General features: G+C 66.5%; 43 protein-coding genes. 15 read left to right on the top strand and 28 right to left on the bottom strand.

Features of this window, described 5'->3' with window-relative positions; all coding sequences use genetic code 11:
* Nucleotides 1–206 precede the first annotated feature (206 nt).
* The gene (locus KM176_RS23600; protein WP_160895458.1) at nt 207–1,577 is read right to left on the bottom strand and encodes an MFS transporter; all 1,371 of its coding nucleotides are present in this window, start codon (nt 1,575–1,577) and stop codon (nt 207–209) included.
* 221 nt (nt 1,578–1,798) lie between these two features.
* Here KM176_RS23600 and KM176_RS23595 point away from each other — a divergent pair, with 221 nt between their 5' ends.
* Nucleotides 1,799–2,953, top strand: coding sequence for a citrate synthase family protein (locus KM176_RS23595; RefSeq protein WP_160895459.1), 1,155 nt, complete (start codon nt 1,799–1,801; stop codon nt 2,951–2,953).
* A gap of 6 nt (nt 2,954–2,959) precedes the next feature.
* Here KM176_RS23595 and KM176_RS23590 read toward each other — a convergent pair whose 3' ends face one another.
* Nucleotides 2,960–3,841, bottom strand: coding sequence for a LysR family transcriptional regulator (locus KM176_RS23590; RefSeq protein ID WP_160895460.1), 882 nt, complete (start codon nt 3,839–3,841; stop codon nt 2,960–2,962).
* Nucleotides 3,842–3,959: 118 nt separating this feature from the next.
* Here KM176_RS23590 and KM176_RS23585 point away from each other — a divergent pair, with 118 nt between their 5' ends.
* From KM176_RS23585 to KM176_RS23550, 8 genes are all read left to right on the top strand, one after another.
* Entirely contained in the window at nt 3,960–5,009 is a 1,050-nt protein-coding gene (locus tag KM176_RS23585; RefSeq protein ID WP_160895461.1) for an SDR family oxidoreductase, read from the top strand.
* Nucleotides 5,006–5,554, top strand: a complete 549-nt coding sequence (locus KM176_RS23580) for a VOC family protein (RefSeq protein WP_160895462.1) — start codon at nt 5,006–5,008, stop codon at nt 5,552–5,554. Before KM176_RS23585 ends, KM176_RS23580 begins: the two co-directional genes overlap by 4 nt.
* A gap of 1 nt (nt 5,555) precedes the next feature.
* A complete protein-coding gene (locus KM176_RS23575; RefSeq protein ID WP_160895463.1) occupies nt 5,556–6,266 on the top strand; it encodes an SDR family oxidoreductase in 711 nt (236 codons plus the stop codon).
* A gap of 25 nt (nt 6,267–6,291) precedes the next feature.
* Nucleotides 6,292–7,239 carry an aldo/keto reductase gene (locus KM176_RS23570; protein WP_160895464.1) on the top strand — a complete coding sequence of 316 codons (948 nt, stop codon included), beginning with the start codon at nt 6,292–6,294 and terminating at the stop codon, nt 7,237–7,239.
* A gap of 55 nt (nt 7,240–7,294) precedes the next feature.
* Complete coding sequence (locus tag KM176_RS23565) at nt 7,295–8,035, top strand: sulfite exporter TauE/SafE family protein (protein WP_160895465.1); 741 nt, start codon at nt 7,295–7,297, stop codon at nt 8,033–8,035.
* Between the two features lie 120 nt (nt 8,036–8,155).
* The gene (gene zigA / locus KM176_RS23560; RefSeq protein ID WP_160895466.1) at nt 8,156–9,376 is read left to right on the top strand and encodes a zinc metallochaperone GTPase ZigA; all 1,221 of its coding nucleotides are present in this window, start codon (nt 8,156–8,158) and stop codon (nt 9,374–9,376) included.
* Nucleotides 9,377–9,985, top strand: coding sequence for a DUF1826 domain-containing protein (locus KM176_RS23555; RefSeq protein ID WP_160895467.1), 609 nt, complete (start codon nt 9,377–9,379; stop codon nt 9,983–9,985).
* Entirely contained in the window at nt 9,985–10,287 is a 303-nt protein-coding gene (locus KM176_RS23550; RefSeq protein WP_160895468.1) for a DUF6525 family protein, read from the top strand. Before KM176_RS23555 ends, KM176_RS23550 begins: the two co-directional genes overlap by 1 nt.
* A 24-nt stretch (nt 10,288–10,311) precedes the next feature.
* Here the strand turns inward: KM176_RS23550 and KM176_RS23545 are convergent, their stop codons facing one another.
* The 22 genes from KM176_RS23545 to KM176_RS23440 form a co-directional block, all read right to left on the bottom strand.
* Complete coding sequence (locus KM176_RS23545) at nt 10,312–12,138, bottom strand: dihydroxy-acid dehydratase (RefSeq protein WP_160895469.1); 1,827 nt, start codon at nt 12,136–12,138, stop codon at nt 10,312–10,314.
* Between the two features lie 14 nt (nt 12,139–12,152).
* Nucleotides 12,153–13,598, bottom strand: a complete 1,446-nt coding sequence (locus tag KM176_RS23540; RefSeq protein ID WP_202397889.1) for an NAD-dependent succinate-semialdehyde dehydrogenase — start codon at nt 13,596–13,598, stop codon at nt 12,153–12,155.
* Between the two features lie 24 nt (nt 13,599–13,622).
* Nucleotides 13,623–14,165: a TRAP transporter small permease gene (locus tag KM176_RS23535; RefSeq protein WP_160895470.1), complete on the bottom strand. Its 543-nt coding sequence runs from the start codon at nt 14,163–14,165 to the stop codon at nt 13,623–13,625.
* Nucleotides 14,166–14,167: 2 nt separating this feature from the next.
* The gene (locus KM176_RS23530; protein WP_160895471.1) at nt 14,168–15,454 is read right to left on the bottom strand and encodes a TRAP transporter large permease; all 1,287 of its coding nucleotides are present in this window, start codon (nt 15,452–15,454) and stop codon (nt 14,168–14,170) included.
* A gap of 106 nt (nt 15,455–15,560) precedes the next feature.
* Nucleotides 15,561–16,589, bottom strand: coding sequence for a TRAP transporter substrate-binding protein (locus KM176_RS23525; protein ID WP_160895472.1), 1,029 nt, complete (start codon nt 16,587–16,589; stop codon nt 15,561–15,563).
* A gap of 58 nt (nt 16,590–16,647) precedes the next feature.
* Nucleotides 16,648–17,478: a sugar phosphate isomerase/epimerase family protein gene (locus tag KM176_RS23520; RefSeq protein ID WP_160895473.1), complete on the bottom strand. Its 831-nt coding sequence runs from the start codon at nt 17,476–17,478 to the stop codon at nt 16,648–16,650.
* A gap of 51 nt (nt 17,479–17,529) precedes the next feature.
* Nucleotides 17,530–17,973 (bottom strand): GlcG/HbpS family heme-binding protein, encoded by a 444-nt coding sequence (locus tag KM176_RS23515; protein ID WP_160895474.1) that lies wholly within the window; start codon nt 17,971–17,973, stop codon nt 17,530–17,532.
* Between the two features lies 1 nt (nt 17,974).
* Nucleotides 17,975–18,862 (bottom strand): NAD(P)-dependent oxidoreductase, encoded by an 888-nt coding sequence (locus KM176_RS23510; protein ID WP_160895475.1) that lies wholly within the window; start codon nt 18,860–18,862, stop codon nt 17,975–17,977.
* A gap of 79 nt (nt 18,863–18,941) precedes the next feature.
* Nucleotides 18,942–20,846 (bottom strand): thiamine pyrophosphate-dependent enzyme, encoded by a 1,905-nt coding sequence (locus KM176_RS23505; protein ID WP_160895476.1) that lies wholly within the window; start codon nt 20,844–20,846, stop codon nt 18,942–18,944.
* Entirely contained in the window at nt 20,843–21,646 is an 804-nt protein-coding gene (locus KM176_RS23500; RefSeq protein ID WP_160895477.1) for an IclR family transcriptional regulator, read from the bottom strand. Before KM176_RS23500 ends, KM176_RS23505 begins: the two co-directional genes overlap by 4 nt.
* Before the next feature lie 270 nt (nt 21,647–21,916).
* On the bottom strand, nt 21,917–22,726 hold the full coding sequence (locus KM176_RS23495; RefSeq protein WP_215558832.1) for a TIM barrel protein: 810 nt from the start codon (nt 22,724–22,726) through the stop codon (nt 21,917–21,919).
* Entirely contained in the window at nt 22,723–23,532 is an 810-nt protein-coding gene (iolB, locus tag KM176_RS23490) for a 5-deoxy-glucuronate isomerase (RefSeq protein WP_160895479.1), read from the bottom strand. Before iolB ends, KM176_RS23495 begins: the two co-directional genes overlap by 4 nt.
* 15 nt (nt 23,533–23,547) lie before the next feature.
* Nucleotides 23,548–25,404 (bottom strand): 3D-(3,5/4)-trihydroxycyclohexane-1,2-dione acylhydrolase (decyclizing), encoded by a 1,857-nt coding sequence (gene iolD, locus KM176_RS23485; RefSeq protein WP_160895480.1) that lies wholly within the window; start codon nt 25,402–25,404, stop codon nt 23,548–23,550.
* A gap of 105 nt (nt 25,405–25,509) precedes the next feature.
* Nucleotides 25,510–27,426, bottom strand: a complete 1,917-nt coding sequence (locus KM176_RS23480) for a bifunctional 5-dehydro-2-deoxygluconokinase/5-dehydro-2-deoxyphosphogluconate aldolase (RefSeq protein WP_160895481.1) — start codon at nt 27,424–27,426, stop codon at nt 25,510–25,512.
* A 24-nt stretch (nt 27,427–27,450) separates the two neighbouring features.
* Nucleotides 27,451–27,735: a putative quinol monooxygenase gene (locus tag KM176_RS23475; protein WP_160895482.1), complete on the bottom strand. Its 285-nt coding sequence runs from the start codon at nt 27,733–27,735 to the stop codon at nt 27,451–27,453.
* Between the two features lie 5 nt (nt 27,736–27,740).
* Nucleotides 27,741–28,682 (bottom strand): sugar phosphate isomerase/epimerase family protein, encoded by a 942-nt coding sequence (locus KM176_RS23470; RefSeq protein ID WP_160895483.1) that lies wholly within the window; start codon nt 28,680–28,682, stop codon nt 27,741–27,743.
* 165 nt (nt 28,683–28,847) lie between these two features.
* Complete coding sequence (locus tag KM176_RS23465) at nt 28,848–29,870, bottom strand: Gfo/Idh/MocA family oxidoreductase (RefSeq protein WP_160895484.1); 1,023 nt, start codon at nt 29,868–29,870, stop codon at nt 28,848–28,850.
* The gene (locus tag KM176_RS23460; protein ID WP_160895485.1) at nt 29,867–30,772 is read right to left on the bottom strand and encodes a sugar phosphate isomerase/epimerase family protein; all 906 of its coding nucleotides are present in this window, start codon (nt 30,770–30,772) and stop codon (nt 29,867–29,869) included. The genes KM176_RS23465 and KM176_RS23460 overlap by 4 nt, the downstream gene beginning before the upstream one ends.
* Before the next feature lie 64 nt (nt 30,773–30,836).
* A complete protein-coding gene (locus KM176_RS23455) occupies nt 30,837–31,670 on the bottom strand; it encodes an ATP-binding cassette domain-containing protein (RefSeq protein WP_160895486.1) in 834 nt (277 codons plus the stop codon).
* A gap of 11 nt (nt 31,671–31,681) precedes the next feature.
* Nucleotides 31,682–32,677: an ABC transporter permease gene (locus tag KM176_RS23450; protein ID WP_160895487.1), complete on the bottom strand. Its 996-nt coding sequence runs from the start codon at nt 32,675–32,677 to the stop codon at nt 31,682–31,684.
* 4 nt (nt 32,678–32,681) lie between these two features.
* Nucleotides 32,682–33,713 (bottom strand): ABC transporter permease, encoded by a 1,032-nt coding sequence (locus tag KM176_RS23445; protein WP_160895488.1) that lies wholly within the window; start codon nt 33,711–33,713, stop codon nt 32,682–32,684.
* A 151-nt stretch (nt 33,714–33,864) separates the two neighbouring features.
* On the bottom strand, nt 33,865–34,839 hold the full coding sequence (locus KM176_RS23440; RefSeq protein ID WP_160895489.1) for a sugar ABC transporter substrate-binding protein: 975 nt from the start codon (nt 34,837–34,839) through the stop codon (nt 33,865–33,867).
* Nucleotides 34,840–34,992: 153 nt separating this feature from the next.
* Here KM176_RS23440 and KM176_RS23435 point away from each other — a divergent pair, with 153 nt between their 5' ends.
* The 4 genes from KM176_RS23435 (at nt 34,993) to repC (ending at nt 39,757) form a co-directional block, all read left to right on the top strand.
* Complete coding sequence (locus tag KM176_RS23435; RefSeq protein ID WP_160895490.1) at nt 34,993–36,027, top strand: LacI family DNA-binding transcriptional regulator; 1,035 nt, start codon at nt 34,993–34,995, stop codon at nt 36,025–36,027.
* Between the two features lie 190 nt (nt 36,028–36,217).
* On the top strand, nt 36,218–37,402 hold the full coding sequence (gene repA, locus KM176_RS23430) for a plasmid partitioning protein RepA (RefSeq protein ID WP_160895491.1): 1,185 nt from the start codon (nt 36,218–36,220) through the stop codon (nt 37,400–37,402).
* Nucleotides 37,402–38,379, top strand: a complete 978-nt coding sequence (repB, locus tag KM176_RS23425; RefSeq protein ID WP_160895492.1) for a plasmid partitioning protein RepB — start codon at nt 37,402–37,404, stop codon at nt 38,377–38,379. Before repA ends, repB begins: the two co-directional genes overlap by 1 nt.
* A 169-nt stretch (nt 38,380–38,548) precedes the next feature.
* The gene (repC, locus tag KM176_RS23420; RefSeq protein ID WP_160895493.1) at nt 38,549–39,757 is read left to right on the top strand and encodes a plasmid replication protein RepC; all 1,209 of its coding nucleotides are present in this window, start codon (nt 38,549–38,551) and stop codon (nt 39,755–39,757) included.
* Between the two features lie 485 nt (nt 39,758–40,242).
* Here repC and KM176_RS23415 read toward each other — a convergent pair whose 3' ends face one another.
* From KM176_RS23415 to KM176_RS23400, 4 genes are all read right to left on the bottom strand, one after another.
* Nucleotides 40,243–41,220 carry a LacI family DNA-binding transcriptional regulator gene (locus KM176_RS23415; RefSeq protein ID WP_202397890.1) on the bottom strand — a complete coding sequence of 326 codons (978 nt, stop codon included), beginning with the start codon at nt 41,218–41,220 and terminating at the stop codon, nt 40,243–40,245.
* Between the two features lie 104 nt (nt 41,221–41,324).
* A complete protein-coding gene (locus KM176_RS23410) occupies nt 41,325–42,818 on the bottom strand; it encodes a tripartite tricarboxylate transporter permease (RefSeq protein WP_160895495.1) in 1,494 nt (497 codons plus the stop codon).
* A 9-nt stretch (nt 42,819–42,827) separates the two neighbouring features.
* Nucleotides 42,828–43,247: a tripartite tricarboxylate transporter TctB family protein gene (locus tag KM176_RS23405; protein WP_160895496.1), complete on the bottom strand. Its 420-nt coding sequence runs from the start codon at nt 43,245–43,247 to the stop codon at nt 42,828–42,830.
* Between the two features lie 84 nt (nt 43,248–43,331).
* Nucleotides 43,332–44,381 (bottom strand): type 2 periplasmic-binding domain-containing protein, encoded by a 1,050-nt coding sequence (locus KM176_RS23400; RefSeq protein WP_160895497.1) that lies wholly within the window; start codon nt 44,379–44,381, stop codon nt 43,332–43,334.
* A 231-nt stretch (nt 44,382–44,612) separates the two neighbouring features.
* Between KM176_RS23400 and araD the strand changes: the two genes are divergently transcribed.
* Complete coding sequence (araD, locus tag KM176_RS23395; RefSeq protein WP_160895498.1) at nt 44,613–46,355, top strand: L-arabinonate dehydratase; 1,743 nt, start codon at nt 44,613–44,615, stop codon at nt 46,353–46,355.
* A 10-nt stretch (nt 46,356–46,365) separates the two neighbouring features.
* On the top strand, nt 46,366–47,262 hold the full coding sequence (locus KM176_RS23390; protein WP_160895499.1) for a dihydrodipicolinate synthase family protein: 897 nt from the start codon (nt 46,366–46,368) through the stop codon (nt 47,260–47,262).
* Nucleotides 47,263–47,274: the final 12 nt, after the last annotated feature.

The following is a 47,274-nucleotide window of genomic DNA, read 5'->3' as shown; positions in this document are numbered from 1 at the left end:
ACGCCGATCACGGGCTTGTCGCGGAACTCTTCCTCCGAATAGCCCAGCTGCATCATCCGCGAACGGTGCCCGAAGCTGCGCAGGTCATCCGGAGAGAACCAGCGCCCGGAACGGAGATCCTGCGGGGATTTGCGGGACATGTCTTGACCTTTCTCTTGCTGCTGCGAAAGCCGCGTGCGGGCCGGCGGAGCGGCCCGCAGGGGGGATTATTTCGAGGCTTCGGGGGTCATCTCGACCCGTTCGATCTTGCCCATCACGAAGGCGAAGAGCAGCGCGGCCAGCAGGCAGTGCGCGGCCACGAAGTAGAGGCCGACGTTGTAGCCGCCGGTGGCCTGGACGATGTAGCCGAAGACGATCGGGGTCACGATGCCGCCGACGTTGCCGATGCAGTTGAAGACGGCGCCCGCCAGGCCCACGGCCTCTTTCGGAGCGGTGTCGCTGACCACGGCCCAGGTGCCCGAGCCCGCCGCAACGCCCTTGCCGAAGAAGGCAAAGCCCATCAGCACGACGATCAGCACGTTGCTTTCGGTGAAGGCCGCCAGGACGATGGCACAGCCCATCAGCATGCCGGTGACATAGGGCGTCTTGCGGCCCGCAGAGACCGACCAGCCGCGCCGGATCAGCGCATCCGAGATCGAGCCGCCGGTGATGCCGCCCAGGAAGCCGCAGATCGCCGGAACCATGGTCGAGATGCCGGCATCGAGGATGTTCATGCCGCGCGCCTGCACCAGGTAGATCGGGAACCAGGTGATGAAGAAGTAGCTGAGCGCGATGGTGCAGTACTGGCCGATATAGGCACACCACAGCATCCGGCTGGAAAGCAGCTGGCGGAAGGTGCTGACGGACAGCTTGGGCCGGGCCTTCAGCGAGGCATCGCTGTCGATGTCGACCATGGCGCCGCCCTCGATCATGTGCTCCAGCTCGGCTTCATTGACCCAGGGGTGTTCGCGCGGGGTGCGCATCATGGTGAACCAGACCACCGCCAGCACCACGCCAAGCGCGCCCAGGGCGAAGAACGGCGCCGGCCAGTTGAAGATCGACACCAGCCAGCCCGCCAGCGGCGAGAAGATCGCGACGGCGAAGTAGGAGGCCGAGGCAAAGAGCGAGGTCGCAAGGCCCCGTTCACCCTTCGGGAACCACATCACCGCGATGCGCCCGTTCGCCGGGAAGCTCGGCGCTTCGATGATGCCAAGGGCGAAGCGCAGCGCGAAAAGCAGGCCAAGCGCGATGGACAGGTTCGTCGTGACCTCGCCGATCAGGCCCACGAGGAAGGTGGCGACGGACCACAGGACCAGCGCCGTGCCGTAGATGGCCTTGGTGCCGAAACGGTCCAGCAGGATGCCGCCCGGGACTTGCCCGATCACATAGGCCCAGCTGAAGGCCGACAGGATGTAGCCCAGCTGGATCGGCGACAGGCCGAACTCGGCCTTGATGCCGGGCCCGGCGATCGACAGGATCGCGCGGTCGGCATAGGCGACGGTGGCCAGCGCCAGGATCAGCGCGAGCATCGTGTAACGTGTGCGTGTGGGCCGTTCGACCGCAGACACCAGCCCCTCGCTTGGTGACGATACGCTCATGGAATTCCTCCCGTTCATGCAGCGCGGTCCTCCGACCGCGGTTTCCTCCTGATGACCGGCAAAAGGCCCCGCCCTGCGCCGCATGCCTTCAACAGGGGCGGGCCGGTCCGGTGGTGCTGATCATGTCTCGAACTCGGTCACCTCATCTCCTCACGAGGTGACATGTGGAGGAAGCTGATATATGAGTGATACAACCGTCAACATTGATTAATATAATCAACATGGAAAAGTGGCTCAGTCAGGAAGAGGCCAGCGAGGCCCTGGGGGTGCGGCGACAGACGCTTTATGCCTATGTCAGCCGCGGCCTGATCGAGGTCCGCCCGGACCCGGAGCGCAACAACCGCAACCAGTATCGTGGCGAGGACATCGAGGCGATGATCCGGCGTCAGAAGATGGGGCGCGGGCGCCGGAAAATCGCCGAAAGCACAATGTCCTGGGGCGAGCCGATCATCACGACGCGGATCTCGACCATCACCCATGGGCGGCTGTTCTACCGGGGCCGCGAGGCCGTTGCGCTCTCCCATGAGGCGAGCCTGGAAGAGGTCGCGGGCCTGCTCTGGGAAGCCGAGGAGATCCCCCATTTTCCGACCCTTCCCGCGCTCGGCGATCCTCCGCCGGGGCGGGCGCGCAGTTATGCCGCACTGGCCATCGCAACCGCCGAAGCGATGCCCTCGCACTCTCTCGCGCCGGTGATTCTGATGCGCGACTCTGCCCGGCTGGTGGGGCTTCTGGCCAGCCACATGGCCGATCTGCCTGCCGCAGAGGCACCGCTGCACCTGCGTCTGGCCCAGGCCTGGGGCTGTGCGGAGAAGGCCGACCTGATCCGCCGCGCGCTGGTCCTGCTGGCCGATCAGGAGCTGACCAGCTCGGCCTTCGCGGCGCGGGTCACCGTCTCGACCGGGGCCTCGCTGGCGGCGGCGGCGATGGCGGGGATCGCGGCGCTCTCGGGGCCGATGCATGGCGATGCCACCCGCCGCGTGCAGCTGGTGGTGGAGGATGCGCTGCGCTCCTCTCCGGAAACCGCGCTGCAACGCTGGATGGCGACCGGCAGCGCCCTGCCCGGCTTCGGCCACAAGCTTTACCCCGAAGGCGACCCCCGCGCCGCCTCGCTTCTGGCGACCTTCACCCCCCCGCCAGAGATCAGCGCCCTGATCACGCTGGTGCGCGCCCGCACCGGGCAGGAGCCCACGATCGACGTCGCGCTGGCGGCGCTGGCCAGCCATTGCGCCCTGCCCGGGGACGCCGCCTATGCGCTGTTTGCCATCGGGCGCAGCGTCGGCTGGATGGCCCATGCCATCGAGCAGATCACCGCCGGCACCCTGATCCGCCCCCGCGCCCAGTACATCGGCCCCGAGATCGCCCGCGCCGAGGCCTGATCGCGCTCAGGCCAGGTTCTCGCCCAGGAAATCCACCAGCATCCGCACCCGGCGCACATCATGCGAGCGGATCGGAGTCACCGCGTAGATATTGGTGGAATCGCTCAGGTAATCGTCCAGAACCGTCTCAAGCTGGCCATTTGCCAGTTCCTCGTCGATGTCGAAGCTGGATTTCATGATCACCCCGGCGCCGGCCACCGCCCAGCGGCGCAGGGTCTCTCCGTCATTGACGCGGCGATTTCCGGCCACCCGAACGCGCAGCGGCGAGCTGCCGTCCCGGAAGTTCCAGAAGGACTGGTAGGCCGAGGGGGTGCCCAGCACGAGGCAGGCGTGATCGGCCAGCTCCTTGGGGTGGCGGGGGCGACCATGCCGATCCCAGTAGGCAGGCGCGGCACAGACGCATTTGCGCCCCCGCATCAGCAGCCGGGCGCGCAGGTCCGAATCCGGCAGCGGCCCGGTGCGGATGCCGATGTCAAAGCCGCCCTCCACCAGATCCACCATGGCATCGCTGAAATACAGCTGCACCGTCACCCCGGGATGCAGCGCCAGGAAATCCCCGATCAGCGGCGATATCCGGCGGCGCCCGAAATCGTTGGTGGCCGTCATCCGGATCTCTCCGGTCAGTGGCCCCTCGTCGGAAAAGCCGCTCATCAGCTCGTCCACCGACCCCAGAAGCATCCGGCAGCGGTTCAGGAACAGCTCTCCGTCATGGGTCAGCGACAGCTGCCGGGTTGATCGCAGCACAAGCTGCGTGCCCAGCCGTTCCTCCAGCCGCTGCAGCCCCAGCGTGACCGTCGAGGGCGCGACCCCCCAGGTCCGCGCCACCGCCGAAAGGCTGCCCGCCTCGGCGATCGCCACGAAAAGCCGCATGGTGCGCAGGTCGTCCATTATTCGATTCCACTGAACAGTCTTGTGAAACTTCTCTTTATTTCCTTTCTCCACCGAACGCTATCTGGTCCCGGCATTGGGGGCCGCACCCGGCCCCGACGACATTTCAGGAGTTTCCATGTCCCGACACCATGCCCTTGTCGCAGGCGGTCTGGGCGTCATTGGCCGCAGCCTGGCGACGCATCTCGCCGATGAGCTGGGCTGGCAGGTCACCGCGATCTCGCGCCGGACGCCCGATTTCGAGACCTCCGCGCGCTACCTTTCCGTCGACCTTCAGGATCCGGAGGGCGCCAGGGCCGCCCTGAAACAGGCCGGTCCCTTCAGCCACGTCTTCTTTGCCGCCTACCAGGAACATGCCGACCCGGAAACCCAGGTCGCGGCCAACCTCGAGATGCTGCGCAATTGCGTGGAGGCCGCCGAGGCCGCCTCTCCGGCGCTGGAGCGGGTCGTGCTGTTCGAGGGGGCGAAATACTACGGCGCGCATCTGGGCGCCTTCCCCACACCCGCGCATGAGGACGACCCCCGTGTCATGCCGCCGATGTTCTACTACGATCAGGAGGACTGGCTGGCCGAACGCGCCGCGCAAAGCCCCTGGGATCATGTGGTGATGCGCCCCGACGTGGTCTGCGGCTTTGCCATCGGCAACCCGATGAACCTTGCCATGGTCATCGCCGTCTATGCCGCCATCTGCAAGGAACTGGGCCTGCCGCTGCGCTTCCCGGGCTCTGCCACCTGCTATGGCAAGCTGGCGCAGCTGACCGATGCGGCGCAGCTGGCACGCGGCTCGGCCTGGGCGGCAACCGAAGGGGCCTCTGGCACCGCCTACAACCTGACCAACGGCGACATCTTCCGCTGGAACCACCTCTGGAAACGCATCGCCGCGCATCTTGAGATGGACGCCGCCGAACCGATGCCGATCTCTCTGACGCAGATGATGGCCGACAAGGGCCCGCTGTGGGAGCGCATGAAGCAGAAATACGATCTGGTCGATGTCCCGTTCGAGAAGGTCGCGGCCTGGGGCTTTGGCGACTTCATCTTCAACTGCGACTGGGACGTGATCAGCTCCACCACCCGGATCCGCCAGGCGGGCTTTGGCGATGTGGTCGACAGCGAAGAGATGATCCTGCGCCTGATCGACGATTTCCGCGCCCGAAAGGTCATCCCATGAGCAATCCCCGCAATTTCCGCGGCATTGAGCACATCGGCCTGACCGTGCCTGACCATGACGAGGCCGTGCGCTTCTTCACCCGCGTCTTCGGCGCCGAGGTGCTCTATTCGCTGACCGACAAGCGCCGCGATCCCCTGCCCGGCGCTCAGCTGGCGCCGAAGAACGGGCTGGACGCAGAACGCGCGATCACCGCCGTCTCCATGCTGCGCCTTCAGAACGGCCCCAACCTTGAGATCTTCGAGATCGACCAGCCCCGGGGCACGGGCGAGACCAATATCGCCGCGCTCGGGATCAGCCATTTCAGCCTGACGGTCGAGGATATCGACGCCGCCGCCCGCGCCTTCGCCGCCGAGGGCGGGCGCCTGCTGGAAGGCCCCTACGGGCTGACCGATCAGGAAGAGGGGCCCGGCAACCGGGGCCACTTCGGGCGCACCCCCTGGGGCCTGCTGATCGAGTTCGAGGCCTTCGGATCCCCCATGCGCTACGACCATCCGGGCACCGACGGACGCTGGCTGCCCCAGCCCAACCAGGAAGAGGACGCCTGACATGCGCCTAGAAAACAAGACCCTCCTCGTGCTGGGCGGATCCTCCGGGATCGGCTTCGGCGTTGCCCGCGCCGCCCTGGACGAGGGCGCAACCGTCACCATCGCCTCGCGCTCGGCCGAGAACGTCGCCGCCGCCGTCGACCGGCTGGAGGGCCGCGCCACCGGCGTCACGCTCGACACCGGCGATGCGGCGGGGCTCGAGGCGCATTTCGACGCCGCCGGCCCCTATGATCACGTCTTCTGCTCTGCCGCGCGCACCAAGGTCGCCGCCGTGCGCGAGCTGTCGCTGGAAGACGCCTATGCCGCCTTCAACTCCAAGTTCTGGGGCGCCTACCGGCTGGCGCGCGCCGCGAAGATCCGCGAGGGCGGCTCTCTTACCCTGACCTCGGGCTTCCTGTCGATCCGCCCGAAACCCGGCGCCGCCATCCAGGGTGCGATCAACGCGGGCCTTGAGGGGCTGACGCGGGGCCTGGCGCTGGAATTTGCGCCCGTGCGGGTCAACTGCGTCTCTCCGGGTCTCGTGAAGACCGAGATGTACGACACCCTCGAAGGCGACGGGCGCAAGGCGATGTTCGACGGTGCCGCCCAGAAGCTGCCGGCGGGCCTGGTCGGCCTGCCCGAACATATCGCCATCCAGGCGCTGGCCTTCATGACCAATCCCTACATGACCGGCTCCACCGTCTTCGTCGAAGGCGGCGGGGCGCTGGTCTGATCTTTCACAGCAAGGAACCGATCCGATGAACAGGAAAACCCTTGGCACCACCGGCTTCGACATTGCCCCGATCGTCTTCGGCGGCAACGTGCTGGGCTGGACCACCGACGAGGCCGAAAGCTTCCGCGTGCTGGACGCCTTCGTCGACCACGGCTTCGACACCATCGACACCGCCGATGTCTACTCGGCCTGGGTCGAGGGCAATTCGGGCGGTGAATCCGAAACCATGCTGGGCAAATGGTTCGCCGCGCGTCCGGGGATGCGCGACAAGGTGAAGGTCTTCACCAAGGTCGGCTCTGACATGGGCGGCCCGGGCGAAAAGGGCCTGTCCGAAGCCTGGATCCTGAAGGCGGTCGAAAAGTCGCTGACCCGCATGGGCACCGATGCGATCGACCTCTATTTCTCGCACTGGCCCGATGCTTCCGTCACCCATGCCGAGACGCTGGGCGCCTACGACAAGCTGCTGAAGGCCGGCAAGATCCGCGCCATCGGGGCCTCCAACTACGATGCCGCGCTGCTGAAGGCCGCGCTTGAAACCTCTGCCGCAGAGGGGCTGCCCGCCTATCAGGTGATCCAGCCGGAATACAACCTTTACGACCGGGCCGCTTTCGACGGTGAGCTGCGCGACATCTGCATGCGCAACAACATCGGCGTGGTGACCTATTTCTCGCTCGCCTCCGGGTTCCTGTCGGGCAAGTATCGCAGCGCCGCCGACCTCGAGGGCCGCAAGCGCGCCGACATGGTCGAGAAATACCTGACCGAACGCGGGATGCGCCTGCTCGACGTGCTGGAAGACGTGGCCGCCGCCCACAAGGCCGCCCCCGCCGAGGTCGCCCTGGCCTGGCTGATCGGCCGCGAGGGCGTCACCGCCCCCATCGCCAGCGCCACCTCCGTCGCCCAGGTCGAAAGCTTCGCCCGTGCCGCCGCGCTCAAGCTCTCGGCCGAGGACATGGCCCGGCTGACCGACGCCTGACGGTCCCGGCCCCGTTGCCCTGACCGGCAGCGGGGCCCCGCCCAAGGACATTCCCGTGACCGATACCTTTCTTCTGATCTTCGCGGCGCTGATCGTCGGGGCCTCCAAGGGGGGCCTTGCGTCGGCGGCGGCCATCGCCGTGCCGATGCTGGCGCTGTTCATGAACCCCGTGAAGGCGGCGGCGACACTGCTGCCGGTCTACATCGTCACCGACTGGATCGGCGTCTGGCTGTACCGCCGGGATTTCTCCGCGCGCAACATCTGGATCCTGACCCCCTCGATCCTGTTCGGCGTCGCCATTGCCACGGTGATCACCCCCTACACGCCGGAACCGGCGCTGCTGATCTTCACCGGGCTGATCGGCGTGTGGTACTGCGGCCGCGCCTGGCTGGGCCGCGCCAGCACCGAAAAGACCGAGGCCCGCGTCGCCCCCGGCATCTTCTGGGGCACGCTGACCGGCATCGCCAGCTTCATCACCCATTCCGGTGCCCCGCCCTCTCAGGCCTACCTGCTGCCCCAGAAGCTGGGCAAGCTGGAGTTCGCCGGCACCATCGCCATCAGCTTTGCCGTCGGCAATCTGGTGAAACTGCCCGCCTACTATGCCATCGGCCAGCTTGACGGGCTGAACTGGGGGCTGATCGCCGGGCTGGCACTGGCCGGCATCATCGGCACCATCGGCGGGCGCGCCCTGACCAAGGTCCTGCCCGAGCACACCTATGTGCGGATGATCCAGGTCATGCTGCTGATCCTGTCGGTGATCCTGCTGGCCCGCGGCGGCGCCCAGATCATCGCCTGATCCCCGCCCGTGCTGCCGCGACGTCGACGGCGCGGGCTTTCCGCATCGGGGGGCTTGCGGAGTTTTTTTCCGCCGGGTACGTTATAGTATAACATTACACACCCTCTCACGGAGACAGACATGCCCCGCACGGATACCCGCCTTCCCGTCACCGTCCTTTCGGGTTTCCTCGGCGCCGGGAAGACCACCCTGCTGAACGCCGTCCTCAACAACCGCGAAGGGCGCCGGGTGGCGGTCATCGTCAACGACATGTCGGAGGTCAACATCGACGCCGACCTGGTGCGCGACGGCGGTGCCGACCTGAGCCAGACCGAGGAAAAGCTGGTCGAAATGACCAATGGCTGCATCTGCTGCACCCTGCGCGACGACCTGCTGAGCGAGGTGCGCCGCCTCGCCGAGGAAAGGCGTTTCGACTACCTCCTGATCGAGAGCACCGGCATCGCAGAGCCGCTGCCCGTCGCCGCCACCTTCGATTTCCGCGACGAATTCGGCGACAGCCTGTCCGATGTCGCGCGCCTGGATACCATGGTGACGGTGGTCGACACGGTGAACATGCTGAAGGACTACTCCAGCCATGATTTCCTGCGCGACCGGGGCGAATCCCTGGGCGAGGAAGACGAGCGCACCATCGTGGATCTGCTGGTCGACCAGGTGGAATTCGCCGATGTGGTGGTTCTGAACAAGGTTTCCGATGCCGGCCCCGTGCAGCTTGAGGCGGCGCGGCGCATCGTCACCGCACTGAACCCCGATGCCCGCATCATCGAGACCGATCATGCCCGCGTCGATCCCGCCGAGATCCTCGATACCGGGCTCTTCGATTTCGAGACCGCCCATGAACATCCGCTCTGGGCGAAAGAGCTCTACGGCTTTGCCGACCACGTTCCCGAGACCGAGGAATACGGTGTCACCTCCTTCGTCTACCGGGCCCGCCGCCCCTTCCACCCGCAGCGCATCCATGACGTGCTGAATGCCGACCTCCCCGGGGTGATCCGTGCCAAGGGGCATTTCTGGATCGCCACCCGCCCCGACTGGCTGGCGGAATTCTCGCTTGCCGGGGCGCTCAGCTCGGTGCGCCCGCTCGGCCAGTGGTGGGCCAGCGTCCCCGAGGAGCGCCGCCCCACCCATCCCCAGGGGCGCGCCTACCTCGCGCAGCACTGGCAGGAACCCTATGGCGATCGCCGCCAGGAGCTGGTCTTCATCGGCGCCGGAATGGACCGCGCGGCGCTGACCGCCGCCCTCGATGCCGCGCTTGTCGAAGAGGAGAACCGCTTCGAGCCCGCGCTCTGGGCCGACCTGCCCGATCCCTTCCCCGGCTGGCGCCGCGCGCCGCAGGCGGCCTGAATGCGCGATCTTCCCATGTCCTGCATTCAGGTCGCCGAGGGCTCCGATCCCGAGATCCTGTCGCAGATCCGCAGCCCCGGCACCGCCGCCGCAATCTGGCAGCGCGAGGCCCCCGCCCTGACCCGCTGGCTGGACGGGCTTCCGCCCGGGCAGCTGCCCAGCCTGCGCCGCCGGCTGGTCCCAGCCGAGGTGCCCGCCGCGCTGGAAGACGCCTGCACCGAAAGTGCCATGCCGCAGACCCCGGGCCGGCAATCGCTGATCGCCGACATCACCGCCCGGGCCGGCCAGTTCGCCCGGCTGATGCGGGTCCCGGCGGTCCGGCTGCGGCTCGACGTGCTGGCCGGCGATGCCTGCACGCGGTTCCACCTGGACAACGTGCCGGCGCGCCTTCTGTGCACCTATCGCGGCAGCGGCACCGAATACGGTCTGGCCGCGCCCGGTGGTCAGCCCGTCGAAATCCGGCAGCTGCAACCGGGCTGGGTCGGGCTGTTCCGGGGGCTGAGCTGGCCGGCAGAGCCGCAGCCCGGCCTGCTGCACCGCTCGCCACCGATTTCGGGCAGCGGCCAGACCCGGCTGCTGCTGGTCATCGACGTGGCCGGAGACGATTGATGGCCCGACGCACCCACCGAGGCGCCAACCTCAGCACCAGCCTGCGACGGCGCCGCGTCGGCGACCCGATGGCCGCCTATGACCGGTTGCCGCCGGATCTGCGGCGCTGGCTGGCCGGTGCGGCCCTGCCCTGGTCTGCGGCCTCGGCGCTGCGGGCCTGGCAGAAGGCGCTTCGGACCTGCGGCGGGGATTGCCGCGCCGCAGGCCGTCATCTCAGCCGGATCGAACAGCTCCGGCTCGGGCGCGATGCCGCCCGGGTCTGGGGGCCCGCCCATCCCGCCGCCTCAGGTCCCGGAGCCTGAACGCGGCAGGATCCCGGGGGCCGGTCACCTCCCCACTACGACCGGCCCCCGGACAGGGGCATCCGCGGCGCTCTCCCCCGCCGGCGCGGCTTCGGCCCTTTCGACCGGCACGTCGGCAGCCGCCCCGGGCGTCCCATGGCTGCAGGGATCATCCAGCAGGAAGCCGAAATCGCAGCCATCCTCGGCCTGAAGGATCTCCTTGCTGTAAAGCTTGTCGTAGCCGCGCGTGCCATGGTGACGGGTGTCGGGGGTAAGCGCGCGGCGCTTCTCCAGCTCGGCCTCCGATACCAGCAGCTCGATCTCGCGTTTCTCGACGCTCAGGCGGATGCGGTCGCCCGAACGCACCAGCCCGATCGGCCCGCCCGAGGCCGCATCCGGAGAGACATGCAGCACGATGGTCCCATAGGCGGTGCCGCTCATCCTGGCATCCGAGATCCGGATCATGTCCTTCACCCCGGCGCGGGCCAGCTTCTTGGGGATCGGCAGGTAGCCTGCCTCGGGCATCGCCGCCGCGCTGGTCGGACCGGCGTTCTGCAACAGCAGGATGTCGTCGGCGGTCACATCCAGATCCGGATCGTCGATCCGCGCCGCCAGATCCTCCAGCGAGGTGAAGACGACCACCCGCGCCTCGGTCTCGAACAGCGCCGGATCGGCGGCCGAGCGTTTCAGGATCGCCCCCTTCGGCGCGAGGTTGCCGTAAAGCGCCACCAGACCGCCGTTCACCCGCACCGGCTGTTCGGCTGCGGCGATGACATTGCGGTCGACCCAGGGGTCGGCATTCTCGATCCGGTCGCCGATGGTTTCTCCGGTCACCGTCACCGCATCAAGGTGCAGCAGGTGACGCAGTTCGCGCATCACCGCCGGGATACCGCCGGCATAATGCAGATCCTCCATGTAGAACTGTCCGGTGGGCTTCAGATCCACCAGAACCGGCGTGCGGTCGGAAATCTCGTTCAGCTTCTTCAGATCCAGCTTCAGCCCGACGCGCCCCGCGATGGCCGCCAGATGCAGCACCGCGTTGGTCGACCCGCCAAGCGCCAGCAGCACCGTCACGGCATTCTCCAGCGCCTGCTGGGTCAGGATGGATCGCGGACGACGCTCGGATCCGATCAGCTGCACCGCCAGGCGCCCGGTCTCCTCGGCCATGCGCAGGCGGTCGGCGCTGACGGCGGGGATCGCCGCGCCATAGGCCGGCATCATGCCCATCGCCTCGGTCAGGCTGGCCATGGTCGAGGCCGTGCCCATCACCGCGCAGGTCCCCGCAGTCGAGGCCAGCTTGCGCTCGACCACGTTGATCTCCTCCTCCTCGATCTGGCCGGAGCGGAACTGCTGCCAGAAGCGGCGGCAATCGGTGCAGGCGCCCAGGCGATGTTCCTTGTGGCGCCCGGTCGACATCGGCCCCGCCACCAGTTGCACCGCCGGCAGGTTCGCCGACATCGCCCCCATCAGCTGCGCCGGCACCGTCTTGTCGCAGCCCCCCAGCAGCACGACGGAATCCATCGGCTGGGCGCGCACCATCTCTTCCACATCCATCGACATCAGGTTGCGGAACTTCAGCGAGGTCGGCGAAACGAAGACCTCTCCCAGCGAAATCGTCGGAAAGTCGAGCGGCAGGGCCCCGGCGGCGATCACGCCACGCTTCACCGCCTCGATCATCTCGGGGAAATGCCGGTGGCAGTTGTTGAAGCCCGAGCCCGACTGGGCGATGCCGACGATGGGCCGGTCCAGCATCTCGCGCGAATAGCCCATCGAGCTGGCGAAGGAGCGGCGGAGATATTTCGAAAAGGCCTCGTCGCCGTAGTTGGTCAGGCCGCGCGCAATGCCCTGCGCTTCGGGTTTCTTGTCCGTCATCTGCTCTCTCCTCCTCAGCTGTAGCGGTATTTCACGTATTTCGGTTCCAGGTATTCGAGGACGCCCAGCTGGCCGCCCTCGCGGCCCATGCCGCTGTCCTTGATGCCGCCGAAAGGCGCCTCGGCAGTGGCCAGAAGCATGTCGTTGACGCCGATCATCCCGGCCTCCAGCGCCTGGGCGGCGCGGTTCGCCACCGACAGCCGGTCCGAGAAGACATAGGCGGCCAGGCCGAAGGGCAGCGCATTGGCGCGCGCGACCGCCTCGTCGAAACTGCTGAAGGTGGTGATCGGGGCGACCGGGCCGAAGGGTTCCTCGGACATGATGCGGGCGGCGTCGGGGACGCGGCCCAGCACGGTCGGTTCGATGTAGAAGCCACGGTTCTGGCCCTGGGGCACGCCGCCGCCCGCCAGCACCTCGGCGCCGCAGGTTTTCGCGTCGGCGATCAGCTCCAGCACCCGGTCGCGGCCCCGCGCATTGGCCATCGGCCCGAAGGTGACCCCCTCGTCCAGGCCGCGCCCGATCCGCGCCTCGGCGGCGGTGCGGGCCATGGCATTTGCGAAGGGTTCATAGGCGTCCTCGTGGACATAGAAGCGCGAGGGCGAGATGCAGACCTGCCCGGCATTGCGGAACTTGGTGCGCGCGCAAAGCGTGCCCACCGCATCGGCATCGACCTCCGGGAAGACCAGAACGGGGGCATGGCCGCCCAGCTCCATCGAGACCTTCTTGAGGCCGCGCGCGCTTTGCTCGGCCAGCAGCCGCCCCACCGGCACCGAGCCCGTGAGCGACACCTTGCGGATCAGCGGCGCGGCGATCAGGTGGGCCGAGATCATCGCCGGATCCCCCGTCACCACGTTCAGCACGCCCGCGGGCAGCCCGGCCTCGGCGGCGCATTCGGCGATGTGGAACATCGAAGAGGGTGCCTCTTCCGAGGGTTTCACCACGATCGGGCAGCCGGCGGCCAGCGCGGGGGCCACCTTGCGCGCCGGCAGCAGCGCCGGGAAGTTCCAGGCGGTGAAGGCGGCGACGGGCCCCACGGGATCATAGCGCACGTCCAGCACCACGTCGGCCTCGCGGCCCTTCAGGGAATGGCCGAAGATGCGGCGGGCCTCGTCGGCGTACCAGTCGAACTGGTCGATGGCGGCCTGCCATTCGCCCTTCGCCTCGGCCAGGGGTTTGCCGGTTTCCTCGCTCATGTCATGGGCGGCCAGATCGGCGCGGGCGGCCATCTGGCGGGCAATGGCGCGCAGGATCGCGCTGCGCTGCCAGCCCGGCGTGGTGCGCCAGCCGGCATTGGCCCGGGCCATCGCCGTCAGCGCGCGGTCCAGATCATCCGCCCCCGCGCGGGGCACGGAGCCGATCGGGTCCTCGGTCGCGGGGTCGATCACCTCGACCCGCGCGCCGCTCAGTGCGGGCTGCCAGTCGCCGCCGATGAAAAGGCCGGTGCGGTCATAGATCGTCATGGTCTGTCCTTTCCGCTGTGGGGGTCAGAGATGTTCGGGAACGGCACGGTCGGCCCGGCTTTTCGCCAGCGCCTCGCCACTGCGGGCCTTGACGGCGATCAGGATCGCCCCGGCCAGCCCCAGCAGGCTGTAGACCGCCATCACCGCGCCCGCCGCCGGGATCGCGCCGTAGTAGATCACCATGTCGATCTGCATGAAGGCGGTCACTTCGCGGCTCATGGCGGTGAAGCTGCTGCCGACCTGAACCAGCATGATGGCGAAGGCCAGCATGATGCCCTGGATCAGCACCTCGGCGGGGCGCGCCAGCGCCGGCAGCTTGTCGGTGATCACCTCGACCCGGTACAGCGCGCCTTCGCGCCACAGTGCAACGGTGCCCAGCAGGATCATCCAGATCGTCGAAAGCTCGACAATCTCGTCATAGGCGGCGAAGGGGATCTCCAGCGTACGGGCGATGACCCGCAGCAGCAGGAGGGAGAACAGCACCACCATGCACAGGATGACCCCATAGCGGGTAACACGGGCGACAAGGCGGTCGACGAAGCCGAGAACGGAGAACAAGGTTTGCATGATCAGAACCCGAAGAGTGCGGGGACCCACATCACGAGGCCCGGGAAGAAGGTGATGAGCAGCAGCACGACGATCAGGCCCAGAAGGTAGATCCAGATTTCCCGGACCACTTCCAGCAGATCGACATGGGCCACCTGGCTGACGGTATAGAGACACAGGCCCACCGGCGGCGTGATCAGGCCGATCATCAGGTTCAGCACCATGATCACCCCGAAATGCACCGGATCGACGCCCAGTTTCATGATGACGGGCAGCAGCATCGGCATGCAGATGACCATCACCGCGATGCCCTCGATGAACATGCCGAGGATCAGCAGGATCGCGTTGATCATCAGCAGCACCACCCAGGGCGTCGTCGAAAGGCCCAGCAGGGTCTCGACCACGGCGTTGGGCACCTGCTGCTGCACCAGCACCCAGGAAAACGGCGCGGCGGCGGCCATGATGAACAGCACCTGCACCGCCTGGCGCCCCGAGGTCCAAAGAACCTCCGGAAGGTCCGTGATCTTCAGTTCCTTGTAGACGAAGATCCCGATGAAGGCGGCATAGGCGGCGGCGATGACGGCGGCCTCGGTCGGCGTGACGAAGCCCAGCAGAAGCCCGCCCACCACGAAAAGCGGCATCGCCAGCGCCGGCAGCGCCTGGACGATGGTGCGCAGGCTTTCCTTCAGCCCCGGGCGTTCGGTGATCCGCGGCAGACCCTTGGCGCGGGCGGTCAGCGCGACGATGACCATCATCGAGATCCCCATCAGAAGGCCCGGCAGGATGCCCGCCAGGAACAGCGCCCCGACCGAGACATTGGCGAGGCTGCCGTAGATCACGAAGGGGATCGAGGGCGGCACCACCGGCCCGATGGTCGAGGAGGCGGCGGTGATCGCGGCGGCGAAGCCCGGCTTGTAGCCCGCGTCCCGCATCGCCTTCACCTCGACCACGCCGAGACCGGCGCTGTCGGCCACCGCCGATCCGGACATGCCGGAAAACAGCATGGAGCCCACGACGTTGACATGCCCCAGCCCGCCCCGCACCCGGCCCACGAAGACCTGGGCGGTGTGGAAGATCCGGTGCGTCATGCCGCCGGTGTTCATCAGGTTGCCGGCCAGGATGAAGAACGGAATGGCCAGCAGCGAGAACGAGGTCATGCCGGTGTAGAAGCGCTGGATGAAGATGGTGAGCAGGTCCGCCCCTGCCGCCCACCACATGGTCCCGGCGGCCAGCATGGCCAGTGCGACCGCGATCGGCAGACCGATCAGGATCAGCATTACCAGGGACGACATGATGACGATGATGCTCATGGTCGTGGACTTTCTGAATGGGTTTCGGCCGGGAGTGCGGCAGGCCCCTGCCCGCCGCACCCTTTGGGTCTCCCGAAGGGCCTGGATCAGCCCTTCGGGCCCGGGGTCAGACCTTCTGGCGGGCCGCGTCGACGTAGCCCATCCATTCCTCCCAGGTCTTGTCACCGATGCGTTCGCGCATGGCATCCCAGGCCGGGCCCATCTTGGCGCGGAAGGGGGCGGGATCGGGGCGGGTGATGGTCACGCCGTCCTCTTCCATGGCGACCAGCATCTGCTCCTCGTTGGCGACCACGGCCTCCTGGGCCCATTTGCCGGCCTTCAGCGCCTCTTCCGAGATCACCGCCTGCACATCGGGCGACAGGCCCTTCCAGATCCGCGGGTTCCCCACCAGCATGAAGGAGGTGTAGATGTGCCGGGTCGTGGCGATGTGCTTCTGCACCTCATAGAACTTGTTGGCGTAATCGACCGAAACGGGATTGTCCTGTCCATCGACCACACCGCTGGACAGCGCCAGATACAGCTCGTCGAAGGCGATGGTCTGGGTATTGGCGCCAAGCGCATCGAAGGTCGCCTTGATCGACAGCTCCGGAGGCACCCGCAGCTTCAGCCCGGCGATGTCCTCGGGGGTGTTGACCGGGCGCCGGCTGTTCGACAGGGCCCGGAAGCCATATTCGAAATTCGCGATCCAGTGCAGCTTGTTGCGTTCGAAGAACGTGTTCAGCCAGCCCTGCGCGGTGCCCCCCAGCACGCGGTGGACATGGGCGTAATCGTCGAACTGGTAGGGGATCTGGATGACGCTGGCGGTGGCATCCTGGCTTTCGATGTTGGGCGGGTTGAACATCACCAGGTCCAGCGCCCCCATCTGCGCCTGTTTCACCATGTCCGGCGGAGAGCCGAGCGCGGCATTGGGGAAGACGCTGATCTTCACCTCGCCATCGGTGCGCTCGGCGATGGCCGCCGCCATCTGTTCCACCGCCTGGTAGGTCGGGTGGGTCTGGCCCAGCTGGTGGCCCAGCTTCAGGTTGACGCCGCCGGCACGGGCCGCGCGGGGCCGGTAGCCAAGCGCCCCGGTGGCCAGCGCGATGGTGCCAGCGCCCTGCATAAAGGTCCTGCGGTTCAGGTTGAGCTTCTTCATGGTTTTCCTCCCTTGGAACCGGACCGCTCCTCTTCGGTCCGGGAAACGCGATTACTTGTTACGAAACGGCTGCCTGGCGCGCCTCCTGTTGCAGCCGCCGGATGTCGGCCAGCCCGTCCTTCAGCACCTGCGAAGGGCTGCGGGCATCGCCGACGAACCAGTGGCTTTCATGTTCGATGGAGACCGGACCGGCATAGCCGCCCGCATCCAGCGCCCCGAACATGGAAGCCAGGTCGATCTCGCCCGTCCCGATGGGGACGAAGCGGAAGGTCTCGGACGTGCCGGTCACGTCCTTGAGGTGCATGTGCACCACATGCGGGACCAGGCGGGTCGCGGCTTCGGCCACGTCGTCGCCCATGGGTTTCAGATGCGAGGGGTCGAAGTTGATCTTCAACCCCGGCGCCGCCGCGATGGCCTCCAGCGCCGTGCGCCAGGTGCCGATCTGGCGCCCGACGATGGGTTCAAGCGCCAGCGTCAGATCGCGCCGTGCTGCCGCCTCCACCGCGCGGGCCAGTTCCTCGTGCAGGGCCGTCACGGTGGTCTCCTCGCCGGGGATCACATGCACCAGGGGGATGCCCAGATCCACCGCGCGCTCCATCATCGCCTCGCCCCACAGCCGCGCGGCATCGCGGCGGTCGGCGTCGCGGGATCCGAAGTCGCGGTGGTGGATGCAGAGCGCCGAATAGGGCCCCATCCCCGCCAGCGCGTCGATCTCCGACACCGGCGTATCCAGGCCGATATGCGCCGGCCCCCAGGGCAGCAGCTCTGCGTTCAGCTCGGCCATGTCGTAGCCGTGGTCGCGGATCATCCGGACCGCCTCGCGCACCGGAAGGTCCGAGAGCAGCCCGGAATGGAACGAGGTCGGTCGGGTCGCGGTCTGGGTCATCATCTCACCTCCTGCGGGATGCGGCGGGGGGCGGTCCGGCCCCCCGCCGGCGGATCACTCGAACAGCTTCAGCGCTTCGGTGGTGATCTCGGTATCGCCGGTCCAGTGCCCGCCCGAGCTGCCGATCGCCCCCGCGACCTGGCCGTCGATGACGATGGGCTGGCCCCCGCCGAAGGTCATCAGCCGATGCACGACGCCCGGCGCGCCGATGCGCAGCGGTTCGTCATTGGCCATGATCTCCTGCCACTTGTGGGTGGCGATATGCGACACGGCGGCGGTATAGGCCTTGTCGATGGCGATCTGGGCGGCGGCCGGGTTGGCGGCATCCATCCGGGAAAACGCGACCAGGAAGCCGCCGTCATCGACCACCGCGATGGCCACCGTCTTGCCGATCTTCTCGGCATGGGCCATGGCGCGGGCGATCAGCTCTTCCGCCGCCACCTTGGTGACCACCGGCTTGCTGCGGGCATAGCTGCGCGGGCTCAGGTCCTCGGGCATCTCAGGCGCTCCTTTTCTGCGGCGCGGGGGCATAGGTCGCCGCCGAGAAGTCAAGCCGCTCCTGCATCGCCGCCTTCATCAGCTGCGAGGAGGTCGCGGTCAGCGGCAGTTCGATCCCCGCCTCGCGGCCCACCACGACCGAGTTGAAGAGGTCCTTGTCGAACATCCGGAACAGCGCATCGGTGCCCGAAAGCGGGTGGTTGTGCAGCAGCCGGTCGTAGTTGCCCCACATCTGAGCGACCCAGCTGTCGGCGGTGGTGTCGGTGGCAAAATCGGCCAGCTTCTTCTCTTCCAGGCCCAGGGCCCGGGCCAGGCGCATCGACTCGATCGCCGCCATCCAGTTGCCGAAGGTCATCATCTGGATCGCCAGCTTGGCGCCTGCCCCGGCGCCGCGCGGCCCCATGTGCTCGGTCCGGCGCGAGATCGCGTCAAAATAGTCGGCGTTGACTTCCAGATCCTTCGGATCGCCGCCGCACATGATCGCCAGGTCGCCTTCCCGGGCCCGCAGATCCCCGCCCGAGACCTGGGCATCGACCAGCTTCAGCCCGCGGGCATCGGTTTCCTCGCCAAGCGCCAGGATGGTTTCGGGCATCACCGTGGAATGCACGATGAAGGTCGTCCCGGGGCGCGCCACCTCCAGCAGCCCGCCGGGGCTGCGGAACAGGCCGTTCAGCTGCTTGTCGTTCACCACGGCCACGCCGATGGTGTCGCAGGTGGCGGTCAGCTCGGCATTGCTTTCGGCAAAGCTGGCGCCCGCGCCCAGGCATTCCGCCGCCTGGTCCTTGTTGAGGTCGCGGACCATGACGCCCAGACCTGCGCGCAGCAGCGACAGCACGATGGGCGTGCCGATATTGCCGACGCCGACGAACCCTACGGTTCTCTTTTCCATGATTTCCTCCTCTGGTGCGGGCCTCTCCTGCCCGCCTTGGTTGGTCTCGGGGTCCCGGACGGCCGCGCCGCCGCGGGGCTCAGAGGGATTGCTTCATCCAGCGGGACTGGACGTCATCGACCCAGTTGCCGACATTCCAGGAGCCCCAGCTGCCCATCCCGGCGCGGGGATCCTCGCCGCTGTAGACGGGGACATGCAGAACGCTGAGGCCGGGGTGGGCATGGCCCTTCTGAAGGGCGGCGCGCAGGCTTTCCGGCGTGCCCTCCACCGTGATCGGCAGCACCCCCTGCACGGCGCCGGCCATCTGGGCATAATCCACCGCCACCGCATCGTTGGTGCGGAAGTCCTTGCCGTACTGCGCCAGCTGGAGCGAACTGATGGCGGCCATGCGGCGGTTGTCGAAGATCACCACCATGCCGCGCAGCCCATGCTCGACCGCGTCGATCAGCACCTGCGGGTTCATCATGAAAGACCCGTCGCCGGTGAAGGCGATGACATATTCCGGGCGGTCCGCCAGCGCCGAGGCCAGGATGCCGCTGGCGGCAAAGCCCATGTAGCTGGCGCCGGTCTCGGTATAGGTGCGCCCCGAGGCCGCGTCCTCGACGATCTGGAAACCGTTGGCCTGCACGTCCCCGGCGTCGAAATACTTCACCGCTCCGATGTCGCGGGCAAAGCTGTCGACGATGCCGATGGCGGCGGGCTGGGCCAGCACGTCGCGCTGCCACACCGTGTCGCGCAGCGGCGGCAGGGCCAGGCGCTCGGCCTTGTAGCCCAGCCATTCCTTCTTCTTGGCGGCGCAGGCTTCCAGCCAGGCGGCCTTGTCGGGGCTTTGCGGCAGGGCCTTCAGCGCGGCGATCAGACGGCGGCTGACCGCGCCCAGATCGCCCACCAGCGACACCGTGTTGTTGTAATGCAGCGCATCCGCCCAGTCGCCGTTGAGGTTCACCACCTCGCGCACCTTGGGATAGCCAGTGCCCGAGCAATCGGCCTGACAGACCGCACGGCTGCCCGCGACGATCAGCAGCTCGGCCTGCTGCATGGCGTAATTCCCGCTGAGCGACCCCTTGGAGCCCCCCACGTGCATGTTGAGCGGATCGGCATCATCCAGCACCCCGGTCGAGCCCGGCGAGAGCACCACCGCCGCACCGGCAGCCTGGGCCAGTGCCCGGATCTCGGCATCAAAGCCCCGGGTGCCGCCGCCGGCCTTCATCACCACCTTGCCGGTGCGGGCAATCTGCTCGGCGGCGCGGGTGATCATCGCATCGGCTTCGGGCGAGAGCGCCTCGGCGCACGGGCGTTCGGGCAGACTGTCGAGATTGAAGCTGGCCTTCGCGGGCTGGGTGTTGATCGGCAGGTGCAGGAAGAACGGCCCGGCCTTGATCGGGTCATGCACCCGGCGCGAGCCGCGCCGCATCGCCTCGCGCAGCGCCTGAGGCGTGTGCAGCATGTAGCTTTGCCCCATCAGCGCGGTCATGCGGGCGTAAAGCTCCTGCTCGGGCTTGGGGATCTGCTGCATGTTGTAGCCCTCCCCGTAGGTCGTCTCGTCGCCGTAGATGTGCCAGACGCCCACCCCGTTCGACGCCGCCGCCAGCGATCCCGCCATGGCCTGAAGCGCGCCGGGACCGATCGAAGTGATCAGCGCCGGCGTTTCCCCGTACTGCCAGGCCAGGGCGGTGGCAGCATGGGCCATCTCGACCTCGTTGCGGAAGTTGAAGGTGCGGGTGACGCCCTCGGCCTCGTAGATGCGCAGCACCTCGCCCAGGTCGGTCGAGCCATGGCCGAAGATCGCCAGGTATTTCCGCGTGCCCTGCTTCAGCAGCGCCAGCACCAGCGCCTCGGACAGGGTCAGTTCCACGGTGGTGGGCAGGGCGCCGGTGGCCAGCGCCTCGGCAAAGCCGCCCGACTGGGCGATGGCGGCGGCGCGGGCCTGCGCCCCCTTGATGCCCGGCAGGCGGACGGATTTGGAGAATTCCTGGATGTTCATTGGGAGATCCCCTCGGGCTTGTCCAACGGCGTTAGGGAAAGCGTCCGGCCGGCGGCCATGACTTCGCGACGGACGAGATCGAGATGCTCTTCGGTCGCACGGTTGATCGGGGTCGAGGCAGAGATCGAAGCGATGATCCGCCCCGTCACGTCGCGCACGGCAGCCCCGATGCAGACGACGTAAAGCTGGAATTCCTCGCGGTCCTCGGAATGGCCGCAGGCTCGCACACCATCGAGTTCCTTCAGAAGCACCTCGATGTCGGTGCAGGTATTGGTGGTGAAGCGCCGCATCCCGTGCAGGGCGCTCAGGCGGCGGACCTCTGCATCGGGCATCCCCGAAAGCAGGATCTTCCCCGTCGCCGTGGCGTGCAGCGCATGTGACTTTCCGATCGTGCCGCCATCGACGCGCAGCGCGTGCAGCGCCTTGCGCTTCATCAGCGTGATCATCTCGTCACCTTCCAGAACCGCCAGGTGCACGGCCTCTTCCGTGGCCTGGTTCAGCGCCTCAAGCACCGCCTTGGCGCGGCCCGGAAGCTCGGTCTTGACGTTGACCGCCTCCGCCAGGATGACGATCTGCGATCCCAGCATGTAGCGGCCCCGGCCGGTCCCCGGGCGGACGTAGTTGCGCGCCATCAGGGTCTTGATGATGTGATGGCAGGTCGAGGGATTAAGCTCCATCGCCTCGCTGATCTCGGCCAGCGTCACCTCGCCTCTCAGCCGGGCCATGACCTCGAGGATGGCGAGGGCGCGGTCCACCGACTGTATCAGCTTGTCTCCCTGCGCCGGTCTGGCGTCTGTCATTTCGCGGTTCATCGGCTCCTCCTGAGGGCAGGTTCGGGCAGATGACGGCGTCGGACCATATATTTTTCACATTGTGCCGCGCTTTTCACAGGAGGAAATCCGAGGCTGAAACAGCAGGGATTCGCGCCATTGCAAGGAGAATCTTAACGAATTTTCACCCTTAATTCGCGATTCGCCCATAGGTGAGTGTAGACTGCACGCAACAACTGAAAGCAAAACGCCGCCCCGCCGCAAGGGCGGAACGGCGTTCGAACGGTCGCAGCGACGGGATCAGGCCGACAGCCGCGTTTCGATAAAGCGGAACGACTCGTCGATGGCCGCCGCCGGGTCGGGATGGGTCTGTACCGCGCCCGCCGTGCACTCAAAGGAATAGGCGCCCTCATAGCCCCCCGCCCGCAAGGCGGCGATCTGCTCCAGCGTGTCGCAGCGATCCCCCGCGTCGACCAGGATGCGATGGGCGTCCTGGCGTTCGTCCAGCGCCACGCCGGGCTCCGAAAGGCCCGACAGATGCACCATGCCGGTCCAGGGCGCAAAGACCTCGGTCTCTCCGGCGATGCAGTGCTGGAAGGTGTCGTGCAGCAGCAGGATCTTCCCGGTGGCGCCGGTGGCCTCCAGCGCCTCGACCAGCTCCGCCTTGTGGCGCAGCGAGGATTTCGAGAAGCCGATGGGCTCGATCAGCGGCACCACGCTGCGCCCCTCCAGCATCGCCAGCACCTCGCGGATCACGTCGCGCAGCACCTGTTGGCGCAGACCGTCCTCGCAGCCGCCGCCATCGACGCGCGGGATCAGGCTGACGGTCTCCGCCCCCGAGGCCTGGGCGGTGTCGATCAGCGCCTGCACATGGGCGGCACGGATCTCGGACCAGTCGTTGAAGGGGTAGACCTCGCTCAGCCCGAGCAGGCGCAGACCGCGCGCGCGCACCATGGCGCCCGCCTCCTCCGGCGCGAGGCCGTCGAAGAAGGGCCGCCCCAGATCATCACGCGCCTCGATGCCGGTGCAGCCCAGCTGCTGCGCCAGATCCAGGAAGGCCGCAAAGGGAAGCTCCGGCGCGGTCTTCTGGTTCAGCGCCCGGGCGATCATTTCGCGTCCCGCTCCATGATCCATTCGACCTCGGGCGCGGCGACGAAGCGCCATTTGCGCAAGGGCCCGGCCATGACGTTCAGATAGTACATCTCGAAGCCATAGGGGGCGCCGCAGGGATGATGGCCGCGCGGCACGCAGACCACATCGCCATCGGCCACGGCCATGGTTTCATCCAGCAGCCCGTCATCGGTATAGACCCGCTGGATTCCGAAGCCGTTGCCCGGGTTCAGCCGGTGATAATAGGTCTCTTCCAGGTAGGTGATGCGGGGGAAGTCATCCTCGTCATGGCGGTGGCTGGGGTAACTGGACCAGTGGCCCGCGGGCGTGAAGACCTCGGTCACCAGCAGGCTGTCGCAGTAATCCTCGTTCTCCATGGCGATATTGTTGATGTAGCGGGTGTTCACCCCCTTGCCGCGCTCGGTCAGGGTGATCCCCTCGGGCCCGATCCGGCGCGCGCCATGGCCGCCCTTTCCGGGGGCCGAACAGACCGCGATGGTGCAGTCGGTCGTCGCCTCGGCGCGCCAGTCGGTGCCGTTCGGCACGTAAAGCGAATGCGGCGGCGTCTTCTCGAAAACGTTCATCCGCTCGCCCAGCTCGCCCCAGTCCTGCCCGGCGGCGGTGATCTTCGCCTTGCCCTCGACCATCACCAGGATGACTTCACGTTCGCCGGTGACCTCGGCCGCGGTGTCGCCCGGACGCAACCGGTAGAGCGAAAAGCCCACGTAGCGCCAGCCCGCACTTTCGGGGGTGATGCGATGCACTTCGCCGTGGCTGCCAAAGGGTTTCTTCAGAAGATGGCTCATCTCGGGGTCCTTTCGTCAGTTCAGCAGGCGGGCACTTGCGATCTGCCCGAGGTATTCCTCGAAGCGGTCACGCTGCTTCTGCCGTTCCGAGACCTGCGGCACCGCCACGTCCCAGAAGAAGCCATGTTCGCCCGCCGAGGTTTCGATCCCGGTGCCGGGGAAATCCTTCGCCACCGTCTCGATCACGATCACCGTGGGGATGTTGCGGCTGCGCGCCGCCTTCACCTCGGCCTCCAGCTGGTCGGTATTCGCCGCCTTCACCGCATGGGCCCCCATCGAGGCCGCATGCATCACGTAGTCGATCTCGGGCTGCACCTCGACGTTGCAATCCACGTACATGTTGTTGAAGGGCTCGCCGCCGCAGCCCAGGGTCTGCAGCCGGTTGATGCAGCCGTAGCCACGGTTGTCTGTCAGCACCACGGTGAAGGGAATGCGCCGCATCACCGCCGTCGCCAGCTCCGAGTTCGCCAGCATGTAGGAGCCGTCGCCGACAAAGCAGATCACGTCGCGCTCCGGCGCGCCCAGCTTCAGCCCCATGGCCCCGGCGACCTCGTAACCCATGCAGGAATAGCCGTATTCCATGTGATAGCCCCCCTGGGAAGGCTGCCACAGCAGCTTCAGCGCGCCGGGCATGGTGCCGGCGGCGCACATCGCGACCGCATCCGCGCCGGTGGCCCGCTGCACCGCGCCGATGACCTGGCCATCGGTGGGCTTCGCGGCCTGATCGTCGGGACGGGCGCAATGGGCATCGACCGCGCGCAGCCAGTCTTCGCGCGCCCCCGCATCGGGCGTTTCGGCCCGGTAATCGCCAAGCGCCGCGCTCAGCGCCTCCAGCGTCACCTTTGCATCCCCCACAAGGCTTTCGGCGCCATGCTTGGCCGCGTCGTAGCCATGGATGTTGATCGATACCAGCTGCGCACCTTCGCCAAACAGCGTCCGCGACCCGGTGGTGAAGTCCTGGAACCGCGTGCCCACCCCGATCACCAGGTCAGCCCCCTGCGAGGCCGTGTTGGCCGCCGCCGAGCCATCGACGCCGGAGGCGCCGAAGTTCATCGGATGGCCCTGCGCCAGCCCCGACTTGCCGGCCTGGGTCTCGGCCACGGGGATGCGATGCCGGCTGGCGAAATCGCCCAGAACCTCCTCGGCCCCGGAATAGATCGTCCCGCCGCCCGAGATGATGACGGGCCGTTTCGCCGCCCGGATCATTGCCGCCACGCGCGCCAGCTCCCCGGCATCGGGGGCCGGGCGACGGGTCCGCCAGACGCGGGGCGCAAAGAAGGCTTCCGGGAAATCATAGGCCTCGGCCTGCACATCCTGGCAGAAGGCCAGCACGGCGGGGCCGCAATTCGCCGGATCGGTCATCACCCGCAGCGCCCGCGGCAGGGCGCTCAGCAGGTGCTCGGGCCGGGTGATGCGGTCGAAATAGCGGCTGACGGGACGGAAGCAGTCATTGGCCGACACCGTGCCATCGTCGAAATCCTCGACCTGCTGCAGCACCGGGTCGGGCCGCCGCGTGGCAAAGACATCCCCCGCCACGATCAGCAGCGGCAGCCGGTTCACATGCGCCAGCGCCGCAGCCGTCACCACATTGGTCGACCCCGGCCCGATGGACGAGGTCACCGCCATGGCCCGGCGCCGCTTCTGCGCCTTGGCAAAGGCGATGGCGGCATGGGCCATGGTCTGCTCGTTCTGGCCCCGCCAGGTCGGAAAGACATCGCGATAGGCATGCAGCGCCTCGCCGATACCCGCCACGTTGCCATGGCCGAAGATCGCCCACATGCCGTCGATGTAGCGCTCCCCCTCTTCCGTCATCTGCACCGAAAGCCAGCGCACCATGGCCTGGGCCGCCGTCAACCGAACCGTCTTCGTCATCTCGTTTCCTCCCGGCCAGACCCGCTCTTCATCATCTGGCCAAAAATATCCCGGGGTGAATTGCGCCCCCCGGGGGGCGCAAGAGGGGCAGAGCCCCTCCCCCTCTCAGGCCGCGTTGCGCCGGGCCTTGGCGCGCGCGCCGTCCCAGATGTCGCAAAGCCGCCGGTAGCGCTCCGCCATCTGCGACACCGCCGCCGCATCCGACATCCGGCCCGCCATCCAGGCCCGTGCCGCATCGCCGAAGATCGTCCGGCCCACCGCGAAGCCCTTCACCAGCGGATAGCCCGCCGCCACGTCGAAACTGGCCGCCAGCTCCGCCTCGGGCGCGTCCAGCCCCAGCACCACGATGCCGCGGGTATGGGGATCGTTCTCCTCGATGGCCGCGATCGCCTTCTCCCAGGCGGCGGCGCTCTTCAGCGGCTCCAGCTTCCACCAGTCCGGGTAAACGCCCGCCGCGTAGAACTGGCGGATCAGCGTCGCGGTGGTCTCCTCATCGACGGGCCCGACCTTGGAGGGGATGATCTCCAGCAGGAATTCCAGCCCGTTGCGCCGCCCGGCGGTGAAGAGCGTGCGCACCTTCTCCTCCTGCGCGGCGCGGGTCGCGGCATCGTCGTCGGGGTGGCAGAAGCACAGCACCTTGATGACGTTCTCGCGCGCCCATTCCTTCAGCTGCCCCATGTCCACGCCCAGCTCCGGCTCCAGCTCAAGCGGACGCGAGCCCGGCAGCTCCGTCGGCCGTCCGATCCACAGTCCCGAGCCCGAGGCCGCATGCAGCGCCCGCCGCCCGATCCGGTTGTCACACAGGATACCGTAGCCCGGTGCCTCCCCCGCGACGGCCTTCGCCGCCTTCAGGCACAGCTCCTTGAAGGCGCCGCCCTTTTCGGCGGAATAGCCCTCCATCTCCTCCAGCTGGAGGCGGTGGTCGAAGGCGAAGACCCGCATCGTCGACCAGTCGCCCTTGCGGTTGGTGGCCCAGTGCACCTGTTCCAGCGCCACGTCGTTGCGCAGGTCGGGCCGCAGGATGCCGCGTTCAAAGAAGAACTGCAGCTCTTCCCAGCTCGGATAGGCCGGGGTGCAGCCATGGCGCGACACCGCGAAAGCGCCGCAGGCATTGGCGTATTTCAGCGTCGTCGGCCAGTCCTCGCCATCCAGCCAGCCCTTCAGCAGACCCGAGAAGAACCCATCCCCCGCGCCCAGCACGTTGAAGACCTCGATCGGGAAGCCGGGGCCGGATTGCGCGTCATCCAGGCTGCCCGGGATCTCGCCCTCGATGGCCACCGCGCCCATCGGTCCGCGCTTGCACACCAGCACCGCGTCCGAGACCTTGCGCACGTTGCACAGCGCCTCCATCGTGTCGGTGGAGCCGCCGGCGATGTGGAACTCTTCCTCGGTGCCCACGATCAGATCGAAATGGTGCAGCACCTCCTGAAGCGAGGCGGTGACGGCGGCGCTTTCGACAAAGCGGCTTTCACCATCGCCATGGCCCGCGACCCCCCAGAGGTTCGGGCGATAGTCGATGTCGAGCGCCCTGCGCGCACCATGCTTGCCCGCCAGTTCCAGCGCCTTCAGAACAGCCGCCCGGGTCCGCGGGTGGCTCAGGTGCGTGCCCGTCGGGACGACAGAGCGCGCCTTCGCGATCAGCGCCTCGTCGATGTCGTCCTCGCACAGCGCCATGTCCGCGCAGTTCTCGCGGTAGAAGATCAGCGGAAACTGCTCCTCGTCGCGGATGCCCAGGATCACCAGCGCGGTCAGACGCTCCGGATCGGTCTTCACCCCTTCGGTCGCCACGCCCTCGCGCGCCAGCTGTTCCAGGATGAAGCGGCCCATGTGTTCGTTGCCGACCCGGCTGATCAGCGCCGAGCGCAGGCCAAGACGCGCCGTCCCGCAGGCGATGTTGGTCGGGCTGCCGCCGATGTATTTCTCGAAGGAGCCCATGTCCTCCAGCCGGCCGCCGATCTGCGCGCCGTACAGGTCCACACCGGCACGGCCGATGGTCACTACATCCAGGCTTTTCTCTGTCATGGCGTCATTCCTTTCGTCGGCGCGTCAGGACGCGACGTTGATCGTCTCGAAGGTCAGGTGGCGGTGGAACTGCTCGTGGAAGGCGATGAAATCCTTCGTGTGCTGCTGTTCCATGTGGAAGGCATGGGCAGCCTCGTCCTTCCAGCTTTCCACGAAGACCAGCGTGTCGGGGTCATCGGTGCAGGTGAAGAAATCGTAGGACAGGCAGCCGGGCTCGGCCCGGGTGGCGGCCTGGGCGGCTGGCGCCCGCGCAAGGATCTTCTCGCGCGTGCCGGGCTGAAGGGCGATGGTGATGATGAACTTGTACATCGCGCTCACCGGATGATCGTCGCTTGCAGCGCGTCGATGGAGGACTGGATGCCGGCCTCGGTCGACATGGTGAAATCCTCCATCTCGAGGCTCACCCAGTCGTTGTAGCCAAGCATCCCCACGACCGAGAAGAATTCCTTCCACCATTGCAGGTCATGGCCGGCACCGACGGCGACATAGTTCCAGGAGCGGTTGGCAACATCCGTCACCTCCTTCAGCTCCAGCAGACCGTTCACATCGGCAAGGCCGCGTTCGATCCGGGTGTCCTTGCCGTGGACATGGTGGATGGCGGGGCCAAGCGCGCGGGCGGCGGCGATCGGGCAGGCGCCCTTCCAGAACAGGTGGCTGGGGTCGAGGTTCATGCCGACCATCGGCCCGACCTCGTTGCGCAGGCGGAACAGGGTTTCCGGGTTCCACACCAGCATGGCCGAGAAGTTTTCCAGCGCGTATTTCTCGACGCCCACTTCCTTGGCCAGCTTCACCAGGTCGTGCCAGAGCGGGAAAGCGCGGTCCTCCCACTGGTAACGGTCGCGTTCGGGCATCTCGTCGGGCCAGGACTTCGTGTAGACCAGCCAGTTCGGCACGCTGTCGCCCGGCGCGGCTTCGGGCAGGCCCGACATGGTGACGATCTTGGTCACGCCGATCTCGCCCGCCAGGCGGATGGTTTCCTCCATCTCCTTGCGGTGGCGGGTGCCCATGGCGCCCGGGTCCAGCGGGTTGGCCGAGCAGTTCAGCGCGGCGATCTTCAGGCCGCGGGCCTCGATCTCGGCCAGCTTCTGCTTCAGCAGGCCCTTGTCGGCCAGCAGCGCATCGGCGCGGAAATGCGGCGCGGGGGACCAGCCGCCACCCGTCATCTCAATCCCCTCGACACCGAGGGCGACACATTTGTCGAGCATCTCCGTGAAGGAGAGGTTGCCCATGACATCGGTGCAGATGGAAAGCTTCATGCTTTTCACTCCGGAAAAATTGTCAGGTGGCAGCCGCCTCCGCGCAGAGGGAGGGAGAAGCGAAGGCGGCTGCCGATGCGCCGGGGTGGTGGAGGATCACCCGGGACATCCCGCGATGGGCAGGACGGACGCAAAGCTTGGGCGGATGCCCGTCAGGTCGGATCGTCAGGCCGCGCGCGAGACCGGCAACCCGTAGAGGGCCGGCTTGTCGCGCATGGTGATCTTTTCGAAGACGCCGCTGTCGACCGCGCGCAGCGCGGCATCGGCGACCAGCGTCGCGGCATAGCCATCCCAGGTGCTGGGGCCGGTGGCCGTCCCCTGCACCGCCGCGACGATCCATTCGCGGAACTCCTGGTCATAGGCCTCGATGAAGCGTTCGCGCCAGTCCTCGGGGATCGCCTGGCGATAGCCGTTGGCGTCGGTCACCACGGTGGCCGGGCGGTTCGGCAGCGCCGCGATCCCGGTCTCGCAGGAGACTTCGCCGCGGATATCGTAGCCATAGGCGATGTTGACCGAGATCTCGACATCGACCAGCGCGCCCGAGGCCATGTGCAGCAGCACGAAATGCGGGTCGCGCAGCTCTCCGCCCTGGCGCGACTTGCGCGGCAGGCGGACCTCGACCCCCGCGACCTCGTCCGAGAGCAGCCAGCGGGAGATATCCGCATCATGCACCAGCGTGTCGTTCAGCGGCATCTCGGACGTGTAGAGGCCCGGCGGCACCGAGGCATTGCGGTGCGTCGAATGGTACATCAGCGGCAGGCCCAGGGTGCCGCCGTCGATCACCGCCTTCAGGCGGCGGTAATCGGCATCGAAGCGGCGCATGAAGCCCACCTGCACCAGGCGGCGGCCGAAGGCGCATTCCGCCTCCATCACCCGCAGCGCGGCCTCGGCCGAGGTGACCAGGGGCTTTTCGCAGAACACCGGCTTGCCGGCGGCGATGCAGGCCAGCAGCTGTTCCTCGTGGGCGGGCCCCCAGGAACAGATCACCACCGCGTCCACGCTGTCGGAGCCGATCAGCGCATTGGGGGTGTCGAAGACCTGCGCACCCTCCGGCGCGGCAGAGGCCGCGCGGGCCAGGTCGATGTCGGTGACCGCCGTCACCTGTACGCCCGACAGCACCTTGGTCAGCCGCCGGATGTGGTCCTGACCGATCATCCCCGTTCCGATAACGCCTACGCGCAGCATCATTTCGTCCCCCAGTACTTGTCCACGTAACGCTGGATTTCCGAGCGCATGAAGTGACCGCTCTCGTCCATCTTGTCTTCCCAGGCGAAGACGCAGGCGGTCATGATCCCGTCAAAGCCCACCTCGTGCAGGGTGCCGAAGAAATCGTCCCACGGCACTTCGCCCTGACCGATGTTCAGGTGCTGGTGGATGCGGGCGTTGGTGCCCGGCGGGTTCAGGATGTACCTCAGGCCAGAGCTGGCCTTGTGGTTGAAGGTGTCGGCGATGTGCACATGGGCCAGCACGTCGGCGCATTCGCGGATCATCGCCTTGGTGTCGTCGCCGAAGTAATAGGTATGCGGCGCGCAGTAGAGGAACTTGACGTTCTTGGAGTTCACCGTGCGGATGATGTCCACCGCCGGCTGAAGCTCCTCGACCCAGTCCTCGGGGTGGGGCTCGATGTGAAGCATGATGCCCTCGCGCTCCACCAGCGGCACGAGTTCCTCCATGGAACGCCACCAGGCGTCCTCGGAGCTTTCGATCATGGAGCCGGTGTGGCAGCAGTAGCAGCCCCCCTTGTCGGGATGCGGGCCGCGCCCGAATTCCGAGTTCATCACGTCGACTTCCAGCTCGACGCAGATCTCGATGGCGCGTTTCCAGTGGCGCACGGCGGCTTGGCGCTCGGCCTCGTCGGGGCTGGCCCAGCGATACATCGGCAGCAGGCTGGAGATGCCCACATCGGCATCCTTCAGCGCCTTCTTGAAGCTCTTCACCCGGTCGGGGAAGACGCGGGGCGCCTTGAACCACTCGAGGAAGTCGGCGCGGGGGCTAAGCTCGATCCACTCGAAGCCCAGCTCGGCGACCTTGGAGGGCAGCTGTTCGAGGCTCAGGTGGCGGTGCATGAACGGGTCGAGCGCGATCTTCATGGGCTCTCTCCTCCGGGAAATGGTGTTGCGGGGGGCGCGGCTCCTCTTCCGCGCCGGGATCTTGTCAGGCGACGGTGGCGCGGGCCGCAGATTGCGCGGGCTCGCCCCCGGTCGCCTCGGACTGCGCTTCCATGGCGCTGTCGAGGTCGGCCAGGGCTTCGCCGCCGGCCATCAGATCGGTGATCTCCTCGCGGGATTTCTCGCCGCGCATGAAGTTGGCCGCGACCGCACCGCGGATCAGCACCGCGAAGTGATCGCCCACCGCCATGGCATGGGTCACCTGGTGGGTGATGAAGATCACCGCCAGGCCGCGCTTGCGGGCTTCCAGGATGATGCGCAGCACGTGGCTGGCCTGCTTCACCCCAAGCGCCGCGGTCGGTTCGTCCAGGATCAGCACGCGGGCGCCGAAGTGAACGGCACGGGCGATGGCCAGGGACTGGCGCTCGCCGCCCGACAGGCCGCCGATCAGCCGGTCGCCATCGTCGATGCGGGTGATCCCGAAGTCGCGCACGGCCTTCACGGCGACCTCGTTCGCGGTCTTGCGGTCGAAGATCTTGAAGGGGCCGAACTTCTTCACCGGCTCGCAGCCCACGAAGAAGCTGCGCCCGATCGACATCAGCGGGAAGGTGCCGCCGAACTGGTGCACCGTGGCGATCCCGCGGTCGGCGGCTTCCTTCGGCTTGTCGAAGGAGACCTGCTCTCCGTCCATGAAGATCTCGCCGGTGGTGGGCTTGTGGACGCCCGCCAGGGTCTTGATCAGGGTGGACTTGCCGGCGCCGTTGTCGCCCAGCAGGCAAAGCACCTCTCCGGCATTCACCTTCAGATTGATGTCGTGCAGGACGTCGATCGGACCGAAGGACTTGTTGACGTTTTTCAGTTCAAGGACAGCATGCGTCATCTGTCGGGTCCTCACTTCTTTTTCCGGGGGGAATAGGAGATCGCCGCCTTGCGGAAGCTGTTGTTCATCAGCACCGCCACCAGGAGCATCACGCCGATGATCAGGGACGACCAGTTGCGGTCGATGTCGGTGAAGTAGATGCCCTGGGTGACGACGGCGAAGGTCAGGGTGCCGAAGAAGATGCCTAGCACCGAGCCGAAGCCTCCGGTCAGCAGCGTGCCACCCACGACCACCGAGACCACGGCGTTGAAGATGTAGTTCATGCCGCCCGAGACCTGGGCCGAGTTGAACAGGATCGCCCCGCACATCCCCACGAAGGCCGCAGAGGTTGCCGACAGGATGAACAGGCCGATGGTCAGGCGTTCGGTCGGGATGCCGGCGTTGCGGGCGCTGACCTTGTCGCCGCCCATGGCGAAGATCCAGTTGCCCCAGGGGGTGTGGTGGACGATGACCAGGAACAGCGCGCTGATTGCGACCCACCACAGGATGATCACCTGGAAGGACCCGCCCAGCAGCTGCCCGAAGAGCGTCTTGGCCCAGACCGGAGAAGTCAGTGCGACCGAGGCGTTGCCGGTCAGCAGCACCGAGGCCGAGAGCACGATGCCCTGCATGGCGACCAGCGTGCCCAGCGTGATGATCAGCGAGGGGACCGAGGTCTTGACGGTCAGCAGGCCGTTGATGGTGCCGACGATGACGCCGAGCGCCAGGGCCCCGGCGATGCCGAAGATGATCGGCAGGCCGTAGTAGCCCGAGATGATCGCCACCGTCATCGACCCCGCCGGGATCATCGCGCCGATGGAGATGTCGAGCTCGCCCGAGATCATCAGCAGGCCCATGGGGATGGCGACGATGCCGAGGTTTGCGGCCAGGTTCACCCAGGAGGCCGCACCCAGCATGTTGCCCAGGTTGACCCCGCCGAAGATCACGAAGAAGGCGATCACGGCGATGAGGCTCAGGACCGAGCCGGCCTCGGGACGGCGCAGGAAGGATCCGAATACGTTACCCATTCTCTCAGCCCTTCTTCTTGGTGGAATAGGTCAGCGCGAGCTGGCGGAAGGTGTCGTTCATCAGCACCGCGACCAGCAGGAGCGCCCCGATGATGACCGAGCCGAGATTGGCGTCGAAACCGGTGAAGTAGATGCCCTGGTTGACCATGGCGAAGGTCACGGTGCCCAGCACGATGCCCACCACCGATCCGAAGCCGCCGGTCAGAAGCACGCCGCCGATGACCACACACATGATGGAGTTGAAGATGAAGCTCTGGCCGCCGGCGACCTGCGCGCTCTGGTAGACCATGGCCTGGCCGGTGCCGACGAAGGCGGCGGCGAGGCCCGAGAGCATGAAGAGCCCGATGGTCAGCTTCTCGGTCGGGATGCCGGCGTTGCGGGCGCTGATCTTGTCGCCGCCCAGGGCGTAGATCCAGTTGCCCCAGGGGCTGACATGCAGGAGGTAGCCGATCACCAGGGCAAAGCCGATCCACCAGAAGATGGTGACCTGGAACATGCCGCCGATGAAGGCGCCCAGCAGGGTCTTGGCCACCGGCCCGGGGTTGATCGAGGTGCTGGTGGAGCCGGTCAGCAGGACCGAGAGGCCCAGCGTCAGCCCCATCACCGCGAACATCATGCCGATGGTGATGATCAGAGAGGGCACGCCGGTGCGGATCACCAGCAGGCCGTTGACGAAACCGACCGCCAGACCCACGGCCAGCGCCGCGATGATGCCGACGATGTCCGGCAGACCGTAGTAGCCCGAGACGACCGCAGCTGTCAGGGAGGCGGCGGGAATGACCGCGCCGATGGACAGGTCCAGCTCTCCGGCGATCATCAGCAGCCCGATGGGCAGCGCGACGATGCCGATCTCGGCCGCCACGTTCAGCCAGCTCGCGAAGCCGGGGGCGGAGACGAAGATCTGCCCCGAGACGCTCAGGAAGAAGAGGAAGACCGCGATCATCCCCAGGAAGGAGCCGGCCTCCGGTCGGCGCGCGAGGCGCCCGAAGGAGGGGCCTGCCGCTCCGGGGGACTTGGTGTGCGTGGCTGTAGCCATGAGCTGTTTCCCGTTTCGATTGCCTGGCCGGGGGCATCGCGTTCCGATGCCCCGCAGGGTCGGCGACCACCCGGAAGCGGCGGTCGCCCTGATCCGGGGTTTCACCCGGACGTCTGCAGTGATGAGGAGGGTGGCCGGGGAGCGCGCTAGATCAGCGCGCGCCCTTCTTCATGCCTTCCATGGTCACCTCGACGTTGGAGGCGTCGATGATGCCGGGGCCGGTCAGGATCTCGCGCGTGGGCACGGTCAGGCCGAAATTGACATGGGCGTTCAGGATGGAGGCCGCCAGATAGCCCTGCATGTAGCCCTGCTGGTCGATCGCAAAGAGCTGCTTGCCGGACTGGATGTTGCCCAGGATGGTCTCGTCCATGTTCAGGCCGCCGACCTGGACCTTGCCGGACTTGCCGGACTGCATGACCCCGTTGATCGAGGCGTTGGCATCGACATCCGACACCGTATAGATACCGCCGACATCGGGATGCTGCAGCAGGTAGGCCTTCACGGCCTGGGCGACGGCGGTCTGGTTGCCGAAGGAGGTCGCCGGCAGCGGCAGGACCTCACCGGTGCCGCCCGCTTCCTTGATGCCCTCGGTCAGGCCCTTGCAGTTGGCTTCGATGTTCGCGGCGCCCGGCAGGGTGTTGACGCAGATGACGTTCTTGATGTCCTTGCCGGCAAAGTACTTGCCCGCCGCCTTGCCGGCCTCGTAGTCATCCGAGCCGACGTAGTTCAGCGCGCCCAGCTTGTCCGCCGCCTCGATGCCGCCGGCATTGATGACGATGAACGGAATGCCAGCCTTCTTCACCGCCTCGAAGGCGGGGTCCATGGCCTCGGGCACCCAGTCGGGGGCGACGATGGCATCGGCGCCCTGGCTGATCGCCTGGCGGATCAGCTCGGCGGCATCGACGCCCAGGTTGTCGTAGTTCTGCGGGCCCAGCCAGGTGACGGAGCCACCCTGCTTTTCCGCCACGATGCCGGCATCCTCTGCGCCGCGCTTGACGATGGACCAGAACGGGTCGTCCGGCTTGCCGCCGATGACGAAGATGTCCGCAGCAAAACCTGCGGTTGCAAAGCACGCTGCAACGGCCGCAGTCGAAAGGGTCGCCGCAAGACGGCTGAACTTGTTCATGATGATGTCCTCCCTGCTCCACCTCCCCGTGGAGCTTCGATGACATTGATGTACCCGAGTCCCGTAAAACGCGAAAATGAAATTGCACCATAGCTTGTCATTTGTATCATTTTGTGTCATTCGTTTTGACACAAAGTTGAAAGGAACCCGCTCATGAATCGTCCCACCATCGCCGATCTGGCCGAGGCTGCCGGGGTCTCCGTCTCGACGGTGAACCGGATCCTGAACGGCAAGAGCGCCGTACGGTCCGGTACGGTTGAACGGGTACAGGCTGCCGCCGAAGAGATCGGATTTTACGGGCTGGGCACCATCGAGGAGCGGCTGCGCACCTCTGCGCCGACCTACAAGCTGGGCTTCCTGCTCCAGCAATCCTCGCGCGAACTCTACCAGCTGTTCGGCCGCCACGTGATCGCCGCCTGCCGCCGCCGCCAGAAGGAGACCATTCATCCGCTGGTGGATTTCGTCGATCTTCTGACGCCCGAGAACATCGCCGCGCGGCTGCTGGCGCTTGGGCGGGAATGCGACGCGGTGGCGCTGATTGCCGCCGATCATCCGGTGATCAGCCAGGCGATCCGCACCCTGCGCGAAGAGGGCAAGCCGGTCGTGGCCTATATCAGCGACCATTCCGCCCCCGAAAAGGCCGCCTATGTCGGCACCGACAACTGGAAACTGGGCCGCACCGCCGCCTGGTTCGTCAGCCAGATGACCCATGGGCCCGGGCGCGTCGCCGTCTTCATCGGCAACCACCGCTACCAGTGCCAGGACGTCGCCGAGGCCAGTTTCCGCTCTTACATCCGCGAACATGCCCCCGAACTGGTGGTCGAGGACAGCCGCCCCACCCACGAGGAAGGCAGCCAGGCCTATGCCATGCTCTCCGAGATCCTGCGCAGCTGCGACGACCTGAAGGGCATCCTGATCGTCGGCGGCGGCATCTCGGGAATCATGCGCGCCCTTCGGGAGATTCCGCCGGAACGGCGCCGCAACATCCGCCTGATCTGCCGCGACATCGGCCCCGAGACCCGCAAGGGCCTCTCCGAAGGGCTGATCACCGCCGCGCTGTGCCATCCGCTGGAGGCGACCTCGGACCAGCTGGTGCAGACCATGATCGACGTCACCGATCCCTCCAACCGGACGGCGATTCTCCAGCGCACCCTGCCGCTGGAGATCGTCACGCCGGAGTCGATCTGACCCCCCTGCCCCGCCGCAGGCCCTGATTTTCCCCGCCGGACGCCTGTACAGGCGTCCGTAACTGCTTCATGCCGCCGAATTTTTCAGAAAACACTTGCGCCACCGCCGGATTCTCAACAATAGTCACGAAAAATCGCGGGCAAACGACAATTTCCGTGAACACGACAGAACGAGCGGTGCGAGGCAGAACATGGACACTCCTGATTTTCAGGAACACCTGAACGCGGTCATCCGTCAACATGCGGAAGCCCTGGCCGTGCAATTGCAGAACCAGCGCGAGAACCTGTTCCCCCCGGATGCCCGCAAGGAAATGCGCCGCTTCACCTCCGGCGAGGCCGCGGCCCTGCTGGGCGTCAACGATTCCTACCTGCGCAAGCTGCACCTGGACGGCAAGGGCCCCGCGCCCGAGATGACCGCCGGCAACCGCCGCCTCTACTCCGCCCAGGACATCCAGGATCTGCGGGTCCTGCTGGAAAAGACCTCTCGCAAGCCCGGCGACTACCTGCCCGGACGCCGCGAGGGCGACCACATGCAGGTCATCGGTGTGATGAACTTCAAGGGCGGTTCGGGCAAGACCACGACCTCGGCCCACCTGGCGCAGCGCCTGGCCCTGAAGGGCTATCGCGTGCTGGCCATCGACCTCGATCCCCAGGCCTCGCTGACCGCGCTGCACGGCGTCCAGCCCGAGATCGACCTGCCCGACGGCGGCACCCTTTACGACGCGATCCGCTACGACAACCCGGTGCCCATCGCCGAGGTGATCCGCAAGACCTACATTCCTAACCTCGACCTCATTCCCGGCAACCTCGAGCTGATGGAATTCGAACACGAGACCCCGCGCGCCCTTGCCCAGGGCAGCGCCGGCCTGTTCTTCTTCCGCGTCCGCGAGGCGCTGGCCCAGGTCGAGCATGATTACGACGTCGTGGTGCTGGACTGCCCGCCGCAGCTGGGCTTCCTGACCATGTCCGCGCTTTCCGCCGCGACCGGCGTGCTGGTGACCATCCACCCCGAGATGCTGGACGTCATGTCGATGAGCCAGTTCCTGCGGATGACCGCCGACCTGATGGACGTGATCGCCGAATCCGGCGCCGACATGTCGCATGACTGGATGCGCTACGTGCTGACCCGTTACGAGCCCACCGACGCGCCGCAGAACCGCATCGTCGCCTTCCTGAGGCTGATGTACGGCGACAAGGTGCTGAACGCGCCGATGCTGAAATCCACCGCGATCTCGGATGCCGGTCTGACCAAGCAGACCCTCTACGAGGTCGAGCGCAGCGCCTTCACGCGCAGCACCTATGACCGCGCCATCGAAAGCGTCAACGCGGTGAATGATGAAATTTCCGAGCTGATTCAAAAGGTTTGGGGGCGTTAATGGCCGATAATCGCAAGAAACGCATGTCACTTCTCGACAGTCTCGCAGCGGCGGGCTCTGCGCCACCGGATGCCGGCAGCAGCATGATGAGCTCCAACCGGGCGCTGCGTTCGGCACGCGATGCGGTCGATGCGCATCATGTCTGGGATCTCGATCCCGAAAGCATCACCGATGACCGCCTGGCCGACCGGCTGGATCCCAAGGACGTCGCCGACCTCCGGACCTCGATCGAGACCAACGGCCAGGCCGTGCCGATCCTGGTGCGCCGCGATCCCGCCAAGGCGGATCGTTACCTGCTGATCTACGGGCGCCGCCGGCTGGAAGCCGTGCGGTCCTCGGACCGGGTGACCAAGGTGCGCGCGATGATCGCCCATATGGACGACCGCTCTGCCGTGCGCGTCCAGGTGGCCGAGAACACCGAGCGCCGCGACCTGAGCTTCATCGAACGCGCGCTGTTCGCCAAGGAACTGCTGGACAACGGCTTTGGTACCCAGTCCCAGGTGGCAGAGGTGCTGAACGTCACGAAATCCGCGGTTTCCATGGCGCTGTCGGTGGCCCGCGCCATCGGTCCCGAACTGGCCCGCGCCATCGGCCCCGCCGCCGGCATCGGCCGCCCCCGCTGGGAGGCGCTGGTGCAGGACCTGCAGGCCGCAGACATGCCCGTTGCGGACCTGATTGAACTGGCCGAGCAGAGCTATGCCGCAACCGATCCCGAACGCGCCGACCCCTCGGTCCAGGCGTTTGAAACGGTGGCACGGCGGCTGCACAAGGCGGCCTCCCCTGCCCGACCTGCGAAACCGCGCAGCAGCAGCCGCCAGATCACCCTGGATGGTCAGGCCGCAGGGAAAATTTCGCGCACCCGAACGGGTCTGCGCCTCGACATCACCGCGCCGGACGACGCCTTTGCCGACTGGCTGGCAGACCAGGCGCCCGCGCTGATCGAAGAACTTAGGACCCGGTGGAAAAACCGGGACTGAGGCAGAGCAGAAACAACAGGAGGCACGTGCCGACAAAAAAAGGTCCCGCAAAGACAACGCTCCACGAGACCCCTTTAGCTTAGCACCCCAAAGGTAGTCGGAGCCGCGCACAACCGCAAGTCCAAAGCGATTTGCGGCGGGGTATTATTTTGTCTTCGTGATGAAAAACATGGGCTACGTCCCGATAACGCCGTTCCGGCGAACGGCGGAGGCTGTCTGCGTGCAGCGCGCCAGGGTGCAGAGCGCCCCTGCCCCCCTTCCCGTGGTCAGCAAGTGGGATATCCTGAGCGAACTGACCGAGGCCCGTGCGGCTTTCGGGCTGAGCGATCGGGACATTTCCGTGCTGCGTGCGCTGGTCTCGTTCCATCCCGGCACCGATCTGGGGGCCGATCCGGCGAAGTTGGTCGTCTTTCCTTCCAACGCCAGCATCTGCACGCGGCTGAACGGGATGCCGGACTCGACCATGCGGCGGCACCTCGCGGCACTGGTTGCCTCGGGGCTGATCACACGGCGCGACAGCCCGAACGGCAAGCGCTACATGCGCCGCAGCCGGGGCACCGCCACGGCCTTCGGTTTCGACCTGTCACCCCTGCCCCGGCGCTTCGCTGAAATCGCCGAGGCCGCCGAGGCGCAGCGCAGCCTTCAGGAGGAAATCGCCGCGCTGCGCGAGACCCTGAGCCTGATGCGCCGGGATCTTCTGGGCCTTCTGGAAAGCCTTCCGGAGGAATGCCAGGACGCTGCGCTGACCCTTTCCGAAGACACCCGCCGGTTGCTGCGCCGCAAGGCCGGCCTGCCGGAACTGCGCCAGCGCGAGGCCGAACTTTCGATGGCCCTGACCCATGTTCCCCCTGCCGAAGTGATCTCGACAGAAGAAATGAGCACCAATGCCGCCGAATATGAGCAGCACTATCAGAGTCTGAAAAAAGAGTCATCGGATTCTGAAGACGACCCGTCTTGGTACCCCATGCAAAGCGATATCCCAGGATCGGAAAACGCGCTGGCTAAGAAGAAGGCCGAAGCCATACCACCCCGGATCGCACTCAGGACTGTCATGTCGGCCTGTCCCTCCCTGAACGATTACGCCGAGGGCCCGATCAGAAGCTGGAGCGATCTGGTGCGCACAGCCGAAGGGCTGCGCCCGATGATGGGAATCTGTCGCGCCTCCTGGGAGGAAACCAAGCGCCATATGGGGCAGATCGAAGCCGCCATTGTCATGGCCGCGATGCTGGAGCGGTTCGAGGAAATCAAGTCTCCGGGCGCCTATATGCGCGGGCTTTCGCAGAAGGCCGCGCGCAATGGGTTCAGTGCCATGCCAATGGTCCTCGCGCTACTGCGCAGGGAGGGGACTGCGCAGTATTCCCCGGGCAGGGCCGCATGATCTGGCTGTCATGAGACTGGGTGGGGGATAGGGCCCAGGAACACCCCTTAGGGTCTTCCGCCAGAGGGTGTCGCAAGCTCTCTGGCGGGCGTCTTCCCGGCAGCACGACATTTTCCTGGGGCGTGCTGCGGCGGGGCCGTCCGAAAATCCTGGCCGGGGGCTTTCCCTCATCGATTGGAAACAGCAACACCTGTTTCGGGAAGGTTGCGCGGGCCGTCTTTCTGGCCGTGAATGCCGGCGCCGTGCGTTTATGACCTGTCTCTCACGATCATCGACGCGGGCGCGATAGCCAGTTTGGGGCAGGGCGCTCCTATTGGACGGGCCTGACCTCAATTTCAGGGATATTCGCGCGACGCGTGCGGCATTGCCGAGGAAAAAGGCCGGTTCACAGCTGTGAACTGCGAAACCGGCCGTTGATAGCCTCAGCAAATGTATGAAAACGTGAAGAAATCGAATTCTGAAGAAGAAACGGCGGGGCAGGGCGGTCAGGCCGAGCCGCGCCGCACGATCTTGAAGCCGAGGTCGATCGCATGCCCGCCGGTGTCGCGGCGATCCAGGCGGGCCAGCACGGCATCCGCTGCCGCACGTCCGAAGGCATCCCGGTCGACGCGAACCGTGGTGATAGCCGGCTCGACGTCCGCCGCGAATTCCTGATCCCCGAAGCCGATCACGGCGATGTCCTGCGGCACCCTCAGGCCCTGGGCGGCGGCCTCGATGATCACGCCATGGGCCAGCAGGTCCGAGCTGCAGAAGATCACGCCGGCGCGGAACTGACGTTCCTCCAGCAGGCGGCGCAGGCATTCACGGCCATGGGCGAGGGTGGCGGACCCCGCCAGATTGATCTCGGGCACCGTGCGGGCGGTCAGGTGAGTGTAGCGGGCAATGAAGGCATCCTTGCGGCGCAGGGCGCGCTCATCCCCGGCAGAGATCGTCGCGGCGGCCTCGTACCCGCGCGAGACGGCGTAATCGGCGGCGGCGCGCCCGGTCTCGGCGTGGCGGAAGCCGACGCAGATGTCGATGGGGGTGTCGGTATGGTCCCAGACCTCGACCACGGGAATGCCCGAGCCCAGCAGCATCTGGCGGCTCTTGGCGGAATGGTAGATGCCGGTCAGAAGGATGGCGTCGGGGCGGCGCGACAGGTGCGCGGCGATCACCTTTTCCTCGTCCAGCGGATCGAAGCCGGTCTCGGACAGCAGGATCTGGTAGCCCTGTTCGCGCAGCCGGTCCGAGAAGGATTTCACCATGCTGGCATAGACCACGTTGGTGATCGCGGGCACCAGCGCCGAGATCAGCATCGATCGGCTGGTGGCCAGGGCGCCGGCCAGGGCATTGGGCACGAAGCCGGTCTGCGCAATGGCCTGGCGGATTTTTTCAAGCGTCGCGGGCGAGACCTTGGAGGGGTCCGAAAGCGCGCGGGAAACCGTGACCTGGCTGACGCCTGCGAGGCGTCCCACGGTCTCCATCGTGACACCGCGGCCCTTCCCTTTACGGGAGGACCGCGGCCTGGGGGTGCGTTTGTCTTCCATCTCGCGCATATAATCCTACCGGGCGCGGGCGGGCGCAAGGCTCAGCCGTGATCCTCCATCCGGCGCTTTTGGCGCGCCATGAGGATGGAACCCGCGATGGAGCCGACGATCAGCACCCAGAGCACGATGGCGATCCAGCTTTTCGTGAAGAAGATCGTCCAGGTGCCGAAGCTTTCCAGCGATTTCACGAAGTAGACCTCGGCGGAGGGGCCCAGGATGAAGCCGATGATGAAGGGCGCGACCTCCAGTCGGATCTTGGTGAAGAGCCAGCCGAGGATGCCGAAGATCAGCAACGTCCAGACGTCGAACATGATGCCGTAGTTGATCGTGTAGGCCCCGATCACGCACATCATCAGGATGACCGGGAACAGGATGTGCTTGGGGATCGTCACCACCAGCGCAAAGTAGCGGATGGCGAAGTACATCAGCACGAACATGGCGATATTGGCGATCAGCATGGCGATGATCATCGCGTCCCAGGTGCCGGGGTTGTTGCCGATGAACAGCGGGCCGACCTGGATGCCCTGAAGGGTGAAGGCGCCGATCAGCAGGGCGGTGGTGGAATCCCCCGGGATGCCCAGCGACAGCAGCGGCACCAGGGCGCCCCCGGTCAGACCGTTGTTGCCGGCCTCGGAGGCCATGATGCCCGCCGGTTCACCCTTGCCGAAACGCTCGGGCGTCTTCGAGAAGGTCTTGGCATTGGTGTAGCTGATGATCGAGGCGGCCGAGCCGCCGACCCCCGGCAGGATGCCGACGAAAGTGCCGATCAGGCCGGAGCGCAGCAGGTTGAAGCTCTGACCGCGGAAGACGTTGAAGGAAAAGCGCGAATGGGCGCCGACCTTGATGTCCTTGGTGGAATGGCCCTTCGGAACGCCGATCTCGGCCTGCTCAAGGATCGCGGCCAGACCGAAGAGGCCGATCAGCACCGGCAGCAGCGAAAAGCCGTTTTCCAGCCAGTAGCCCAGGCCCGGGGGCACCAGGCGCATCTCTCCGTTGCCGCCCTTGGAAATGTCGTAGACCCCGATCAGCGACACGAAGATGCCCAGCACGCCCGAGAAGACGCCCAGCAGCATGTCCGAGGACAGCGCCGCCATGACGGTGAGGGCGAAGAAGATGATCAGGAACTTCTCGACATAGGAGAACTCGATGGCGAAATCCGCGAGGGTGGGGGCGAAGAGGTCCAGCACCAGCAGGGAGATCAGGCCCCCGGCCAGCGAGGCCACGACGCCGATTTTCAGCGCCTTCTCGCCCTCGCCCCGCTTGGCCATCGGATAGCCGTCGAAGGTCGTGGTGATGGAACTTGGCGTGCCGGGAATGCCCAGCAGGATCGCCGGGACAAGGCCGCCGGAAATCCCCCCGACGTAGAGCCCCAGCAGCAGCGCCAGGCCGTTGTCGAGGCCCAGCGAATAGGTCAGCGGCAGGCACACGGCCACCGCCATGGTCGCGGTCATCCCGGGAATGGCCCCGAAGATGATGCCGACCAGCGTGCCGCCGACGATCAGCGACAGGAAGAGCGGAGTGATGATCTCGAACATGCCGGGTCCTCAGGGCAGGGTCAGGAAGAGCGGGTAGGTGAACAGCCACCACACGAAGGTGGGGCCTACCAGCGCGACGATGAGGAGGGGGAGGATGGCGCGGGGCGTGCGCTCGTGCATGAACAGGATGCCGGTGGCCAGCACGTAGGGGATCGAGCACAGCAGGAAGCCCAGGCCGGTGTTGGGCCAGATGTTCCCGACCGGCACCATGAGCGAGAAATAGACCAGGGTCAGCGCCAGCGCGCCCAGGAAGCGCGGCTTGTCCATGGCGCCCCAGGTGTCGCGCCAGTAGGCGCCCGAGGCCGCGATGCGCTTGCGGTCGCGGATCACGATGGCCACCAGCAGCACGCCCAGCACGCAGGCGATGATGGTGGGAAAGATCAGGTGCGATGTTTTGAAATTGATCGTCACATGGGTCAGGTTGCCCATGAGCGCCTCCCTTCGGCTTGCGTCAGGCTGCCCCGGCAGCCGCATGGACCGCCGGGGAGGGGAGAGTCGCCGATCCGGTGCGGATCAGGACTTGGAGGAGATGTCGTCGATCACCTTGGCATAGGTGTCGCGCTTGTCTTCCAGGTGCTTCAGCGCCTGGTCCTGCGGCAGGTAGTTGGGGATGAAGAACGCGGCCTTCTGGCGTTCCTCGATCTCTCCGCTGGCATAGATTTCGCCCAGGGTCGTGTCGATCGCCTTCGAGATTTCCGGATCCATGTCCTTGTTGAACAGGAAGAAGAATTCCTTGTCGAAGGTGAAGTCCTTGCTGCCGTCCAGGGTCACGCTGGTTTCGGGGCTGGCAAAGCTCAGCATCTTGGCGCGGTCGGTGCCGCCCATGCCGGCCTCGGGGGCCTGTTCCAGCGTTTCGGGGCGGGCGGTCAGCCAGACGAAGCGCATCGCCTTGGGGTCGGAGGAATCGAGCTGGGTGAACTGCTCGTTCGCCTGGATCGAGCCGTTGATCACATCGGCCAGGTTGTCCCACATCGCCTGGTTCTTGTCCGACTGGGAGCCGGTGTTGACCGCGACGATGTTGTCTTCGGAACCCGGCGCGCGGACCTTGGCGGCGTTCTTCATTGCCGAGAAGCCGATCTCGGAGACGCCGCCGGGCTGGATGGCGACACGGATCCGGGTGCCGTCGGCGGCGGCCTTCAGGATGTCATCCATGGTCTTGTAGGGGCTGCTGGCGGGGACCAGGTAGGCGTTGCCCGGGTTGATCGCCACGGTCGGACCGATGGCGTAGTCGGCAAAGATGTTGTCGTAGCCGGTGACGCCGTAGAGATAGCCGAGGTAGCTCTGATCATGGAAGATCATGATCGTGGTGCCGCGCTTGTCGCGGGCCAGGGTCTTGAAGGCGTCCGAGGCGCCGACGGCATCGACCTTGATGTTGATGCCCAGCTTTTTCGACAGCGCATCGGCCACCATGGCCGAGGTCTGGTAAGTGTCGCCGCCGGTCGATTTCGACCCGATCACCATGCGCATGTTGCGCGGCAGGTTGGCAGCGCGCGCCCCCAGCGGGGCGGCGATCACGGCGGCAGCCGAACTGGCGGCAAGAAAGCTTCTGCGAGTGAATTTCATCATGTCCTCCCTGGTGACCGTTTCGGCCACCGCTCCTTTGGCGGGCGGTCTCCTCCCGCCCGATGGCTTTATGAAAGCGCATACATGAAGAAGAACCATGTTTGGCTTCTCCCTGTCAAGGACTTCGCTTTCGCGTGTTGAAAACGTGAAGATTGGCCGCGATTCCCTTGACGTATGAGAATGTATGCGCATACATCATCGCAAAGCACGGCACTGATCAGGAGGAGAATCATGTCGCAAGCCCCCCGTAAAACCCCGGATCAGCTGCGTTCTGCCCGCTGGTTTGCCCCCGATGACCTGCGCAGCTTCGGCCACCGCTCCCGGATGATGCAGCTGGGCTATTCGGAGGAAGAGTTCCGCGACAGGCCGATCATCGGCATCCTCAACACCTGGTCCGAGCTCAACAGCTGCCATTCGCATTTCCCCGAGCGGGTGAAGGACGTGAAGCGCGGGGTGCTCCAGGCCGGTGGCCTGCCGGTCGAGATGCCGGCGCTGTCGGTGGATGAAAGCTTCAACAAGCCGACCTCGATGCTTTACCGCAACATGCTGGCCATGGAGACGGAGGAGCAGATCCGCGCGCACCCGCTGGATGGCGTGGTGCTGATGGGGGGCTGCGACAAGACCACGCCCGGTCTGGTGATGGGGGCGATCACCGCAGGCGTGCCCTTCATCTACCTGCCCGCCGGCCCGATGCTGCGCGGCCATTACGCCGGCAAGATCCTGGGCAGTGGCTCGGATGCGTGGAAATACTGGGATGAACGTCGCGCGGGCAATATCTCGGATGCGGAATGGCTGGGCTTCCAGGGCGGCATCGCGCGCTCGGCGGGGACCTGCATGACCATGGGCACGGCCTCGACCATGACGGCGATCACCGATGCGATGGGGCTGACGCTGCCCGGCGCCTCCTCGATCCCGGCGGCGGATTCGGGGCACCAGCGCATGGGGGCCGATTGCGGCCGCCGTATCGTCGACATGGTCTGGGAGGATCTGACCCCCGAGAAGATCATCACCGAAGCCGCCGTCAGCAATGCCGCCAAGGTCGCCATGGCGACCGGCTGTTCGACCAACGCGGTGGTCCACCTGATCGCCATGGCGCGCCGTGCGGGCATCGGCCTGACGCTGGACGATCTGGACGCGCTTGGCCGCACCACGCCGCTGATCGCCAATGTGCGCCCTTCCGGCAAGGACTACCTGATGGAGGACTTCTTCTATGCGGGCGGTCTGCGCGCGCTGATGAAGCAGATGGAAGGGATGCTTGACACCGCCTGCATCACCGTTACCGGCCGCTCTCTGGGCGAGGAAATCGCCGATGCCCAGGTCTTCAACGACGACGTGATCCGCCCGCTCTCGAACCCGGTCTATCACGAGGGGTCCCTCGCGCTGCTGCGGGGCAACCTCTGCCCGGATGGCGCGGTGATCAAGCCCGCCGCCTGCGATCCGAAATTCCATGTCCACGAAGGGCCCGCCCTGGTCTTCGACAGCTACCCGGAGATGAAGAAGGCGGTGGATGACGAGGATCTGGAGGTCACGCCCGATACCGTCCTGGTGCTGCGCAACGCGGGCCCCCTGGGGGGGCCGGGCTTCCCGGAATGGGGGATGCTGCCGATCCCGAAGGCGCTGATCAAGCAGGGCCACCGCGACATGCTGCGGATCTCGGATGCGCGGATGTCGGGCACCTCCTATGGCGCCTGCGTGCTGCACGTCGCCCCCGAAAGCTTCGTCGGCGGGCCGCTGGCGCTGCTGAAGACCGGCGACATCGTGCGCCTCGATCTGCCCAACCGCAGCCTCGACATGCTGGTCCCCGAGGCGGAACTGGCCGAGCGCAAGGCGGCCCTCAAGGCCCCCGAACCCCGGTACGAGCGCGGCTGGGGCTACATGTTCTCGAAACACGTGACGCAGGCCGACAAGGGCTGCGACTTCGACTACCTGGAGCGCGACTTCGGCGCGGCTGCAGGCGAACCCGACATCTTCTGAGGAGGACAGAATGCTCGATCTCGATACCGCCCTGACCGGAATTTCCGGCATCCTCGTCACCCCCTATGACGAGGCCGGAGAGATTGCTCCGGCGAAACTCTCCCCGATCCTGGACCGCGCGCTTGGCGCCGGGCTGCACATGCCGGTGGTGAACGGCAATACCGGCGAATTCTACGCCCTGACCACGGAGGAGGCCTGCACCATGGCGCGCGAGGTCTGCGCCATGGTCGATGGCCGCGCCCCGGTGCTTGCGGGCATCGGGCGGGGCATCCGCGACGCCTGCACCCTGGCCCGCGCCTCGGCGGAGGCCGGCGCCACCGCGCTGATGATCCACCAGCCCCCGGATCCCTTCGTCGCCCCCCGCGGCACGGTGGATTACGTGAAGGCGATCTCGGATGCTTCCGGCGGCCTGCCGATGATGCTTTACCTGCGCAACGATGCCATCGGCACCGGCGCGATTGCCGATCTCTGCGCGATCCCGGGCGTCAAGGGCGTCAAATGGGCCACCCCCAATCCCCAGAAACTCGCCGCCGCCAAGGCCGCCTGCGATCCCTCCATTGTCTGGGTCGGTGGCCTGGCCGAGGTCTGGGCCCCCACCTTCTACGCCGTCGGTGCCCGGGGCTTCACCTCCGGCCTGATCAACGTCTGGCCGGAACGGTCGCTGGCCATTCATGCCGCCCTTGAGGCCGGCGATTACCCCGAGGCCAACCGCCTGATCGCCCAGATGCAGGCCTTCGAGGACATCCGCGCCGAAGAGCTGAACGGCACCAATGTCACCGGCGTCAAGGCGGCGCTCCAGGCCACCGGTTTCGACTGCGGAGCCACCCGCCCGCCCTCGGCCTGGCCGCTGACGCCGGCCCAGCAGGACAAGCTCCAGCTGTTCCTGAAGGAAAATGCCCTGATCTGAGCGCACCCTGCC

Origin of the sequence: Pseudooceanicola endophyticus, from assembly GCF_018760365.1 — a bacterium.
GTDB lineage: Bacteria > Pseudomonadota > Alphaproteobacteria > Rhodobacterales > Rhodobacteraceae > Pseudooceanicola > Pseudooceanicola endophyticus.
The sequence above is the reverse complement of the archived record's forward strand: the minus strand, read 5'-3'. Positions and strand labels throughout refer to the sequence as shown.

Bases quoted from the DNA above. Each gene is read 5' to 3' on its own strand.
- KM176_RS23600 (WP_160895458.1), bottom strand. From the start codon at position 1,577: ATGAGCGTATCGTCACCAAGCGAGGGGCTGGTGTCTGCGGTCGAACGG.
- KM176_RS23595 (WP_160895459.1), top strand. From the start codon at position 1,799: ATGGAAAAGTGGCTCAGTCAGGAAGAGGCCAGCGAGGCCCTGGGGGTG.
- KM176_RS23590 (WP_160895460.1), bottom strand. From the start codon at position 3,841: ATGGACGACCTGCGCACCATGCGGCTTTTCGTGGCGATCGCCGAGGCG.
- KM176_RS23585 (WP_160895461.1), top strand. From the start codon at position 3,960: ATGTCCCGACACCATGCCCTTGTCGCAGGCGGTCTGGGCGTCATTGGC.
- KM176_RS23580 (WP_160895462.1), top strand. From the start codon at position 5,006: ATGAGCAATCCCCGCAATTTCCGCGGCATTGAGCACATCGGCCTGACC.
- KM176_RS23575 (WP_160895463.1), top strand. From the start codon at position 5,556: ATGCGCCTAGAAAACAAGACCCTCCTCGTGCTGGGCGGATCCTCCGGG.
- KM176_RS23570 (WP_160895464.1), top strand. From the start codon at position 6,292: ATGAACAGGAAAACCCTTGGCACCACCGGCTTCGACATTGCCCCGATC.
- zigA (WP_160895466.1), top strand. From the start codon at position 8,156: ATGCCCCGCACGGATACCCGCCTTCCCGTCACCGTCCTTTCGGGTTTC.
- KM176_RS23555 (WP_160895467.1), top strand. From the start codon at position 9,377: ATGCGCGATCTTCCCATGTCCTGCATTCAGGTCGCCGAGGGCTCCGAT.
- KM176_RS23550 (WP_160895468.1), top strand. From the start codon at position 9,985: ATGGCCCGACGCACCCACCGAGGCGCCAACCTCAGCACCAGCCTGCGA.
- KM176_RS23545 (WP_160895469.1), bottom strand. From the start codon at position 12,138: ATGACGGACAAGAAACCCGAAGCGCAGGGCATTGCGCGCGGCCTGACC.
- KM176_RS23540 (WP_202397889.1), bottom strand. From the start codon at position 13,598: ATGACGATCTATGACCGCACCGGCCTTTTCATCGGCGGCGACTGGCAG.
- KM176_RS23535 (WP_160895470.1), bottom strand. From the start codon at position 14,165: ATGCAAACCTTGTTCTCCGTTCTCGGCTTCGTCGACCGCCTTGTCGCC.
- KM176_RS23530 (WP_160895471.1), bottom strand. From the start codon at position 15,454: ATGAGCATCATCGTCATCATGTCGTCCCTGGTAATGCTGATCCTGATC.
- KM176_RS23525 (WP_160895472.1), bottom strand. From the start codon at position 16,589: ATGAAGAAGCTCAACCTGAACCGCAGGACCTTTATGCAGGGCGCTGGC.
- KM176_RS23520 (WP_160895473.1), bottom strand. From the start codon at position 17,478: ATGATGACCCAGACCGCGACCCGACCGACCTCGTTCCATTCCGGGCTG.
- KM176_RS23515 (WP_160895474.1), bottom strand. From the start codon at position 17,973: ATGCCCGAGGACCTGAGCCCGCGCAGCTATGCCCGCAGCAAGCCGGTG.
- KM176_RS23510 (WP_160895475.1), bottom strand. From the start codon at position 18,862: ATGGAAAAGAGAACCGTAGGGTTCGTCGGCGTCGGCAATATCGGCACG.
- KM176_RS23505 (WP_160895476.1), bottom strand. From the start codon at position 20,846: ATGAACATCCAGGAATTCTCCAAATCCGTCCGCCTGCCGGGCATCAAG.
- KM176_RS23500 (WP_160895477.1), bottom strand. From the start codon at position 21,646: ATGACAGACGCCAGACCGGCGCAGGGAGACAAGCTGATACAGTCGGTG.
- KM176_RS23495 (WP_215558832.1), bottom strand. From the start codon at position 22,726: ATGATCGCCCGGGCGCTGAACCAGAAGACCGCGCCGGAGCTTCCCTTT.
- iolB (WP_160895479.1), bottom strand. From the start codon at position 23,532: ATGAGCCATCTTCTGAAGAAACCCTTTGGCAGCCACGGCGAAGTGCAT.
- iolD (WP_160895480.1), bottom strand. From the start codon at position 25,404: ATGACGAAGACGGTTCGGTTGACGGCGGCCCAGGCCATGGTGCGCTGG.
- KM176_RS23480 (WP_160895481.1), bottom strand. From the start codon at position 27,426: ATGACAGAGAAAAGCCTGGATGTAGTGACCATCGGCCGTGCCGGTGTG.
- KM176_RS23475 (WP_160895482.1), bottom strand. From the start codon at position 27,735: ATGTACAAGTTCATCATCACCATCGCCCTTCAGCCCGGCACGCGCGAG.
- KM176_RS23470 (WP_160895483.1), bottom strand. From the start codon at position 28,682: ATGAAGCTTTCCATCTGCACCGATGTCATGGGCAACCTCTCCTTCACG.
- KM176_RS23465 (WP_160895484.1), bottom strand. From the start codon at position 29,870: ATGATGCTGCGCGTAGGCGTTATCGGAACGGGGATGATCGGTCAGGAC.
- KM176_RS23460 (WP_160895485.1), bottom strand. From the start codon at position 30,772: ATGAAGATCGCGCTCGACCCGTTCATGCACCGCCACCTGAGCCTCGAA.
- KM176_RS23455 (WP_160895486.1), bottom strand. From the start codon at position 31,670: ATGACGCATGCTGTCCTTGAACTGAAAAACGTCAACAAGTCCTTCGGT.
- KM176_RS23450 (WP_160895487.1), bottom strand. From the start codon at position 32,677: ATGGGTAACGTATTCGGATCCTTCCTGCGCCGTCCCGAGGCCGGCTCG.
- KM176_RS23445 (WP_160895488.1), bottom strand. From the start codon at position 33,713: ATGGCTACAGCCACGCACACCAAGTCCCCCGGAGCGGCAGGCCCCTCC.
- KM176_RS23440 (WP_160895489.1), bottom strand. From the start codon at position 34,839: ATGAACAAGTTCAGCCGTCTTGCGGCGACCCTTTCGACTGCGGCCGTT.
- KM176_RS23435 (WP_160895490.1), top strand. From the start codon at position 34,993: ATGAATCGTCCCACCATCGCCGATCTGGCCGAGGCTGCCGGGGTCTCC.
- repA (WP_160895491.1), top strand. From the start codon at position 36,218: ATGGACACTCCTGATTTTCAGGAACACCTGAACGCGGTCATCCGTCAA.
- repB (WP_160895492.1), top strand. From the start codon at position 37,402: ATGGCCGATAATCGCAAGAAACGCATGTCACTTCTCGACAGTCTCGCA.
- repC (WP_160895493.1), top strand. From the start codon at position 38,549: ATGGGCTACGTCCCGATAACGCCGTTCCGGCGAACGGCGGAGGCTGTC.
- KM176_RS23415 (WP_202397890.1), bottom strand. From the start codon at position 41,220: ATGGAGACCGTGGGACGCCTCGCAGGCGTCAGCCAGGTCACGGTTTCC.
- KM176_RS23410 (WP_160895495.1), bottom strand. From the start codon at position 42,818: ATGTTCGAGATCATCACTCCGCTCTTCCTGTCGCTGATCGTCGGCGGC.
- KM176_RS23405 (WP_160895496.1), bottom strand. From the start codon at position 43,247: ATGGGCAACCTGACCCATGTGACGATCAATTTCAAAACATCGCACCTG.
- KM176_RS23400 (WP_160895497.1), bottom strand. From the start codon at position 44,381: ATGAAATTCACTCGCAGAAGCTTTCTTGCCGCCAGTTCGGCTGCCGCC.
- araD (WP_160895498.1), top strand. From the start codon at position 44,613: ATGTCGCAAGCCCCCCGTAAAACCCCGGATCAGCTGCGTTCTGCCCGC.
- KM176_RS23390 (WP_160895499.1), top strand. From the start codon at position 46,366: ATGCTCGATCTCGATACCGCCCTGACCGGAATTTCCGGCATCCTCGTC.